This is a genomic window from Candidatus Chlorohelix sp. (assembly GCF_037138995.1).
Taxonomy (GTDB): domain Bacteria; phylum Chloroflexota; class Chloroflexia; order Chloroheliales; family Chloroheliaceae; genus Chlorohelix.
The window spans coordinates 1-45,931 of the sequence record NZ_JBAXHI010000031.1 but is presented as its reverse complement, the minus strand read 5'-3'; the positions used below and the strand labels follow the sequence as shown (position 1 = coordinate 45,931).

At 46.4% G+C, this 45,931-nt stretch carries 45 protein-coding genes and 1 riboswitch; of the genes, 21 read left to right on the top strand and 24 right to left on the bottom strand.

Annotation, left to right across the window (positions count from 1 at the left end):
- The 3 genes from WCK19_RS13635 to WCK19_RS13625 form a co-directional block, all read right to left on the bottom strand.
- A partial coding sequence (locus WCK19_RS13635) for a hypothetical protein (RefSeq protein WP_342397938.1) occupies nucleotides 1-201 on the bottom strand: 201 nt, incomplete at its 3' end.
- A gap of 4 nt (nucleotides 202-205) precedes the next feature.
- Nucleotides 206-1,801: a gamma-glutamyltransferase gene (gene ggt, locus WCK19_RS13630; RefSeq protein WP_342397937.1), complete on the bottom strand. Its 1,596-nt coding sequence runs from the start codon at nucleotides 1,799-1,801 to the stop codon at nucleotides 206-208.
- A gap of 65 nt (nucleotides 1,802-1,866) precedes the next feature.
- A complete protein-coding gene (locus WCK19_RS13625; RefSeq protein WP_342397936.1) occupies nucleotides 1,867-2,859 on the bottom strand; it encodes an ROK family protein in 993 nt (330 codons plus the stop codon).
- 232 nt (nucleotides 2,860-3,091) lie between these two features.
- Between WCK19_RS13625 and rpmF the strand changes: the two genes are divergently transcribed.
- The 10 genes from rpmF to WCK19_RS13575 all read left to right on the top strand — a co-directional run bounded on the left by rpmF (nucleotide 3,092) and on the right by WCK19_RS13575 (nucleotide 10,939).
- Entirely contained in the window at nucleotides 3,092-3,286 is a 195-nt protein-coding gene (rpmF, locus tag WCK19_RS13620; protein WP_342397935.1) for a 50S ribosomal protein L32, read from the top strand.
- A gap of 105 nt (nucleotides 3,287-3,391) precedes the next feature.
- Nucleotides 3,392-4,384, top strand: coding sequence for a beta-ketoacyl-ACP synthase III (locus WCK19_RS13615; RefSeq protein ID WP_342397934.1), 993 nt, complete (start codon nucleotides 3,392-3,394; stop codon nucleotides 4,382-4,384).
- A gap of 16 nt (nucleotides 4,385-4,400) precedes the next feature.
- The gene (gene fabD, locus WCK19_RS13610) at nucleotides 4,401-5,348 is read left to right on the top strand and encodes an ACP S-malonyltransferase (RefSeq protein WP_342397933.1); all 948 of its coding nucleotides are present in this window, start codon (nucleotides 4,401-4,403) and stop codon (nucleotides 5,346-5,348) included.
- Nucleotides 5,349-5,357: 9 nt separating this feature from the next.
- A complete protein-coding gene (gene fabG / locus WCK19_RS13605) occupies nucleotides 5,358-6,104 on the top strand; it encodes a 3-oxoacyl-[acyl-carrier-protein] reductase (protein ID WP_342397932.1) in 747 nt (248 codons plus the stop codon).
- Between the two features lie 208 nt (nucleotides 6,105-6,312).
- Entirely contained in the window at nucleotides 6,313-7,659 is a 1,347-nt protein-coding gene (gene accC / locus WCK19_RS13600; RefSeq protein WP_342397931.1) for an acetyl-CoA carboxylase biotin carboxylase subunit, read from the top strand.
- A gap of 11 nt (nucleotides 7,660-7,670) precedes the next feature.
- Complete coding sequence (locus WCK19_RS13595) at nucleotides 7,671-8,009, top strand: Asp23/Gls24 family envelope stress response protein (RefSeq protein WP_342397930.1); 339 nt, start codon at nucleotides 7,671-7,673, stop codon at nucleotides 8,007-8,009.
- 47 nt (nucleotides 8,010-8,056) lie between these two features.
- Entirely contained in the window at nucleotides 8,057-8,485 is a 429-nt protein-coding gene (gene nusB / locus WCK19_RS13590) for a transcription antitermination factor NusB (protein ID WP_342397929.1), read from the top strand.
- 97 nt (nucleotides 8,486-8,582) lie between these two features.
- Nucleotides 8,583-8,828 carry an acyl carrier protein gene (acpP, locus tag WCK19_RS13585; protein ID WP_341470416.1) on the top strand — a complete coding sequence of 82 codons (246 nt, stop codon included), beginning with the start codon at nucleotides 8,583-8,585 and terminating at the stop codon, nucleotides 8,826-8,828.
- Nucleotides 8,829-9,043: 215 nt separating this feature from the next.
- On the top strand, nucleotides 9,044-9,268 hold the full coding sequence (secG, locus tag WCK19_RS13580) for a preprotein translocase subunit SecG (RefSeq protein ID WP_342397928.1): 225 nt from the start codon (nucleotides 9,044-9,046) through the stop codon (nucleotides 9,266-9,268).
- Between the two features lie 12 nt (nucleotides 9,269-9,280).
- The gene (locus tag WCK19_RS13575) at nucleotides 9,281-10,939 is read left to right on the top strand and encodes an ABC transporter substrate-binding protein (RefSeq protein ID WP_342397927.1); all 1,659 of its coding nucleotides are present in this window, start codon (nucleotides 9,281-9,283) and stop codon (nucleotides 10,937-10,939) included.
- Nucleotides 10,940-11,023: 84 nt separating this feature from the next.
- Here the strand turns inward: WCK19_RS13575 and WCK19_RS13570 are convergent, their stop codons facing one another.
- A complete protein-coding gene (locus WCK19_RS13570; RefSeq protein WP_342397926.1) occupies nucleotides 11,024-13,318 on the bottom strand; it encodes an MMPL family transporter in 2,295 nt (764 codons plus the stop codon).
- A 392-nt stretch (nucleotides 13,319-13,710) separates the two neighbouring features.
- On the opposite strand from WCK19_RS13570, the gene WCK19_RS13565 reads away from it, so the two are divergent.
- The gene (locus WCK19_RS13565) at nucleotides 13,711-15,270 is read left to right on the top strand and encodes a helix-turn-helix domain-containing protein (RefSeq protein WP_342397925.1); all 1,560 of its coding nucleotides are present in this window, start codon (nucleotides 13,711-13,713) and stop codon (nucleotides 15,268-15,270) included.
- On the opposite strand, the gene WCK19_RS13560 is transcribed toward WCK19_RS13565, so the two are convergent.
- Nucleotides 15,267-16,412 (bottom strand): homoserine O-acetyltransferase, encoded by a 1,146-nt coding sequence (locus tag WCK19_RS13560; RefSeq protein ID WP_342397924.1) that lies wholly within the window; start codon nucleotides 16,410-16,412, stop codon nucleotides 15,267-15,269. The genes WCK19_RS13565 and WCK19_RS13560 overlap by 4 nt on opposite strands.
- 276 nt (nucleotides 16,413-16,688) lie before the next feature.
- Here WCK19_RS13560 and WCK19_RS13555 point away from each other — a divergent pair, with 276 nt between their 5' ends.
- Entirely contained in the window at nucleotides 16,689-17,399 is a 711-nt protein-coding gene (locus WCK19_RS13555; RefSeq protein WP_342397923.1) for a hypothetical protein, read from the top strand.
- Between the two features lie 24 nt (nucleotides 17,400-17,423).
- On the opposite strand, the gene WCK19_RS13550 is transcribed toward WCK19_RS13555, so the two are convergent.
- Entirely contained in the window at nucleotides 17,424-18,716 is a 1,293-nt protein-coding gene (locus WCK19_RS13550) for a homocysteine synthase (RefSeq protein WP_342397922.1), read from the bottom strand.
- Nucleotides 18,717-19,008: 292 nt separating this feature from the next.
- Nucleotides 19,009-19,224: a hypothetical protein gene (locus WCK19_RS13545; protein ID WP_342397921.1), complete on the bottom strand. Its 216-nt coding sequence runs from the start codon at nucleotides 19,222-19,224 to the stop codon at nucleotides 19,009-19,011.
- A 23-nt stretch (nucleotides 19,225-19,247) separates the two neighbouring features.
- Here WCK19_RS13545 and WCK19_RS13540 point away from each other — a divergent pair, with 23 nt between their 5' ends.
- A complete protein-coding gene (locus WCK19_RS13540) occupies nucleotides 19,248-19,466 on the top strand; it encodes a hypothetical protein (protein WP_342397920.1) in 219 nt (72 codons plus the stop codon).
- Nucleotides 19,467-19,557: 91 nt separating this feature from the next.
- Here the strand turns inward: WCK19_RS13540 and WCK19_RS13535 are convergent, their stop codons facing one another.
- The 11 genes from WCK19_RS13535 to WCK19_RS13485 form a co-directional block, all read right to left on the bottom strand.
- Nucleotides 19,558-19,785 carry a hypothetical protein gene (locus WCK19_RS13535; protein WP_342397919.1) on the bottom strand — a complete coding sequence of 76 codons (228 nt, stop codon included), beginning with the start codon at nucleotides 19,783-19,785 and terminating at the stop codon, nucleotides 19,558-19,560.
- 106 nt (nucleotides 19,786-19,891) lie between these two features.
- Complete coding sequence (gene minD, locus WCK19_RS13530; protein WP_342397918.1) at nucleotides 19,892-20,689, bottom strand: septum site-determining protein MinD; 798 nt, start codon at nucleotides 20,687-20,689, stop codon at nucleotides 19,892-19,894.
- 87 nt (nucleotides 20,690-20,776) lie between these two features.
- The gene (gene minC, locus WCK19_RS13525) at nucleotides 20,777-21,508 is read right to left on the bottom strand and encodes a septum site-determining protein MinC (RefSeq protein WP_342397917.1); all 732 of its coding nucleotides are present in this window, start codon (nucleotides 21,506-21,508) and stop codon (nucleotides 20,777-20,779) included.
- Nucleotides 21,509-21,608: 100 nt separating this feature from the next.
- Nucleotides 21,609-24,002 carry a penicillin-binding transpeptidase domain-containing protein gene (locus tag WCK19_RS13520; protein WP_342397916.1) on the bottom strand — a complete coding sequence of 798 codons (2,394 nt, stop codon included), beginning with the start codon at nucleotides 24,000-24,002 and terminating at the stop codon, nucleotides 21,609-21,611.
- Between the two features lie 3 nt (nucleotides 24,003-24,005).
- A complete protein-coding gene (locus WCK19_RS13515) occupies nucleotides 24,006-24,485 on the bottom strand; it encodes a hypothetical protein (RefSeq protein WP_342397915.1) in 480 nt (159 codons plus the stop codon).
- Between the two features lie 35 nt (nucleotides 24,486-24,520).
- Nucleotides 24,521-25,399, bottom strand: a complete 879-nt coding sequence (mreC, locus tag WCK19_RS13510; RefSeq protein WP_342397914.1) for a rod shape-determining protein MreC — start codon at nucleotides 25,397-25,399, stop codon at nucleotides 24,521-24,523.
- A gap of 1 nt (nucleotide 25,400) precedes the next feature.
- Nucleotides 25,401-26,474, bottom strand: a complete 1,074-nt coding sequence (locus tag WCK19_RS13505; protein ID WP_342397913.1) for a rod shape-determining protein — start codon at nucleotides 26,472-26,474, stop codon at nucleotides 25,401-25,403.
- Between the two features lie 359 nt (nucleotides 26,475-26,833).
- Nucleotides 26,834-27,601 carry a transporter gene (locus WCK19_RS13500; protein WP_342397912.1) on the bottom strand — a complete coding sequence of 256 codons (768 nt, stop codon included), beginning with the start codon at nucleotides 27,599-27,601 and terminating at the stop codon, nucleotides 26,834-26,836.
- Between the two features lie 167 nt (nucleotides 27,602-27,768).
- The gene (locus tag WCK19_RS13495; RefSeq protein WP_342397911.1) at nucleotides 27,769-28,947 is read right to left on the bottom strand and encodes an aminotransferase class V-fold PLP-dependent enzyme; all 1,179 of its coding nucleotides are present in this window, start codon (nucleotides 28,945-28,947) and stop codon (nucleotides 27,769-27,771) included.
- Between the two features lie 248 nt (nucleotides 28,948-29,195).
- Nucleotides 29,196-29,798, bottom strand: coding sequence for a thioredoxin family protein (locus WCK19_RS13490; RefSeq protein ID WP_342397910.1), 603 nt, complete (start codon nucleotides 29,796-29,798; stop codon nucleotides 29,196-29,198).
- Nucleotides 29,799-29,818: 20 nt separating this feature from the next.
- Nucleotides 29,819-30,310: a nicotinamide-nucleotide amidohydrolase family protein gene (locus WCK19_RS13485; RefSeq protein ID WP_342397909.1), complete on the bottom strand. Its 492-nt coding sequence runs from the start codon at nucleotides 30,308-30,310 to the stop codon at nucleotides 29,819-29,821.
- 661 nt (nucleotides 30,311-30,971) lie between these two features.
- On the opposite strand from WCK19_RS13485, the gene WCK19_RS13480 reads away from it, so the two are divergent.
- The 8 genes from WCK19_RS13480 (at nucleotide 30,972) to WCK19_RS13445 (ending at nucleotide 38,467) form a co-directional block, all read left to right on the top strand.
- Nucleotides 30,972-32,360 carry a serine hydrolase gene (locus WCK19_RS13480; protein WP_342397908.1) on the top strand — a complete coding sequence of 463 codons (1,389 nt, stop codon included), beginning with the start codon at nucleotides 30,972-30,974 and terminating at the stop codon, nucleotides 32,358-32,360.
- A 39-nt stretch (nucleotides 32,361-32,399) separates the two neighbouring features.
- On the top strand, nucleotides 32,400-33,617 hold the full coding sequence (locus WCK19_RS13475) for a class I SAM-dependent rRNA methyltransferase (RefSeq protein WP_342397907.1): 1,218 nt from the start codon (nucleotides 32,400-32,402) through the stop codon (nucleotides 33,615-33,617).
- 24 nt (nucleotides 33,618-33,641) lie between these two features.
- Nucleotides 33,642-33,944, top strand: a complete 303-nt coding sequence (locus tag WCK19_RS13470) for an antibiotic biosynthesis monooxygenase (RefSeq protein ID WP_342397906.1) — start codon at nucleotides 33,642-33,644, stop codon at nucleotides 33,942-33,944.
- Nucleotides 33,945-33,955: 11 nt separating this feature from the next.
- On the top strand, nucleotides 33,956-34,453 hold the full coding sequence (locus WCK19_RS13465; RefSeq protein WP_342397905.1) for a histidine phosphatase family protein: 498 nt from the start codon (nucleotides 33,956-33,958) through the stop codon (nucleotides 34,451-34,453).
- 247 nt (nucleotides 34,454-34,700) lie between these two features.
- The gene (gene bchE, locus WCK19_RS13460) at nucleotides 34,701-36,527 is read left to right on the top strand and encodes a magnesium-protoporphyrin IX monomethyl ester anaerobic oxidative cyclase (protein WP_342397904.1); all 1,827 of its coding nucleotides are present in this window, start codon (nucleotides 34,701-34,703) and stop codon (nucleotides 36,525-36,527) included.
- A 1-nt stretch (nucleotide 36,528) separates the two neighbouring features.
- Complete coding sequence (bchJ, locus tag WCK19_RS13455; protein WP_342397903.1) at nucleotides 36,529-37,161, top strand: bacteriochlorophyll 4-vinyl reductase; 633 nt, start codon at nucleotides 36,529-36,531, stop codon at nucleotides 37,159-37,161.
- A gap of 147 nt (nucleotides 37,162-37,308) precedes the next feature.
- Nucleotides 37,309-38,094: a HipA family kinase gene (locus WCK19_RS13450; protein ID WP_342397902.1), complete on the top strand. Its 786-nt coding sequence runs from the start codon at nucleotides 37,309-37,311 to the stop codon at nucleotides 38,092-38,094.
- Nucleotides 38,072-38,467: a DUF3037 domain-containing protein gene (locus tag WCK19_RS13445; RefSeq protein ID WP_342397901.1), complete on the top strand. Its 396-nt coding sequence runs from the start codon at nucleotides 38,072-38,074 to the stop codon at nucleotides 38,465-38,467. Before WCK19_RS13450 ends, WCK19_RS13445 begins: the two co-directional genes overlap by 23 nt.
- A gap of 278 nt (nucleotides 38,468-38,745) precedes the next feature.
- Here WCK19_RS13445 and WCK19_RS13440 read toward each other — a convergent pair whose 3' ends face one another.
- From WCK19_RS13440 to thrC, 6 genes are all read right to left on the bottom strand, one after another.
- Nucleotides 38,746-39,198, bottom strand: a complete 453-nt coding sequence (locus tag WCK19_RS13440) for a peroxiredoxin (protein WP_342397900.1) — start codon at nucleotides 39,196-39,198, stop codon at nucleotides 38,746-38,748.
- A 137-nt stretch (nucleotides 39,199-39,335) separates the two neighbouring features.
- Entirely contained in the window at nucleotides 39,336-40,928 is a 1,593-nt protein-coding gene (locus WCK19_RS13435; RefSeq protein ID WP_342397899.1) for an MFS transporter, read from the bottom strand.
- Nucleotides 40,929-40,934: 6 nt separating this feature from the next.
- Nucleotides 40,935-41,675, bottom strand: coding sequence for an LppX_LprAFG lipoprotein (locus WCK19_RS13430; protein WP_342397898.1), 741 nt, complete (start codon nucleotides 41,673-41,675; stop codon nucleotides 40,935-40,937).
- Nucleotides 41,676-41,931: 256 nt separating this feature from the next.
- Entirely contained in the window at nucleotides 41,932-42,831 is a 900-nt protein-coding gene (locus tag WCK19_RS13425; protein WP_342397897.1) for a cation diffusion facilitator family transporter, read from the bottom strand.
- A gap of 161 nt (nucleotides 42,832-42,992) precedes the next feature.
- Complete coding sequence (selD, locus tag WCK19_RS13420; RefSeq protein WP_342397896.1) at nucleotides 42,993-44,063, bottom strand: selenide, water dikinase SelD; 1,071 nt, start codon at nucleotides 44,061-44,063, stop codon at nucleotides 42,993-42,995.
- Nucleotides 44,064-44,162: 99 nt separating this feature from the next.
- The gene (gene thrC / locus WCK19_RS13415; RefSeq protein ID WP_342397895.1) at nucleotides 44,163-45,437 is read right to left on the bottom strand and encodes a threonine synthase; all 1,275 of its coding nucleotides are present in this window, start codon (nucleotides 45,435-45,437) and stop codon (nucleotides 44,163-44,165) included.
- A 224-nt stretch (nucleotides 45,438-45,661) separates the two neighbouring features.
- Nucleotides 45,662-45,786, bottom strand: a riboswitch (SAM riboswitch).
- Nucleotides 45,787-45,931: the final 145 nt, after the last annotated feature.

The window sequence follows — 45,931 nt, the reverse complement described above, 5'->3', positions numbered from 1 at the left end:
CACATTCCTGACCGTCACCGCGCCCTCGCTAAAAACAGGCAATTGCCGCTGCACCAGTTCCGCTGGCTCAAGCGTAAGACTCATATCGGACGTGGGGCGATTGGTAACAAGGAAGATTTCGTCCTTATGCTCTGCTACCAACCCCAGTAAGCCCGCCACAAGGCTGCCAAGTGAGCCTGCTCCAATAATTGCGACTCTCATCCTATTAATACCCAATGGCGGCGCTATCAGCGCGGGGGTCTGCCCCACCCATCAATAGCCCGTTTTCCTGATTAATCACAATGCCCTGTGCATAGCCCATAGCGGAGTTCCACGCGCCCACCCGCTGGATGGGATGACCCAAACGCGACAACGCCCCTAGCACACGCGGAGAAAAGCGCGTTTCCACCTGCAAACCTTCCGATTGGTCGGGCATGCCCTTGCCATGAATCCAGCGCGGGGCTTCAATCGCCGCTTGAATGTTCATCCCGAAATTAATCAGGTCGGTATAAACCTGTAAATGAATCTGAGGCTGACCATCACCGCCCATTGTTCCAAAGATAATTTCGGGCTTCGAATTGCGGAAAGCCATCGAAGGAATGAGGGTGTGCATGGTACGCTTGCGAGGCGCGATGCAGTTGGGATGGGCTGGGTCGAGCGAGAAATACGCGCCGCGATTCTGCAATTCGATGCCCCATCCCGGCACAACCAACCCCGAACCCACACCCATATAATTGCTCTGAATCAGCGAAACGGCATTGCCCTTGCCATCAGCCGCACACAGGTAAATAGTGTCGCCTTCAAATGAACCGGGAGCAATGCTTACCATCGGCTTTTGCGAGTCAATCAGGGCGCGGCGCGTGGCTATGTAGTCCTCATCCAGCAAACGCTCAGGCGCAACCTTCATAAAAGCGGGGTCGGTGATGTAAGCAGCGCGGTCGGCAAACGCCAGCTTTTTAGCTTCCACCATATAATGAATCGCTTCGGGAGTAGTGAATTTCTTACCAAGTTCCAGCCCTTCCACCAGTTTAAGCATTTGTAACGCGCTCAAACCATGCGTATTGGGCGGCATTTCGTAAATGGTATAGCCGTGATAGCTGATACTCAGGGGGTCAACCCACTCGCCCTGATGCTCCGCCAAATCTTCCAGCGTGAAAAGTCCGCCCTCTTTCTCCGAGAACTCCACTAAGGCGCGAGCAATTTTGCCCTTGTAGAAAGCGTCCCGCCCCTTATCCCCGATTTGAGTCAAAGCATGGGCTAAATCGGGCAATTTGAGGATACTGCCTTCGGCTGGAGCTTTACCATCTGGCGCATACACAGCACGCCAAGAGTCGTGACGCCACGTCTGTTTCAAGATATTTTCAAGGGCGACATGCAAATTCGGACCTACTCCAAAGCCCTTTTCAGCATAGCGAATAGCCGGTTTCAGCACCTTATCCATACTCAACTTGCCGAAGCGGTCAATCGCCATTTGCCAACCGTCCACCACGCCCGGAACGGTTACAGGCAAGATACCCCGCTGAGGCATAACTTCATGCCCGTTTGCCTTGAACCAATCCGGCGTTGCTGCCGCCGGAGAACGCCCACTACCGTTCAAACCGTAAAGCCCATCGCTTTTCGCGTCATAGATGAGCATAAACAGGTCGCCGCCAGTACCGCACCCATGCGGTTGTACTACGTTCAGAACGGCATTGGCAGCAATTGCGGCATCAATCGCGTTTCCGCCTGCCTCCAAAATGCGAACGCCTGCCATCGCCGATAAATAATGCGGCGAACTGACCAACCCGCTACGCGCCAGCGTTACAGACCTACCCTGCGCCATTTCTGAGATGCTCCCATTTTAAAAAAGGGCGCATCGAACCGCGCCCCTACCCACGAACCGCCAGACTACGAATGCTGCCCCATCAAAGCCGCGCCTACCACTCCAGAATAGTCTCCAAGTTTGGCGCGTACAATATCAACTATAGAAGCGGCAGAAGCTAAAGACTCGTGCTTGGCTTCGTCTAAGGTGTACTCGAAAAACATCTCGACCGCTTCTATCAAGCCGCCGCCCAGAATGATACGGCGAGGATTGTAGAAATTGATAATCGAGGAAAGACCCAAACCCAGAAACTCCGCCGCTTCGGTCAAGGTATTTATCACCAGCGCATCCCCCGCCTGTACCGCTTGTGCGATAACCTTGCTGCGAATCGCTACGCTAGTGGCAATAGTAGGGTCTGCAATACCTTCTGCCGCCAGCAATTCGGTCAGAATGCTGCGTTTACCGCGCTTTAATTCACCCAATAAAGTGCGTGTAATGGCGGTACGGCTGCTATAGGCTTCCAGATGACCACGCCCTCCGCACCCGCACAAACGCCCTTCCGCGCTTACCACAATATGCCCGATTTCTCCGGCAGTACCGCTCGAACCTCGATACAACTTGCTATCATGTACAATACCGCCGCCAATGCCAGTACCGACAAAAACGCATACGAAATTATCAAAGTCGCGTCCCGCCCCATAATGTAATTCGCCCAATGTGGCTACTTCCACATCGTTGCCCAAGCGCACCGAACCCTTAAAGCGGTCGGCGATGATTTTGGCAAGCGGGTAATTAGGAGGCACACCCAGATTAGGAGCCGCTATTAAAATGCCCTTTTCGCGGTTCACTTGCCCTGCCGCTCCTACGCCCACTGTTATAGGGCGAACGTTTTCGGGCAATTTCGCCAAACTGAGACAATCCTCAATAGCGCTGATAATTCGTTTTCCTAAATCTTTTTCCTTGTTACCGACCGTTCTTTTCTTAGCGCTGGCAATAACCTCGCCACTCTCAAGGTCAACTACCGCTGCCATAATCTTAGTGCCGCCAACGTCAACGCCTATTCCATAGCGTTCTGACATTTCAATTCCCTTCCCCGTGAATAATTTAGTACCATCTTCGCCAACTTCTAGTAATTTAAATAATACCCTAACGGTCAGTTCCCGGCAAGTTGATTTTGAGGGGCAGAAAGACTATAATATCTCTTTGGTTTAACAATTCCGGTGGCTCTTGTTTTTTGTATGATTACATATTCTAAAATTCGCGCCGGAAATAGCTTATATTAAATTTTTTGAAGGGAGTAGATGATCTAAAATGGGCGCACTACCCAAATACAAACGTTCACATAGCAAGCAGGGTCGCAAAAGAGCGCACCACCATCTCGATGAATTGCAGCTTGTAACTTGCGATAATTGTGGTGAACAACGCCTTCCCCATACCGTCTGCAAATCCTGCGGATATTATAAGGGCGAACAGGTAATTCAGACACGGCAAAAAACCAAGGTTTAGTTTTGGAACGATTCCGGCGCGGCTAAAATTGTCGCGCTATCCTTACTCACTGCTCAACTATCCTAATATTGCTCGAACCGCTTTTTTATTTAATGAGGAAGTTAAATGACCCAGAGCATGTACTACGGGGCAATTACGGGTTGGGGTCGGGGTATTCCTGCGCGAATTCTCACCAACCATGAACTAGAGCAAATAGTTGATACTAGCGATGAGTGGATTACTACCCGCACTGGGATTCGCCAAAGGCATATCCTAAGCGAAGGCGAATCGAATTTAGATATTGCGCTGGCGGCTTCAAAACAAGCGTTGGCACAAGCCGGAGTAGAAGGTAAAGACCTTGATTTGATTATTGTTGGTACTTGCACCCCCGATTTTCTTTTCCCTTCCACCGCTTGCCTGTTGCAAGAAGCGTTGGGCGCAGTTAACGCAGGGGCGTTTGACCTAGAAGCAGCCTGTAGCGGCTTCATCTATGCTCTTAGCGTTGGCACACAATTTATCAAAACCGGAGCATACCAGCGCGTGTTGGTGCTAGGCTCGGAAACCGTCACCCGCTTTATAGATTTTACTGATCGCAATACCTGTGTTCTATTTGGTGATGGGGCGGGGGCAGTGGTGGTGGAACGCAGTACCGAAAAAAGCGGACTAAGCTCGTTCAAACTGGGCGCGTATGGCGCGGGCGGGAAATTGCTGAACATCCCGGCAGGGGGTAGCCGCACACCGCCCAACGCCAAAACCGTCCAAGAGCGGCAGCACTTCGTAAAAATGCAGGGTAGTGAAGTTTATAAATTGGCAGTGCGGGCGATGGTGGACTCCAGCCTTGAGACGCTAGAACGCGAAGGCTTGACCATTGCCGATGTAGATTTGCTTATCCCGCATCAAGCTAATATTCGCATCATCGAAGCAGTAGGCAAACGCCTTGAGCTTGACCCCTCTAAGGTTTGGGTAAATATCCATAACTACGGCAATACCAGTTCTGCCTCTATCCCCATTTCTATCAACGAAGCCATAGAAAGCGGAAGATTGAAACGCGGCATGAAATTGCTGGTGACAGCATTTGGAGGCGGGATGACTTGGGCAAGCGGGCTGATATACTGGTAAGAGGGGTTTAAACCCCTTGCCTAACTTTGAGGAGGATGGTTACAACTTGGCAATCGGAACAGAGGCGGTCGCGTGGGTATTCCCCGGTCAGGGGTCACAGACAGTCGGTATGGGGAAAGAACTTGCGAGGCACTACCCGGAAGTGGCGCATTTGTACGCCGAGGCGGATGCTACGCTCGGCTTTTCTTTGTCCCATTTATGTTGGGAAGGATCGGACGAGCTTTTGACTCGCACCGACCACGCGCAACCCGCTATTCTGGTGACAAGTCTGGCGCATCTGGCGGTACTACGCCAAAATTATCCCGAAGTTATAGGCAACTACCCGCTCTTTGTGGCAGGGCATAGTCTGGGCGAATATACCGCGCTGGTATCGGCGGGCGCGTTGTCATTCGCAGATGCGGTAAAACTGGTGCATCGACGCGGACAACTGATGAACGAAGCAGGAAAGGGCAATAGCGGGATGGTGGCAGTCATTGGCGGCGATGACGCTTTGCTGGAACAGCTTTGCGCCAAGAGTGGAGCAGAGATGGCGAATTATAACTCGCCCGGACAGACCGCCATTAGCGGCACAAAAGCGGCTCTGGCAAGTTTCACCGAACTGGCGAAAAGTAACGGCATTAAAAAGGTAATACCCTTGCCCGTCAGCGCAGCTTTCCACAGCAGCCTGATGCGCCCAATGGCAGAAGAATTGAGAAAAGCAATCGCGCAGGTGGAGTGGGTAGAGGCGAAGATTCCGGTAATCAGCAACGTCACCGCTAAAGCCATAACCGAAGCGCAAGCCATTCGCGAAGACTTAGCGCTGCAAACTTACAGCCCGGTGCGTTGGGTCGACTCGGTGCGAACGATGACAGCAAGCGGCGCAACCCGTTTCGTGGAAATCGGACCCGGCAAGGTACTGAACGGACTGATTAAGCGCATCGAAAAAGAGGTAGAATTGGTTAACTCGGATGATATTCTCAAATAGGAGCGGGAGATGAATCTGGAAGGTAAAGTCGCGCTAGTAACAGGCGGGAGTAGGGGTATTGGGCGTGCGGTAGCATTGAAATTGGGCGCGTTGGGCGCGAAAGTAGCAGTAAACTATCGGGGCAAGCAGCAAGAAGCGGACGAAGTGGTAGCCGCCATCAAAGCATCTGGCAGCGATGCCATAGCCCTGCAAGGCGATGTTTCGGTGGCTGCCGAAGCGCAAAAGCTGGTAGAAGAAACCGTCAAAGCCTTCGGGCGACTGGATATTCTGGTAAATAATGCCGGAATCACCCGCGACCAACTTATGATGCGGATGAGCGAGACGGATTGGGACGCAGTGCTAGATACAAACCTGAAAGGCTCGTTCTTGCTAACCAAAGCTGTGCAACGCACCATGCTAAAACAGCGTTACGGACGTATCATTAACATAACCTCGGTCATAGGGCAAATGGGCGGGGCAGGACAGGCTAACTATAGCGCAGCTAAAGCCGGATTAATCGGTTTGACCAAATCAGCAGCACGCGAACTGGGAAGCCGCAGCATTACCGTAAACGCTGTTGCGCCCGGCTTCATTGATACCGATATGACCGGGGTATTATCCGATGAAATCAAGAAAAAGGCATTAGAACAGATACCGTTGGAGCGTTTCGGCAAACCCGAAGATGTCGCCGAAGCGGTTGCCTTCCTTGCCGGAGATGCCGCCGCGTACATTACAGGGCAAGTATTGGCAGTGGACGGAGGCATGGTGATGATGTAGATGGTGGTGTACCTCGAACATCAGGAAAATAATGTATAATACGTGATTATGTTCACAGATGAGGTCTTTTTGGCTGGAACAGTTAGAAAAGACAAGAGCTTGAGCCTCTTGCTTGGCAAAAATTTGAGTGTTATTAGTATAGCTTATCATCAGCTAAGGGTAGTTAGAGAAAAACTAAACAATTAATACCCCCAATAAAACGGTAAAAATGTTCAAAAAAATCTTAATTGCTAATAGAGGCGAAATTGCTTTAAGAGTGGTGCGAGCGTGTCGCGATTTGGGTGTCCCATGCGTGGTGGCATATAGTGAGGCAGACCGCGATTCGCTGGCGGTGCGCTTCGCAGACGAGGCAGTTTGCGTTGGACCGGCACAAAGCGCGAAAAGTTATTTGCATACGCCCTCAATCATCAGCGCGGCGTTGATTACCGGCGCAGATGCACTTCATCCCGGCTACGGCTTCCTAAGCGAAAACCCCTACGTAGCAGAAATCTGCGAACGAGTAGGCATTACCTTCATCGGACCAAGCCCGGCGGTAATGGAGAAAATGAGCGAGAAAACGGTAGCTCGCAAGCTAATGCAAGATGCAGGATTGCCAGTTACCCCCGGTTCGGAAGCTTTACCAAATCTAGATGTAGCAAAACGCATAGCTGCCAAAATAGGTTACCCTGTGATGCTCAAAGCGTTGGCTGGCGGAGGTGGGCGCGGCATTCGCGTCATCGAAAACGAAGCAGACCTAGAACGGGTCTTCCCGCTGGCACGCGCCGAAGCAGAAAAAGCTTTCTCCAGCGGTGAACTGTACCTAGAGAAATATATTGCCAAACCGCGCCACATCGAAATTCAAATACTGGCGGATAATTATGGTAATGTAATACATCTGGGCGAGCGCGATTGCTCAATCCAGCGGCGTTACCAGAAAATTATGGAAGAAGCCCCCGCACCTAACCTTTCCGAAGAATTGCGGGAGAAAATCGGCGCGGCAGCGGTGCTAGGCGCAAAGTCAATCGGCTACGCCAACGCTGGTACAATCGAGTTCCTGCTCTCCAACACAGGGGAGTTCTACTTTATGGAAATGAACACTCGTATTCAGGTAGAGCATGGCATAACTGAAGAAGTCACCGGAATAGACCTTGTAAAGTGGCAAATCCGTATCGCCGCAGGTGAACGCTTGACGCTCTCTCAAAAAGACATTAAAATACAGGGACATGCAATAGAATGTAGAGTTAACGCGGAAGACCCTGCAAATAATTTCCGCCCTGATGCAGGTACAATTCATTTATTTGTGCCGCCGGGCGGTCCCGGCATTCGCGTAGATTCCCATCTATACAGCGGATACACTGCGCCAGCTTACTATGACAGCTTACTGGGGAAAATAATTGCCAGAGGAAGCACTCGTGAAGAAGCGCTCACGAGATTGGAACGTGCCTTGCACGATACGGTAGTAAGTGGCATAAAAACCACCATCCCGTTCCAGCTAAAAATACTAGGCGATGCGGAATATCGCGCCGGGCGGGCATATCTGGATTTTGTAGATAAGAAAATGAGTGGGGGCTGGTAAAACCAGAGCCTATGAGTACAAACGGAAATCCTGAAAAGAAACTCGGCACCGTCAAGGTAGCCCCGAATGTGCTTGAAACCATCGTTTACGCCGCTGCCGCTGGTGTAGCAGGCGTGCTTCGATTGGGAAACGCCCCTCAAAAACGCCTCTTCAATCGAGAAGGCAATGATGGGGTCAAAATAGAAATAAAAGAGGGCGCAGTCAGCGCAGACCTGTATATCGTGGTAAGCCGTGAAGCGAATATGCTACAGGTCGGGAAATTAGTACAAACTGATGTTTCAAAGGCAGTGCGCTACATGGTAGGCATGCCGGTTGAACAAATCAACGTGTACATTCAAAATGTTGAATAACGGTAGTAAAGGGGCATTTGGTACAACTGGACAGGCTTAATGAAAAAATGCCAAGCTTGAGAAGGTTAGCGCGTACTGTGGCTTTGCAAACCCTCTTTGAGGTGGATGTAACCCTACACGATGCCGATGAAGTAATAGCGCGGCATGTGGAAGATGGAACACTGGAAGAGGGGGCTGTTAAGTTTGCTAGGCAACTGGTAAAAGGCGTTATCGGCAACCTAGATAAATTGGATAAAATCATATCCTCGAATGCTCCAAGCTGGCCTATGGATCAGATGGCTAAAATTGACAAGAATATTCTGCGTCTTGCAATTTTTGAAATTCTATTTAATAATGAAGTTCCGGTAAAAGCTGCAATCAACGAAGCAATTGAGCTTGCCAAAAGCTTTGGAAGTGATAGCAGCAGTCGTTTTGTAAATGGCGTCCTAGGAACTATCGTTTCAAAGGACATTCGTAACACTATGAATCCTGTGTGAGCGCCGCCATGCGCCACTAAAAGTTACAAGCGTGATTTTTGTCAGGAGGATAATAATTAAAGTGACTCGCGTCAACAGCAGAGGGAGGTGAGTAAGTATGGCAGCAACCGGTGCAATATTCGATAAACTCAAAGACATAATTGTTGAGCAACTTGCGGTAGATGCAGAAGATGTAACAATTGAAGCCTCTTTTATTGAGGATTTGAATGCTGACTCCCTTGATTTGGTTGAATTGATTATGGAAATTGAGGAAAAGTTTGGTATCCAAGTTCCTGATGAAGTAGCCGAAAAAATCGCTACTGTAGGAGATGCCGTAGATTATATCCAGGAACACCAAGAATAATTAAACCCAACCGCGAAATCATTCTTAGGTTCGGTAATTGTGTAGGGTGGGGGCGTACCGGTTAGTGTTGGCATAATCCGAACCGGTATAGCCCTTATTTTTATACAAGATTTATAATTTATCGGTTAAAATGTTACAAATATTTGCATCTGTACTCAGAGCTTGGTATAATCGCCCTTTGTCAGACAAAAGATTCTATTCACAGGAGTATAACTTTGGGTGGCTTTCTAAACGTAATTCAGCTTATCCTAGCTATTTTCATAGTCGTACTGATATTACTGCAAAGCAAAGGCAGTGGCATTAATAGCTCGGCAGCGGCTGACAGCAGCAAGATTTTCAGCTCACGGCGTGGCTTTGAGCTACGGCTTTTCCAATTTACTATTGTATTTTCGATTATTTTTGCATTAGTTGCGCTGTCAAACAGCCTGATTAAGCAATAAAGGATCTGGCTTTTGGTTAATCGACTACGGCTTCAGGTTTTTGTAGCTGGAGTCGGCTTCCTTGCTATTGCAGTGTCGCTGGCTTACTTCTTGCTGGCAGTACCACGTTCTTCTACGCCAGCGCAGGGTGGGACATATGTTGAAGGGTTGGTGGTAGATGGCATTCCTGAAGTTGCCCTTAACCCCCTCTTACAAATTAACGACCTTAGCCGCGATATTTCCTCATTGGTGTTTACCGGATTAACGCGCAATGAGGCAGATGGTACCGTTAAAGATGATATAGCCGAAGCTCACTATGACCTAGAAGGCGGCAAGGTTTGGGAGTTTTACCTTCGCCATGATGTTTACTGGCAGGACGGTTTCCCCGTTACAGCCAAAGATGTGGTTTTTACTGTAAGTGTGCTTAAAAGTGACGATTTTGCCAATTTTAGCCCTTCTGCACGCGCTCTCCACGATATATGGAAAGACATAGAAGTTGACCGTTTGGGTGATTACGGGGTACGCTTCCGCTTGACCCGTAGTGTGTGGACACCTTTCTTGAATTACACCAGCGTTGGTCTTTTGCCTGAACATCGCTTGAGAGCAGTACCAGTAACAGAATTACGGCGTGCCGAATTTAACCAAACCCCCATTGGTACAGGTCCTTATCGCCTTCAGAAAAACGGTATTTCAGCAGATAGCGTTACTTTGCAAGCAAATCCTTTATACTATGGTCAAAAACCTTATCTCGAAAAAGTCTGGTTCCGCTTCTACCCCAGTGCAAGGGCGGCTCTAACCGCTCTCGAAACCAATCAGGTAGATGGTATTTCTTCAGTCTCGCCGGAGGATCAGGCAAAAATACTCAAACGTACAGATATACGCGAACTAACCGCTCCTTATGCTGCTAATACTTTCCTTTTCTTCAACCTTGATAGAGTTGACCTTTTCGGGCAGAAAGAGGTCAGGCAAGCAATTACGCAATCAATAGATCGAGAAACACTGGTGAAGGAAGAATTTGCGGGGCAAGCAGTAGTCAGTAACTCACCTATCCTGAGTTTTTTGTGGGCATATAAAGCAGATTTAAAAACCTTCGGTTTTAACCCTAGCACAGCACGAAATTTGCTCGATCAGGCAGGCTGGAAATTAAATCAAGAAAATATTAGAGTAAAAGATGGGCAAACCCTGACTTTTACTTTGCTTATTGGCAGTACCGATGAACAATTGATAGCTGAACAAATCGTTTCAAACCTGCGCGATGTTGGAATTGTTGCAGCGGTGCGGCTCTCGGCAAGCCCTAGTGAATTTATAAATGATTTGGACAAGCGGCGTTACGATGCTGTTTTACTCGCTACAAAAGGGGTGACTAACGACCCAGATGTGTTCCAAATTTGGTCTAGCTCTGGAGTATTTAACTATAGCAACTGGAAAAATGATAAAGCAGACCGCTTGCTAGAAGAAGCTCGCCAAATTTTGATACAGGATGAGCGCAAAAAACGCTATGACCAGTGGCAAGATTTGTGGATAGAGGATTTACCAGCAGTACCATTATATTACCAATTATATACCTATGCTGTCAGTGAGCGTGTGCAAGGGTTGGATAATACCAAACTAAAGGTAGTTAATGAGACTAGTGATCGCTTGAAAGACATTGCCAATCGCTATGTGCTTAGTAACACAAGGTTTGGAAATTAGGTTCAGTTAAAGCGTAGTCATTTAACGTTTTATTTTCAACTTGCCCTTAGCACTATCCTAATATATCGCTATCCGTGTACTACTTTATCTTGCTATAGCACTATATGTATCTCCTAATTCTTTGCCGCTCTCCACTTCTTCCGGTTCACCCTCGATGGTGACTTGCGGAATCCAGTCCAAAAAGCGAGGAATGTACCAATTCATCTCTCCCAGCAATTTCATCGCCGCCGGTAATAAAATACTACGGATAATTGTAGCGTCCACAAAGACTGCAACTGCCAAACCTAACCCCAATTGTTTGATTATAATGATACGCAAGGTGACAAACACTGCAAATACTACTACCATAATTGCCGCTGCGCTGGTAATGACCCCGGAGGTAATACTGATGCCCTTTGCTACTGCTGCATCCGATGACATTCCCCTGTCTTTTGCCTCTTTGATACGGGTCAGAATAAACAGATGATAATCCATACTTAACCCGAACAGGATGGTGAAAAGGAAAAGTGGCACAAAATTCTCGATTACTCCGGTTGGTTGGAAACCAAGTTGGTCACTAAACCAGCCTTCTTGAAATACCAGTACCAATACACCATAGGATACTCCGGTAGATAGTAGGTTTAGAATAATGGCTTTGATAGGTATTATCAGCGAATGGAATGCTACCAATAGTAAGATAAAGCTCAATCCTAGAACGAAAATAAAGATAAGCGGTAGTGCATCCATGTAAAGCTTGGTGGTATCTATTGTAAGGGCAGCAGCCCCGCTGACGAGCGCAGTAGTTCCCGGCAAGCTTCCAAAGTAACGTGGTATAAGCTCACTACGAACAGACATTACGATGTTTTTATTGAATTGGTCATTGCGATTACCCGACATAATGAGGCTGAGACGCAACGCCTTGCCGTTTCTAGAAAGCGATTTATCTACCGGACCGTTGAGACCATTTACTTGTAACGCGGCTTCGGTGAAAGTCTCAATAGCCTGTTTGGTTTCAGGCTTATCGGCGTTTGTAATTACCACATTCATTCTTAGGATTGTACCTTGCGGCCATTTATCCGCTAACAAATGGATTGCCTGAACGCTATCGAGTGAATCGGGTAAGCCATCCAACCCGTTATTCCCCAATTTAAATTGAAATAGCGGTAGCGCCAAAGCTACCAGTACCACCGTAACAACGCTGACCATAATTAGCGGGTGTCGCATTACCCGGTGAACCAATTTGCTCCAAAATCCGCTTCCCTCATCGTGTTCTCGCCCAAAATAAGGGAGGCGACCCCAATTTACGCCGTTGCCCAATAACGCTAATACCGCCGGAATAAGAGTAAAACTACCGATTACCGATACCAGCACAACCCCAATAGTAGCAATTGCCATAGATATAAAAGTGGGAATGCCGATTAAGAACAGCCCTGATAGCGAAATAATTACTACCATCCCGCTAAAGAAAACTGCACGCCCGGCGGTACCGCTGGCTATTTCGATTGCGGTAAATTTGTCGCGCCCGCGCCTACGTTCTGCTCGGTAGCGCGTAATTATGAAAAGCGAATAATCAATACCAACTGCTAAGCCCATTAGCGCTATCAGTTGAGAAGTATTAGAGTCAACTCCGTTTATGGTATTGCTATAAATCGCCAAGATTCCGAAGGCAGCCATCAGTGATGAAATTGCCAGAAATAATGGAATTAACGCCGCCGCGAAAGTGCCGAAGGCAACCAATAAAATTAAGAATGTAGCCGGAATAGTAATTTTTAACGAGCCATCCAATTCATGGGCAGCTAATTCGAGAGCCTCGTTATTGATTATAGTAGAACTGAAAAAAAATACTTTGAACTCACTACCTTGATTGGTGAGTTGATTCAGGAGAGGGCGCACTGCACTGATTTTTTTCTTAACCAACTCGCGTTCACCCTGAATCGTTGCCTGAATACGACCAGCACTCCCATCCACACTGTATAAACCAAGCAAAGGCAAAGCGGTAGTAGGGTCAACTACCTGAGAAAAAATAGCAACTGGTATCCCGTCCTGCAAATAGGTAGCGTTACGCAATGCAATAACCACAGTTGCAATTTTAGCTTTAAATTCAGGGCTGGTTACTTTAAGATTGGGATGATTGATTATGCCGTAAAGCGTTTCTGAAGCTTCACTACCACCATTTGCATCAAAAACCGAACCCGCGCGAATTGAATCGAGTTTTTCAAGTCCTACATCATCGGTAATACCATAAGTCCTAGTACCTACCAATTGCCCAATGACAAATAAACTGCCACAAATGAGCAACCAGAGAATAATAACAGGCAATTTATGTCTAGCACACCACATACCTATCCGCACAGTAAAAGACCGCTTGCCTTTTGCGGACACAGCCACAGGAATACTCATCTATTTCAACTCCTTTTTGCCTTAACGTGCAGGTAAAACCCTTTTTTTAATCATAATCTCAGATATAGCTTAAGTAAAGCTTATTATTTATTTTCAATATTACTATCATTAATAAAAATTTACGCTACTAAAGTACTATAAAGTTTGTAGGATAATATAGCAATTAATTCTTATTTTATAAATCATACTATGTTATTAACTCAGATTAAGCGCTAAAATATAATTATAAATTTTATACAGACACAGGGTGAGTCGCGTTTACTTTTCTCTGGAAGCGTACTGGGTTTATAGAGTTTTGAATCATCTAATTAAATTTGGCATGATGTTAAGTGAATTTGCTATAAACGCCCTCACCAAAAGTGACATTAGGGTAAAATAAAGGAAAGAGGTCTATGTTGGACGCGCAATGGAATAATAACACAAAGCTTAAGGTTGGCAATGGAATTGCGTTACGAGAATTTAAGCCCCAGATTTTATCCAACGATACGCTAGACCAACCGGCTAGAAAGCGTGGGCGAAGATCTTTAGCAGAATTGAGGGCTTCCAAAGGCAGTAACTTAATTCAAATTTTTGTAGAAACAGGAAAAACAGAAGCAAATTCACTGGGTAGTAGGGTTAAACTAGTACGAAGACGGCTAGGATTAAGCCAGCAAGAACTTGCCGGCTCCGAATATGTAGCCAGTTATATTTCCGCAATTGAAAGAGATAAAATCCATCCCTCTCTTAAAGCTCTACAACTAATTGCAAAAAGGCTGGGCGAACCTGTAGAATTTTTCCTGTACGGTGGGTATGGGAGCAGCAGCATGCCGGAGCGGGAAGATAATTACAACACCTCCGAATTGAGTTTGGCTACTGCCCTTCGCGATAAATTATTGGAAGCACAAGCACTAATTGAACGTGCCGGGCAATTTGGTGATTTGGAAAAAAGCAATGAGCTAGTTCAAGCAGCGCAATTGCTGGACGACCTACCACGTCATCAGCTTTCTGAATATGATCGCACTCAATATTTGAAGCTAGTTGGTCTGTTGAATCTAAACCACAGAAATCTTGAAGACGCTCGTTCTGCTTTCGAAGAAGCTGCGCTACTTGCTCAAAAAACCGCGCAACTAGCGATACTTTCAGAAATCAAGAATCTAATTGGGAATCTTCATTACTTGCGTAAACAGGTTGATCAGGCTTTGTTGCACCACCGCGATGCTTGGAAAATTATCTGCGATAATGTTAACTTGATAGAGCCTGAACTTAAACTTCAAGTTTTGTGTAATCTAGCAAATGATTATCTCGTACTCGGCAGACAGGAGGAATCCTTCAACACCTTCAAAGAAGCGCTAAAATTTGAAGAAAAGGTATCATTAACATCACAGCGGGCGCAAATTTACAGTAATCTAGCAGACTCTTACCGGGAACGAGGCGATTTGATTCGCGCTCGAAATTACACGGCAATAAGCCTGAATTCCTTCCGCCAGATAAATCAGCGGCGCGAAATGCTGAGACTCAGCGGAGATGTGGGCGACCTCATGGCGACTAGTGGGCGCGAAGAAGAAGCGGAAGCGATACTTAGCGAGACAATTTCGCGCAGTCAGCATGATACCAATCTTAAAGGTATTGACCTAGCGCTGGCTAATATGTCACTTTCGTGGTTACGTTTGCGTCAAGGTCGAATTGATGATGCCCGTCAGTTGGCAAGCATCGCCATTGAAGAAGCCCACAACGTTGGAGATTTAGTAACCGAAGGCAAAGCCCTCAAAATTGCCGCCGACATTGAGATTCGTCTTGGGAATGAAGATGAAGCACGTCATCTCTTTGAAAAGGCAATATTAACTCTTGAGTTATTAAACCTACCATTTGTGCTTGGCGACATTTACAAAGCTTATGGCGAAGCGTTAGAGAATTGGGGGGATTTTGCGTCCGCAGTTAACTATTTGAAAAAGGCTTATGAATCTAAGCGTTAGCCTTTAAATACTTTCTCTAAAAATGTGCTGATTACTGGCGCCTGATGTTCCGACTCTAGCAGAAATGAGTCGTGACCATTGGGCGCTGTTATATTTATGTATTCCACGTAGCGCCCTGCATCACGCGCCGCCCTTGACATAAGCTCGCTTTGGTAGGAGGGATACAGCCAATCGCTGCTAAAACTGATGAATAGATAAGCAGCGTTTGTATTGGCGAATGCCTCTGTTAGGCTGCGCTTGCCGCGTGCCATATCGTAATAATCCATAGCGCGTGTTATGTATAAATAAGAATTGGCATCAAACCGCCGATTGAAAATCTCGCCCTGATATTGTAGGTAACTTTCCACTTCAAAATCTATATTAAAACTAAAGCTATAATCATCTTTCTGGCGCAACTGTCGCCCGAATTTGTACTCCATTGACTCTTCGCTTAGGTAGGTTATATGCCCTAACATACGTGCTACCGCCAAACCATTTTCGGGGCGAGGTTGTCCCGGTTCGTAATAGTTACCGCTGTTCCAATTCTGATCCGCCATAATTGCGCGTCGCCCGATTTCGTTCCAAGCTATACCTTGTGCAGTTAGACTTGGAGAAGTGGCAATCGGCAAAGCAGACCGGACACTTTCGGGATATAACTGACACCATGCCAGCGCCTGCATCCCCCCCATACTGCCGCCTACAACCGCCAAGAGGCTATCTATACCCAGATGCTCAACTAGCTTTTTTTGAACTCGTACCATATCCTCAATAGTTATAATCGGGAAAGCTAAAGCGTAGGGCTTGCCTGTGTCAGGATTAATCGAAGCGGGTCCGGTAGTGCCTTTGCAACCACCCAACACATTAGAACAAATAATATAGTAACGATTGGTGTCGAAAGCTTTGCCGGGACCAACCATAATTTCCCACCAACCCAACCTGCCATCTTCGGCATGTATGCCGGCAGTATGTGAATCACCCGTAAGGGCGTGGCAAATCAGGATAGCGTTAGAATGCGCCGAGTTCAATTGCCCGTAAGTTTGGTACGCCACTGTGATAGGTCCAAAATTTTGCCCACTTTCTAAACGCAAGCCTTCGTTTGGACTGCCGAAAGTATAGAATTGTGTATTTACTATACCGAGAGGACTAGTTCTAACTTTCGCCACCGGGATGTCTCCTCATTAAAAATAGAACCGGCGAGGGGTGCCGGACTTAGCGCGAAGTATTATATCACAGGATTTTGCCGTTTGTCCCAATATAAAATTCCTTATGAGAAAAATTTGCGTGACTATAATTAAATTTTAACCTGCCCGTTAACCTCAATCCCTTATAATTGGGTTAATTATGGATTTGTAACCAAGTTTTATGACATTGATTTCCATAGCATCGATATTTTCAAGATTTGATTCCATTAACCGTTCATTTCAATTGAGGAGTGAAATATGTTGCATCCGGTTTGGTTTATTGTACCCTCATTTATGATTTCCAGCCTACTACTGTTGGTGTGGAGCGTTAGCCTTTTGAGGCAGAAATATTCTATAGGTCTAGTTTTTATCACGGCAGTGGTATTGGCTGAAACCTTTGAAAATATAGCTTTTGGAATTGGGCTTTTCAATGACCCCGGAGCTTTGCTGGAAATATTGCACCGGATTCGCTACCTGATGCACAGCTTGCTTCTACCTACATTTGTAATCGTGGCTTTTGAGTTAGCTTATCGTAATGGCGCAAAATTAAAGAAACTGACACCCTATGTTTATAGAAGTACGCTGCTAATCAGCTTGGTTTGGTCGGCTATAGACCTTTTTGTGCCTATTGAGCCAACAATTGTTGGGCAATTAGTACGCTATACTGCTTCCGACAATGCACCGATTTGGATGGTGGCTACCGGTCCGGTGGTTCTTGCCTTTATTGTGCTAAGTCTAATTGCTTCCGGCGCATACCTCTGGCGCAGGCAAAATCCGCCATGGCTCTTTTTGAGTGCAACTGTTATGTTTGTAGTTTCCGCCGCAACCGCCAAAAATGAATACTTTTGGGCTTACGGCAACGTGGTGGAAGTGCTGTTGCTGGCAAGTATGTTAGAGGCAGAACGCAAATTGGCGCACTTCCCTGTTATTGATAGAGCAAAAGCGCGCATTCCTAGCCTTGAGCAATAGTAAACGCGCTTTTACCGGATACTTCTAGTTAGATGAACTGTTCAATGCCTGATTCAGATCGAAAATGATGTCTTCCACCGTCTCCAGACCGATTGAAAGGCGAATGAAATCGGGCGTTACACCAGTAGCCTGTTGCTCGGCTTCGCTCAATTGCTGGTGCGTGGTGCTGGCAGGGTGAATTACCAGTGATTTGGCATCACCCACGTTCGCTAACAAGCTAAACAGCTTCAGCTTGTCGATAAAGGAGCGTCCTGCGTCGAGACCGCCCTTGATACCAAAGCCAATAATCGCGCCATAGCCGTTTTTATGGTACTTGGTAGCAATATTGTGGCTGGCATGGCTTTCCAAACCGGGGTAATTTACCCAAGTGACGTTAGGATGTTGCTCAAGAAATTGGGCGACTTTCAGCGCATTTGAACTGTGGCGCTCGACCCGCAAAGGCAGCGTTTCCAATCCTTGCAGGAACAGGAAGCTGTTAAAAGGGCTGACAGCAGGTCCTAAGTCACGCAGCAATTGCACTCGCGCTTTCAGGATGTATGCCGGCGCACCCAAATCTACGAAGCGCAGTCCATGATAGCTATCGTCCGGTTCGGTGAAGCCGGGGAATTTGCCGTTACCCCAGTCAAATTTACCACCGTCCACAATAATACCGCCAATGCTGGTTCCATGACCGCCAATGAACTTGGTAGCAGAGTGTACCACAATATCTGCACCCCATTTCAACGGCTGAATCAGATAAGGGCTAGGCAGCGTGTTGTCAATTACCAACGGGATACCGTTTTCGTGAGCTATATTGGCTACCGCTTCAATATCTAGCGTATCCAACTTCGGATTACCCACCGTCTCGGCGTATATTAGCTTGGTATTAGGTTTGATGGCGGAGCGGAAGTTTTCAAGGTTGGAGGGATCAACGAAAGTGGTTTCAATGCCCATCTTCGGGAGAGTGTGGTGAAACAGGTTGTAAGTACCACCGTAAAGGCTGGCAGACGACACTATGTGATCGCCGGAATTGGCAATGTTCAAAATTGCCAGAAACTCGGCAGCCTGTCCGCTGCTGGTAGCCAACGCTCCCACTCCACCTTCTAGTAAGGCGACCCGCTCTTCAAAAACGTTGGTGGTGGGGTTCATAAGTCGGGTATAGATATTACCGAACTTACGAAGCGCAAAAAGGTCAGCGGCATGTTCGGTATCGTTAAAAACGTATGAACTAGTCTGGTATATCGGTACGGCACGAGAGTTGGTAGCTACATCTACGGTTTGACCGCCATGCAAAGCGATTGTTTCAAAACCTAATTGTCTTTCGTTCTGGTCTGACATAAATTATTATTCTCCTCTACAGGTTCCTAACACTAACGAAAAATCCGAGCTTTTTGACCTTTAGAATTTGAGTATACCTGATTCTAGCTGTGTCTTCATCTTTATTTCGTTTCCGCTGATGCGCCTTCTGCGAAGGGGTCTCCTTTGAACTCAAATCATAAACATGATTATCTTTATCTGTTTCGTCAGGATAATATAAAGAAGCCAGTTTGTCAAGCTTAAACGCATTCGGGGACAGGGAAAATGCGTTTAGCTCAAATTTATCACAGCCAGATAGAGCAAGTGCATCTATTTAAAGTAAGGCTAGGTTCACTATAAGGTCATTAGAGAGGGCATCTATTTTCAAACGCTTTTTCCCATGCCCTACGCCTACAGCTATCAGGCTGTAGGTATTGACTAGATTTATAGATAGTTTATGTTGGAAATCCAATCGACAATTTTTGGTTTTACGGTGAGCGCGACTGAGGGGCAGGCTTGCCCTGCGCTTGAGCGGGTTACGGCGGAGCAATCGCTTACCTTATCCAATTTTCGTTGGATTTTGGCAAGGTTCTTCTGGGTTTTACGGTAGCAGCGTGGGTTTTCAACCTGTTCCACGTTACTCAGATTGGCGAAATGTTCCAATCCAACATCAATACCGATAGCACAGCCGTGATGATACTGGAGCGTTTCTATCTCAGATTCAACCGAAAAGACTACAAACTAGATGTTACCGGCTTCACGTTTGTTAGTACAGGTTTTGACCTTGCCTAATACTTCTCAGTGAAACTTGACCTTTATTGTACCAATTTTGGAGAGGGTCAGTTTAATAGGGCAGGGCGGTTGCAAGGTCGGTATTTCAATGTCAACGCGCCAAGAAAATTAACCCGTTAGTCGCCCTTCTAACGATTGCCCTTGTGCGAAGTTGCTCTGTCAACCGATTTGTGCCTCCCAAAGAGGGCGTGTCGAACCACGCCCCTACAAAATCACCTCGCGCCCTTGCCCAAACCCCTTTGAGAGCCGTTTTATAGAGGACAATTTCTTTCTTGCAACCGCTCTGTTTAATAGGGAAGAAGGCTCTGGTATTAATCAATTTAGTTGCTAAAATAGGGAAGTATCTTCATTTTATGGCTACAAATCGACCTAAAGTGGGACTACAACCTCACAAATGTTAATAAGCCTTTAGCTAGTGGGAGTTGTCACCTTTTTTCCCCGCCAAAGATTCGGGATAGCAACCCTTGTTTTGGTTCATCCAGATTTAAAAACGGTACGCTTTCACCCATCAAACGGCGAGAGATGTTCTGAAAGGCTTTACCCGCTCTGGACGTATTATCAAAGATTACCGCTTCACCTCGGTTAGTGGAAATCACCACCGATTCGTCTTCTGGCACAATACCGATTACCGGTACCGCTAGAATTTCCTTTACATCTTCTACGCTCATCATATCGCCCCGTTTCACCATCGCCGGTTTCAGTCTATTTACAATCAACTCAGGCGTGGGGAGTTCGGCAGCTTCGACCAATCCGATAATGCGATCGGCATCGCGAACAGCAGAAACTTCTGCTACGGTAACAATCAAAATACTATCTGCGCCCGCAATCGCATTCCTAAAGCCCTGTTCAATTCCCGCCGGGCTATCTACCAGCACATAATCAAATTCTAGCGCAAGTTGGCGGCATATATCTGCCATCTGAGCAGGGCTAACCGCGTTTTTGTCGCGAGTTTGAGCGGCTGGTAATAGGCATAGATTATTGGTGTGTTTGTCTTTTATCAACGCCTGACGCAAGCGAGCGCGACCTTCTACTACATCTACAAGGTCATAAACAATTCGGTTTTCCAGACCAAGAACCACATCCAAGTTTCGCAAACCGATATCGGCATCAACTACTGCCACTTTCTTGCCAAATTGTGCCAGCGACATGCCTAGATTGGCAGTGGTAGTAGTTTTTCCTACCCCACCCTTGCCACTGGTGATTGTGATAACCTTACCCGGCATAAATTATATCTTTCCCCTGTGAGGCGTTAAATGCAATTTCCCAAGTTAGCCAACTATTTTGTACCAATGTTCTGATTTTGTCAATTTTCATTTTCGATGCGGCTTCCATTGCTCAATTACAATTGAGCCGTTGTTGACTCTAGCAATTTCTGGATAATAATTACGGGAATGAGTTTCGGGAGCGCGTGCTAACACCTCCCCGATACGCAATAGGGATGGGGTTAGTTGTAGGGCGCAAACCACCGATTTCTGTTCAGTAGTAACGCCCACTCCCGCTTCAATAACACCGCGCACGATGCCCCACACTATTACGTTTCCACCCGCTATGATTTGCGCCCCCGGATTTAAATCCCCTAGCAAGCAAATATCGCCATGATGTTTGAGAAGTTGACCGCTACGCAAGGTGCGTCGCACAAACAGAGCTTCGGCGTTATCAAAGGGTACGGCATTAGTTTCACGTTCAGGTTGATGCGGCAACCGGGTATTTTCGCGGTTGGGCAGAAGAAATTCTATTCCAACACGGCGTGCTACGCTACGGGTGGAATTAGAGCCGCTGATTATCTTCTCCAATTTGATTTCGTGGCGTGCCATCAAGCCCTGTAATAGTTCCAAATCAGATTGGTCAACCTCGCGTCTGCCCAAATCTACAGAAGTGTGGGCGCGTAAAAAGAATTTTCCTGATTGTTCTAACCTGCCTTCAAGTTCATTGAGCAATTCAGAAAATAGGTATTCCTCATCATCCAGAAGCCTAACCAGCAAACCGCCCGCATTACCTTTAATCGTTACGGCGGTATTTTTTTTATCACTGCCGGGTGCCATATTTCACCTCACTGTAGTGTAACCTCAAAATCGGTACAAAGACCATCGCTATCTGTGGGCTATTTTCTAAATCTTATGAACTGGAGTCCGGCAAGTCCCGTCAAACTTTTACCCCGGTTTCTTTGGGGAATAAAGCCTGCAATATTTTTTTAGCAGCAGGTACTGCAAAGGTAGAACCTTCAATCTGGTTTTCATCGGTGGTAATGAGTGTAGTTACGGCGTAGCGAGGTTTCTCATACGGCGCAAAGCAAGTAAACCACGCCAGAGTAGGAAATAGCAAGTTTCCATCCGCATCTTGACCGTAAGATTCGCCATATTCTGCCGTTCCGGTTTTACCTGCTACAGTGAGATTACCCATCTGATTTGACATCTGGCTTTCGGCAGTACCTCCCGGCAGAACTACTTTTCGCATACCGCGCTTAACAGTGGCAAGATGGGTTTGTGATACTTCCAGCACCGACACAATGAAACGTTCATCTTTTACAATCTCATTTCCCGCATTATCTAACACCCGCTTGACAAGGCGCGGTCTAATTAGAGTACCGCCGTTTGCGATGGTTGCGGTCATTAGGCAAACCTGAAGCGGGGTCATCTGAGTATCGTTTTGCCCGATAGCGGTAGTAATAGTATCCCCCAAAGACCACTGGTTGCCCTGATGGTATTTAGGAAAAGTTTCAGGAGTCTGGAGCAAGCCGGGATATTCGCCCGGCAGTTCTATGCCTGTTGCTTTTCCCAGACCGAACATATCCATATATTTTTGCAGTTTGGTGATGCCCATTCCCCTGAAATTAATCGGGTCTTTGGAGTCCGCAGCAGTGTAATAAGCCAGTTGCTTACCGGTAACTGCGTCTTTACTGGCATTTTGCGCCACGTTATAGAAGAATATATCACAGGATTGAGTAATTGCGCCTTCTACGTTCAAACTACCGTGCTTACCCCAGCACTTAAATTTGTCGCGGCTTTTTCCATCGCCAACGTTGCTAGGAATCCAGATGTATTTGGTACAATCGAAAGTTGTACCTAGATTAATAGAGTTCTCGTTCAAGCCCGCCAGTGAGGTAATTAGCTTAAAGGTTGACCCCGGAGAATAAACTCCTTGAATAGAGCGGTTGATTAAGGGATTGCGTTTGTCGGTTAGCTGGGTTTCCAATTCTTTGTCTTCCGCCGTAGTCAAATTAGTACGGAACAGGTTATTATTGTAGGTAGGTATAGAAACGAGCGCGACCACTTCGCCTGTTTCCACATCCAACACAATGGCAGCGCCTGTGAGGTTACTAGCCTGTTTTTTCGCGCTGGCTAAGGCAATTTCTTCAAGAATTGCTTTGTTAGCCGCCGCCTGTATATTTGGGTCCATTGAAAGAAAAACACTATGTCCCGGAACTGCCTTCCGCTCACTTCCCGGTAAGGTCTGCACAATGTTACCGGCGTTATCCACTTGAACGGCACGCCCGCCTTTATTGCCACGCAGGTATTCTTCCATAGATGCTTCAATGCCTTGCCTACCAATTTGGTCATCTATGCTATAAACCTTGCGAGGTACTGTACCATCAGGATAAACTGCTGGTTGATTGCCGGAAGCTTTGCTGTTGTAACGATCCAATTCATCATTATCCTGCAACACACCGGTATAACCTAGCAAGTGCGATAACAAATCCGGACGCTCATATTTGCGTACATAGCCTTGCAAAATTCCCACGCCCGGCAAGTCCAAGCGTTTTTCATCCAGTATATTCGCGTCCTCGCGGCTAATACTAGACCACACTACCACCGGCTCAAAATCGGCGGTGCGAAATTCGGCTTCTAATACCAACCGCTCACCCTGACTTAGAAAATACACACCGGGCATATTTCTCAAGGGTAAATAGCGGTCATAATCAGCCAGCGGTATTTTCTCTAGCAAGGACATGAAGCTGGTTGAGAGTTTTTGAGCGCTGCGTAGGTATAATTTCTTTTCAATATCTTGAGCCGAAATTTGAAGGTAGGGTTCGAGAATATTCAGAGTTTCATTGCGCCGTGAGGAGCTAAGGATTTGATCGGGGATACAGCCAATTACATAAGTCATGCCGAGGAAACGGGCAAGGTTATCATAAACTTCCTGACGCGGGTCAACCACTTTTTGCCCGGCTTTAATCATCGCCTGCAAAGCTTTATCACTTAGGCGTGGTGGAAGACCAGAGCGGGTAATTGTAACGGAGTAAGTTGGAATATTACGAACTAGAGGGTTGCCGAAACGGTCGTAAATAATGCCGCGTGGTGGTTTGATTGTAATATCTCGAACCTGAGTACGGGTGGCAAACTGGCGTTCTTCTGGTGGAGTGTTAACTTGTAAATCCCAAAGCTTCCAGCCCAAAACTGTAAAGCCACCCATTAGCGCAACCCGCAAAAAATTAACCCGGCTCACCAGTAAGGCTTTGCCAACTTTTTTACGGGATGACTTATCTTCCTCGCGTTCGTTATCTCTGGTTAAGTTGTCTTCATCTAGCCGTAAAACCATACTTCATTCTCGCGATGCGCCAAATTTGCTCAGGCGGCGCACAAGCACAAAGATAGCCAACATTATAGCCGCATCAATAAACGAAACTGGAAGAACTACCTGTGTGATATTTTGTATTTGGAGTGTATTATAACCCAGCAACTGACCTGCCAGCAATAGCATTAGACGGTAGCCCAAAGCGGCAAACAAGCTGACAGTAACTGCCCGCATAGCGCTGGAATGAATAAAATCTTGACTGATTAAAGTTACAAATAATACTACGATGCTAAATAATAACGCTTGCAACCCGATTGGCAAGAGGGAAGCCGCGCTTATATCAAGGGCAAGCCCAGTAAAAAATGCCAACGGTAAAGCCCATGTCCATTCCAGCAACAACCCCCAGCTAACCGCTAACAACAACGAGAGGTCTGGCAGCAGGTCATTTTGAGCAGGCAACAAACCGGGCATAAAATGTGCCTGAACCAGCACAAAAACGAATATCAAGATAGCAGCTATATACGGGTTAACGGCGATTCCCCTTAATTAGTCTCATTTGTGCCGAGTATAACTTGTACACGTTGAATACGTTCAATATCCGAGGAAGGAGCAAGCACCGCTTCTTTATCTGGGGCGCTATCGGAAGTTACTACATCGGTTACGAAACCTACCAGAATATCGGCAGGAAAGGTAGCACCTTTACCATCAGTAAAAATGTAGTCACCCGGCTTGATGTCAGCATCCTTACTGATTCTGAAAATCGTGATACGACCGCCACGCTGCCATTGCCCTACCGCAGTACCATCGGCGTTCTTATCAATGGTAATCTGTTTGCCGTTCTGTCCGAAACGCTTGTTATAAACATTGGCAGCCATACCAGTATCGGTAATGAGCAATATGGTAGAACGTTTTGTTTCCACTTTTTCCACCCGCCCAACCAAAAACCCCGAAACATCCACTACCGGCATACCCTTTGTAATATTGTCGTTTGAGCCTTTATTAATTTGAATCGCCTGATTATTCCCGGTAAGGTCGCGATTAATTACATCCGCGCTGACGGTCTGGAAGCGTTTATTTTCGGGGTTACTCTTAAAAGCAAGTTCTTTTTCCAGTTCCAGAAGTTGGCTTGCAAGGTCGGCAGCTTTAGCGCGTTCCTCCCGCACAGTTTGTAATTCTTGGCGCAGCTGATTGTTTTCTGCTTTCAGAGTATTGAGGTCTTTTAAGAAAGCCGATAAGTCAGAGAAATTGCGACCAAGATTATATGCGCCCTGTTCAATCGGAGAGGTTAGGGTTGTAATGATTTGCTCGACCGGGCGCAAAAAACCAACCCTATCCAGTGTCATCAATAAGCTAGAGGTAACTAGCAATACACCGAAGAAGATAAATCGAATCTGAATATCAGTCCGAAGCCTGCGAATCATTCTATCGTGAGTATTTCAGGCGACGACCTTCCTGGCTGGAAGCGATAATTCGGCGGTATTTTTCATCTTCAAGGCTTTCCACCATAATACCGGTTCCACGCACTACACAGGTCAGCGGGTCATCTGCCACGTAAACAGGCATTTTAGTTTCCATCTGTAACCGCCTGTCAAGACCTAATAACAAAGCGCCACCACCTGCCAACGTAATACCACGCTCCATAATATCTGCTACAAGTTCCGGTGGGGTTTCTTCCAACGCTAGTTTCACGGTTTCAACAATGCTATTTACAGGACCAGCGATTGCTTCGCGCAATTCCACGCTGCTCAACTCTACCGCTTTTGGTAAGCCAGTAAGCACATCCCGACCGCGCAAGGTAAAGCGCAACTCCTGTTCTAGAGGATACGCGCTGCCGCAAGCAATTTTAGCAGATTCTGCGGTGCGCTCACCGATTACAAGGTTATGCTCACGGCGGGCATACTGAATAATTGCTTCGTCAATCTCGTCTCCGGCGGTACGTAACGAGTGGTTGATGACAATACCGCCAAGCGAAATAACCGCCACTTCGGTTGTACCACCGCCAATGTCCACAATCATACTGCCGATGGGTTCGTTTACGGGCAAGCCTGCCCCAATAGCAGCAGCCATTGGTTCTTCTACCACGTAGGCTTCACGCGCCCCTGCATTTAAGGAGGCTTCACGCGCAGCACGTTTTTCTACTTCGGTTACACCGCTGGGAATACCTATCACCACGCGAGGACGAGGTCCTACCACTGTTTGGGTATGAACCTTCCGAATGAATTCATGGAGCATTTGCTCCACCACGTCAAAATCTGCGATAACACCATCGCGGAGAGGGCGAATTGCGATAATACTGGCAGGTGTTTTACCTGCCATTGCTTTAGCATCGGCGCCCACCGCTTTTACTTCTTTTGTCTTTTTGTCAATTGCCACGTAGCTGGGTTCTGATATTACAATACCCTTGCCGCGCACATGCACTAACGTATTTGCAGTACCTAGATCTATACCGAGATCCCGGCTGAACAATCCGAACAATAAGTTCGGTAAATTCCACATCAAACAATCTCCTACAATAAAGCGTCCCAAAACTACTAAATATTGTACCTGACAACAGGTATATATTGGTTCGCTAAGTGTTGATTATAACATAAATACCCATATAGAGAAACCTTGATAACTTCAAACAGAGCGGTTGCAAGGAAGAAATTGTCCCCTATAACACGGTTCTCAAAGGGGTTTGGGTAAAGGCGCGAGGTGATAACGATTTTCTTAACCTTTAGAGCGGACGTTGAAAATGGAAATACCGACTTTGCCGCCCTGTAGTAACTTATTGTGCTACGCTTGAGAAGAGAAAAGGGGAAGGGCAAATATGTTACCCAATCCCCGAAAAATATTTAACCGTGAGTCTGATTTTTTTAGCTTGAGACAAGGCTTATCAATAAAAAGAGCATAAAGCCGACAAAGAACATCGCCGTACCGAAAATCGTGTCATGCTCCTTGTGGGCTTCCACCAGTAGTTCTTCAGTGACCAAAAACATAAGCGCGGCAACCCCGAAAGCCAAAAATACTTCAAGCACTGCTCCCGAAAGCCCGCCCAGTAAGGTTGCGCCTAGTACGCCACCTATACCTATCAATAATGACAGTCCTAGATGTAGCAGGATAGCTTTTTGTCTTGAAACTTTGGCGCGGCTGAGGGCACTGGATGTAGCCAAACCCAGAAAGAATATTTCTATACCTAACGCAACAGTTAGCAAAACCCCCTCACGCCCGCCTGCCGCAAAGCCTAACCCGACCAGTAAACCGTCAATCGAGACATCAATTGCTACGGTGATAAGTAAGCTAGTGGGTTGCTTCGTCCCCTCTTCTATTCCCTCTGCGCCTTCCGCAAACTTTTTGATAATCAGCATCAAAACTACGCCAACGGTAAAGCCGATTATAATAGCTATCGGTTCTTTCTCATGCAGCATTTTCGGCAATAATTCTACCGCTACCGCAAAGAACACTACCCCGGCGGCAAAATGTTGTACTGTGCTTGTAAATACCGGTCCCGGAATCATGAAACTGGCAAGAATGCCGCCTGCTACGATAGCTGCCATTGGAATTAGAACATATAGTAGCACTTCAGTAATTGGGGTGTGTTCAACTGCCTGTGTCATGACACTTGTCAGAATATTAGCCTGCAATTTTGGCTCCTCTCAAACTTAGCTGGGTGATAGGTGTTTACAATTCTCTAAGAGGGGCTAACTTTTACAGAAAGCCCCATTGTTTGTACTGCTCATTTATATGAGTTGGGTTGATTAACCTAGAGATTTTAAAGAGCCTTACATATGAGGAATGCTACACTAATATATCATGATTTTGCGACAGCAGTTTCGGCAACAACTTCTGCAATACCCTGTACCAAACGGTCAATATCTTCTTCCGAATTGTAAAACCCGGTAGAGGCTCTGGTTAAAACCGGGTCTGGGGTTGGTCTAACCAGTATGCCCTTTTCAGCCAGCTTTGCGCTAAGGTCAGGGGCGGCAATTTGCTCAAAGGAAAAATGAACCAATCCCGCCATGCTATCTTTGGGAGTGTACATAGAAACACCCGGAAGCTGCGAGATTTGCTCGTAACAATAATGCCCTAATTCGGCTATACGCTTGTAAACCCATTCCCAGCCTACGTCTTGGTCAAGCCATTCCAATATTACGCGCCATGCCTTGACCGAGGGAGGGTAGAGGGTAGCAGCCATATAGCGTTTTGCGCCATCGTTTGGTACAAAGTTACCGGCGTAATCGCTGGCTTTTACTCCAAAATACCCAATAAAAGTTTGCGACAGACTCCCAATAAGGTCTTTGCGAATAAACAATGCTCCCGTTCCATCCGGACCACAAAGCCATTTTTGACCTGATATAGCGTAAGCATCTACGCCTAGTTCGTAAACCTTGCTGGGAACCATCCCGCAGGATTGGGCGGCATCGCATATCAGGAGCGCGTCTGTCTGGTGAACTAGGTCGGCAATTTCACGTATTGGCAAAACCATTCCGCTACTCCATGAGACATGCGAAAGTACCACCGCTTTAGTTCTGTTATTCAATACCCGTTTTAATTCCGCAATCGAATCTATTCCGGGTTTTCCTATAGAAGTTTGGCGAATTTTCACTCCATATCTTTGTTTTAGCAGATATGCAGGATAAAGACCACCCGGATGTTCGGTAGTAGCAGTAATTATTTCATCGCCTTTGCTCCAATCCAAACCCATCAGAGCAATATTCATCCCTTCAGTAGTATTGTGGGTCAAAGCTATTTCTTCGGAATCACACCCTAACAAGTTAGCTACTGCTTTGGTAGCAAGGGTAAATTCGCGAAACATCTCGGTAAAAGACTCAAACCCGATTCTGCCGCTTTCGTATTGCTTCTGAGCATACTCAAGCGTAGCCTTATGCCCACATTCAGGGAATGGACCATTAGTGCCGGTATTCAAATATGTGTTGGCGAGAATGGCTGGAAATTTCGCTCTGATTTGCTCAATTTTTTCAACATCCATCTTACTAACTCCTGCGCTTTAAGAATTTGATAGAACCAAATTGGTTGAGAAAACAAAATAATTCGTAATTATGGGGGGATTTGACTATCTTACATTGGTGATGATTGTACAGGGAATCTACCCACATTAGCAACAACAAATTCGGGAAGGGCGTGTTCAAATACTACAAAAACGATTTTCTTAACGTTTAGGGCGGATGCTGGAAATGCCGGCTTTGCAACCGCCCTGAAACCTGAAAGTGGCAGTTCTCAAGAGCCAACCAACTTTAAAATGTGTGCGGCGATGGCTTCAGCTTCTTGAGCGCGATATGGTTCGCGCTTTTCGGCGAAGAAATCGTTTAACGCTAAACGGCTAACCTCTGGCATCTGTCCGGGAAATGCGCCGAAACCGGGTAGGTTAGGGTAAGTTTCCCAAAATTCCTGAAACCAGTCTGCCATCAACTCCATTACAAATGAAGGACGCTCGATAAAGGTTCCCAACTCGTCACCCTTTGCATTGTAGAAAATATAAGTGGGCAGATGATTGCGCCCACTTCGCAAAACATATTGGGAGGCAATATCCTGATTATCTGAACGGCGCAACAGGTGAATGTTTAACTTTCCGGTGTGGTCAGCCAACTTCATCAGGATGGGTAAGTTGAAAACCACATCCCCCGATGTATCCTCCACCAACCCCAGCGCCTCCAGCGGTTCCGGTAAAGCGGCAAGGAGAGTCAGAGTTTCCGGGCGAAATTCGGTAGCTTTGTAGCCTGATTCCAATCTTTCGCGATAAATCCCCATGCTTTCTACAAACTGGCGCGGAGTCATCGCATTGCTAAAGGCAAGTTTCTGTCGTTCTTCGCTTAAAGGCATATATGTACTACTCCAATCTATTAAAGGCTTTGCAGGTATTCTATCAATATTTTTAGAGCTGCTTCAGAGGATTCGCGCTTATTTTGGATGCGATCACCCGACCAAATAAAACACTCTACTCGTTCGTAACCATCGGCGGACAGCGCAATATAAACCAAACCAACCGGCTTTTGTGGCGTACCGCCGCCCGGTCCCGCAATTCCGGTGGCGCTTACGCCAATGTCGGTATCCAGCAAATGGCGAACGCCCTGCGCCATTGCCAGCGCACATTCGCTACTCACTGCTCCCACCGTTTCCAGCGTTATTGCAGGGACACCCAATATTTTTTCTTTTACCCGGTTACTGTAGCTCATCACCCCACCCATAAAATAGTCACTCGAGCCGGATATATTGGTAAGGCGATCTCCAATCAATCCACCGGTACAGCTTTCGGCGGTGGCAACAGTAAGGCGTTTTTCGCGGAGTAGCGCTCCCACCATTCCCTCCGCCATTATCGAACCAATATCAGCCATTATATTCTCCTAAAGGGTATTTTTCCGGATAGCTCTATATGGGTAGCTTTACGCTTGGTTTTCCGCGATACTCTACCCCGAAGTTAGCTTTAATCAGTTCTTGTATCATAGCGCTATTCTAACAAGCCTCGTCAAACTCTACACCTTCTGTACCAGCATCCAACATTTGTGGTAGCTTTTCTGTTGCACCAAACTCAATTTGGTATGACGCTCTCCCTTGTAGTAGTAACGAAAACTTTCCAGCCCTTTAAGGATAAAAGGCGCTTATCCGACGCACTAACCTAGTATCCTTATATTTAACCATTTATGGAAGTGGCACAGTTAGATGTAGTTGGTATAATAGAGACACAAAGTCCTTTAATAAGTCAGATGGTGTCCGCGATGAAGTCAATACCAGAGCGGCAAGTGCAAGGTTGTACCGCTTCGTGCATAATAAAGCGGTTAAGTGGGTACAAAAGTTAGGTTAGGTACAAAACAAGAAGGTATAATTATTCTTTACATGTTCACAGGGTAATAATAATTTTAGCTTGGAAATCTAACAATATTAACTTTTAAATTACCCGGATAAACCTGAATTTTTACGAGAGTGTGTTAATGGTTTTATTGTCTATTTTTTACCAATCGTAGTTTTTATTCCGCTTGTTACTGTGGAGGTTCAGTAATGGTAACCGCTCAACAGGCATATGCCTATGTGTTGCAGCAAGAACGCTTGGGCAACTACCAAGCTGCTTATGAGACTCTTGTAGATTTGCAGCATAACTACCCCAATTATCTGGATGTACCGATGCGCCTCTACCAGTTACAACAACGGGGTCTTACCTATACCGGGATGCAGAGTTTTTTCTATCCAAAGCCGTTTCAATATGAAAAGAATTTAGCAAAAAAAGGTTCTGGCAAAAACAGAGCATTACTAGTGGTAGGATTGGCGGTTTCAACCATCGTGCTGATTGCGGCTGTGGCAGCAATTATTATGGTAGTAACGGTTAGAAAAACAGATGAGACTAGCAAAACTGTTGCTGTTGCATCGGCTACTTCTGCTCCAAATGTGGAAAAAACCGGGATTATACTACCTCCTAAAACAACAGTTGTTATTGCAGCCACTACCCGACAAACTACAGTCAGCGCTACTGTAGCTATCACAACGCTAGAATCTACTACTATTGCGCCTACTACAACCCCTGAACCTACTTCAACCCCTGAGCCGACTACTACGCCAATGCCGACTCCAATACCAATTGAAACTCAGGACCCGGATGAGTTAGATAGCATCAATAGAATATTTAATAATTTGCCTAAAGGCGCACATGCCATTGTTATCTTGCCTACTGGAGATTATGTGGCAGTAAACGAGAATGATAAGATTCCTGCTGCCAGCCTTATCAAATTGTGGATTGCTGCTACCGTGCTTGCTGAAGTTGAGAATGGCAACCTTAATTTATCTGATACTTACATCCTGAAAAAAGCTGATCAAGTATCCGGCACTGGAATAATGAATCAACCGACTAAGGTTGGATCTAAATTTACCTACGAAGATATACTTTATAATATGCTCGTCCATAGCGATAATACAGCCGCTAATCTACTGATTGATAAACTGGGTGGGTTCCAGAAAGTTAACGATTATTCCCAAAATAGCGGTTACAAAGACACCCTTTTGCAACGCAAATTGGGACTTCCCGATGCTAATAACGAAAACTATACTTCGGCGCAGGACATTGGACAGTTTCTTTATGATTTGGTAGATGGTTACGTGGTTAGTGAAAAAGCTTCAACTCAACTGATGCAAATTTTAGTGGCAAGGGCTACCATCGGGGATAACAGTGAAGACCATGCACTTAATATGTTCGGTACAGACTTACCCAAAGATGTAAAATATGGGCATTTGAGTGGGCAAAACACCAACTTTCGGGGTGAGAGCGGCTTTTTCTCTAAGACAAATGGGAAGCCGGTTGTTGTTGTAGTTATCATCACCGGAAATGAGGTGCAGGCTGAACAAGCAATAAACCGCTTCATTGGGGAAGCATGGGTGGTAACATCGGGACGACCCTAAAATTATTGCAAATAATAGCTGATTTGGGAGAATCGGGCTATGTGCTATAATGCCGTTATGAACATACCTAATTATCCAAAATTGAAACTGAAACAAGGGCGTGATTGGACAGCCCGACGCGGGCATCCTTGGGTCTTTTCCGGCGCATTGCAAACACCTGTGCCGCCCCATAAAGCTGGTACAGTGGTGGATTTGGAAGACGCAGGAGGCGAGTTTGTAGCGCGAGGCTACTACAACTCTGGTACAGATATTGCAGTACGAATACTTACCGTTAATCCCGACCTGCCTATTGACGCGCACTTCTTTGCTGAACGGCTTGCCGATGCCTATAATTTAAGAAAAACACACCTTGACCTTGAAACCACTAATGCGTTCCGTTTGGTTAATGCGGAAGGAGATTATATACCCGGTTTAATTGCCGATTATTATGCAGGTGTGGTAGTTATTCAGTCACATACCGCAGGTATAGACCACCTGCTTGACTATATTATTGACGGAATTAAGCAAGTTTTGCAACCAAAGGCATTACTTCTCAGAAACGATGTGCAGGTGCGTACCCGTGAGGGTTTAAAGCGAGAAGAACCACAATTGATTTTTGGGGAAATACCAAAGGAATTGGTTGTTACAGAAAATAATTTGAAATTTGCGGTAAATCCGTGGACAGGACAAAAAACGGGCTTTTACGCCGACCAACGCGATAAACGCCTAGCCTTGCTCCACTATTCCAAAGGCAGCAGCTTATTGAATTGTTTCAGCTATTCGGGCGGCTTTTCGGTATATGCTGCACACGCAAACCCAAAGCTGAAAACTACCAGCCTTGATCAATCTGCTGTTGCTCTGGAACTGGCGCGTCGCAATTTTAGCCTTAACAACTTATATTCTGATAAGCATGCATTCGTGGTAGCGGACGCATTTGAATATCTGCAAAGTTGCACCGAACGTTTTGATACAGTGGTGCTTGACCCACCTGCCTTTACTAAAAGCCACCGTGAAAAAGAAAAAGCATTGCAAGGATATGTGCGTTTGAACACTTTGGGTTTGCCGCTGGTTAAGCCCGGCGGCATCCTGCTAACCTGTTCCTGTTCTGGCAGTATCAGTATGGAAGACTTTAGCGGAACAATCGCACAAGCAGCCGCTCAAACACATCGCCGCGTGCAAATTCTGGAAAGTCTTGAGCATGGTTTAGATCATCCGGTGAATATTTTTACGCCTGAAAGCCGTTACCTAAAAGCATTATTTTGCAGGGTACTGGATTAATATAATGATTGGAGAATTAAGTAAATGATAGTAGTTCAAAATCGTATCACCTGTCCGGCTGAATTGAGCGGACGTGTGGAGCAAGGCTTTGCCCATACCACCACCGATATGAACAGCAACAAAGGCTTTGTCAGCTTTAATCTGCTAAAATTGGAGAACGAAGTTGAAGCAGGCAAAATCCTTTACGTGGCAATGACTTTCTGGGAAGACCGCGAAAGTTTTCAGACATGGCGCGATGGTGATTCCTTTGCAAAAGCTCACAGTAGTCGGGATGCTGGAGGAAAAAGCCCGCTGCAATCTACCGTTGAGGTATTCGAGGTAGTTTAGGGCGCAAGTGAATGAGAATAATTCTTATTAGACACGCCGAACGCGAATACACCGCAGGGGTTGCAGAAGAAAATCAAGCTCTCACTGCTAAGGGAATCAAGAATTGCCGCAAACTTGGTGAGTTGATTGCCCTACATGAACCGGATGTAAAAGCTATCTTCAGTAGCCCTTATCGGCGTGCAACCCAGACTGCTGCTTATCTGCTGCCTTATTTACCAACTCTTCAAATTTACCGGGTAGATGAGGCACTTTCCATCAATCCTAACGTTGCAACGCAACCTTCCATAGAATTATTGGAGTCATACGAGAATTATAATTGTGTGGCACTAGTTGGGCATAAACCAGAGTTGGAACAGCTTATTACCGCGCTCTGTGGTGAGGAGGTAGGGCTGAAAAAAGCCCATGCAGTTTGTATTGAGGTTGGCAGTGACTTTCAAAATGGCAAATTACTATGGCATCTCAGCCCCAAATCCGCCGCAGTTGCCCTTTCAGAAGATGTTGATTTCTAAAGCTCTCTACGGGCGGGTTTGTGGCTACTAAATTTAGAAGAATCAAATTAGTAGTATGTACTCTGGATTTTTTAACCTTTTGTTAACTTTAATTTACCGGTATATTAACCGATATGCGATATTTTAGCATGAGTGTATCGGTTCACCTCATTGATAATCTCACTCACTAATGGAATAATTCGGGATGCAGGAATAGCATCGAGCCTACACCCAGCAGCAGCTTTGCGTGAGGAAAAAGGAGAGATCCATGCGTATTTTAATGATTCAGCCAAATTACCATTCCGGCGGCGCTGAAATAGCCGGTAACTGGCCTCCCGGCTGGGTCCCCTACATTGGTGGAGCGCTTAAAAAGGCAGGGTACAACCAAGTCAAGTTCGTAGATTCGATGACCAAAGACTTACCGGATGAGACTGTCGCCGCAATCATCAAATCATATGCCCCCGATGTGGTATTGACTACTGCCATTACCCCTATGATTTATCAGTCGCAGAAAGTAATGAAAATTGCGCGAGAGATGGCGCCAAATGCTAAAACCATCCTCGGCGGTATTCATCCTACTTTTATGTATGCCGAAGTTTTGAACGAAGCGCCCTATATTGATTACATTGTACGCGGTGAGGGCGAGGAAATCATTGTAAATCTGTTGCGCTCTATCGAAGCAGGCACTGATTTGCAGGATCGCAGCACAATCTTGGGTCTCTCCTACTTGGAAGATGGGCAGGTGATAGCCACACCGGCACACCCGGTAATCCAGAATTTAGATACGCTTTCGGCAGACTGGAGCTTGCTAGAGTGGAAAGATTACATCTATCGCCCACTCAACTGTCGCGTAGCAGTACCAAACTTTGCGCGTGGTTGCCCCTTCACTTGCCGTTTCTGCTCGCAGTGGAGTTTCTGGCGCACTTATCGCACCCGCTCTCCAAAATTGTTCGTAGATGAAATCGAGCAATTGGTGAAAGTACACAATGTAGGTTTCTTCATCCTCGCTGACGAAGAACCAACCATCAATAAAAAGAAATTTGTGGCGCTTTGCCAAGAGTTGATTGACCGCAAACTAGATATTCACTGGGGTATCAATACCCGCGTGACTGATATTTTGCGCGATCAGGAATTGCTGCCCTTCTACCGCAAGGCGGGTCTGGTACACGTTTCGCTCGGAACTGAAGCTGCCGCTCAGTTGAAACTGGATCGTTTCCGCAAACAGACTACTATCGAGCAGAACAAACGCGCCGTCCAACTGCTGAAAGACGCGGGTATGGTAGCAGAAGTACAGTTCATTATGGGTCTGGAAAACGAAACGAAAGAAACCATCGAAGAAACTTATCGTTTGGCGATGGACTGGAAACCAGACATGGCGAACTGGAATATGTACACCCCTTGGCCCTTCGCCGAACTGTTCGAGGAACTGGGCGACAGGGTAGAGGTGCGTGATTATTCCAAGTACAACTTCGTAACCCCCATCATGAAACCCGATAATATGGAACGCGAAGAGGTCTTGAAGGGCGTTTTGAAGAATTATGCCCGTTTCTTCGCCAACAAAACCTTTACTTCCTACCCCTTCATCAAGGATAAATGGAAACGCAAATATATGATGGGTTGCTTGAAGGCTTTCGCCGTCACCACCCTAAACAAACGTTTCTATAACCTTGGACGTATCAAACGCAAGGGCTTCAAGGCTGAAATCGACTTTGGTTTCGACTCTGATAGAATTCTGAATACGGAAGAATTGGCGCGTTACAAGGGTATGCGTGGTGACAAAATCTCGCAGGAGAATGTTGTCATGCTAGGCAATATCGGCAATGGACCTGTTTCTCTGCACGGCGCTCCTAAAGGCTTGCCCGTAGAGTATAGTGAAGAGGACTCCGATAAAAAGAAGCTGACCATGATTGACTCCATTTCGGTTTCCGCTTGCGGCGCGCCAAACCACTTGCCGGAATATGTCGAGGAGGAAGCACCCCAAGCTGTCATGAAGATGGTTTCCACCGATGTTTCCGCCTGTGGCGCTCCCAAAGGCTTGCCCGATGTTTACGAGGAGTTGGAGGATGTCGAGCCGGTGACTCAGAAGGAGAGCTAGAATGGCTACCGCCGGTCTGGATCATAACAACGCTTCAGCTCATCCTTCAGGTAAGATCGGCCCAAACTCCTTAATCCAGACCGTACGCGCTATGCGCCGTATCTACGGTGATGAGAAAGCGCGTCGAATACTGGACGAGGGTGGGCAGAGCTTCCTGTGGGAGCATCATCCGGGTGAAATGATAGACGAGGGTGAGTTTATCACCTTAGCAAGGATGCTATATTCCAATCTTGGCGTTCAGGAGACTTTACCGTTGCTTCGTCTCTCCGGTCAGTTTACCGGAGAGTATGTACTGGCAAATCGCATCCCTAAGTTCGCGCAACGTATCATTAAGTTTTTGCCGCGCAACTTACGCCTAAAAGTGATGCTTAATGCTATCGGTAAAAACGCTTGGACATTTGCCGGGAGCGGGAAATACAGCTTCACGCTTTCTCCACAACTCCAAATAAATCTGGATGAAAGCATCATTCGCCATGCCATTAGCAAAGCGGATGTACCGGTATGTAGTTACTATACTGGCGCATTTGAAACTCTGCTCAAAACGCTGGTGGATGCTCACATTCAGGTAGAGGAAATCGAATGTGCCATTCGAGGAGACTCGCGCTGCATTTTCCAGATAAAATTCACACGTTAGATTAATTATTCCGGTTAGAGCGAGGATTTGCAATTTCAGCACGAGTCCTCGCTTTTTTATTTCCAAGCCAATCTTTGCTCTCAAGCAGAGCATGTGTTATCTTACAGTTATGATAATAGAAAACAGACCTTTAGAAATTCTAATCTGATGCAATTAAAAACGCTAACAGCAACCCGCTATATTACCCCACTACGCGAAGGTGGCTCACTACCAGCCATTGTGGAAGCGGAGGACAACGCAATGTATGTCATGAAATTTCGGGGGGCGGGGCAAGGCAGCAAAGCGCTGGTGGCAGAACTGGTGGGCGGGGAAATAGCGCGAGCGTTGGGCTTGCCTGTGCCTGAACTGGTTTTTATGGAGCTTGATGCTTCGCTGAGCCGTAACGAGCCTGACCCCGAAATTCAGGATTTGTTGAAAGCCAGCACAGGGTTGAATCTCGCCTTAAAATATCTGGATGGTGCGTTGGCATATGACCCTACCGCCTCCCCTAAGCCCGATGCTACTTTAGCTTCTGCCATTGTGTGGATGGATTCCTATCTTACCAACGTAGATCGCACCTCCCGCAATACCAATTTGTTGATGTGGCAGCGGCAACTCTGGCTGATTGATCACGCTGCTTCGCTGTATTTTCACTTTAATTGGAATGGGTATCTTGAACGTACCTCCAATCGCTTCAGCGCTATCAAAAACCATGTGTTGTTGAAATTTGCCAGCGATTTGGCGCAAACTGACGCACGCCTAAAACCGCTTCTGTCCGGTAATATTCTGGAAGAAATCACTGCGATAATCCCAGATGAGTGGTTTGAAAAAGAACCGATATTCTCCAACCCGCAGGAAAATCGAGAGGCTTATCTGACCTACCTGACAAGACGGCTAGAAGCCTCAAGCGCATTTGTAGAGGAGGCGGTAAATGCCCGATCTGGTCGCGTTTGATTATGCCATTATTCGGGTTGTGCCAAGGGTAGAACGCGGCGAGTGCTTGAACGTAGGCATTATCCTCTATTGTCGCCCACGCCGATACCTGAATTGTGCTATTGCGCTTGACCGCAACCGCTTGGGGGCGTTATATCCGCAAATAGATATAGAAGCGGTAGAAAAACATCTAGCAGGTATCCCACTGATTTGCGCCGGGTCAGTTGAGGGTGGCACAATTTCGGCGTTATCGCAACAAGAACGCTTTCACTGGCTGGTTGCGCCCCGTAGCGCGATTATCCAGACCTCACCTCCGCACTCCGGTTTATGCGCTGAACCTGCCTTATGCCTTGAACACTTAATGGAAACAATGGTGCGTTTGCCCACGCAGTAAATAAAAACCGCCCAAGGGATAAGGGCGGATTGTGCTAAGCTTGTGCGGGATTATTGGACAAGAGGATTACTTTTGGAGATTAATTCCTCTATAAACACTATACTACCCGAATGTAAAAAATATCTAAAAAAAGTGTTGCCAATTATCAAATTTTTGCAAAGATTACGATGTTAATTGAAATAGCTGTAGATTAAAGCCACGAAAATAAAAACAAGGGGTTTTAAACCCCTCGCCTGCTATACAAAATTTTTAAGGATAGCGCCAAAAGCGTAAGCTCGCTACGCCTTTGCTACTTTAAAGCTGGAAAGAATTTCAGCAGTGGCAGGCATCCCGCGTTTGTAGAAAACAATTTTACCCTCTGTATCAATGCCTACTACGGTGCGATTAATCAGGCGTAGTGGTCCTAATTTCATCAAAGCATCATATTTCTCGGATACAGCATAATTGCGGTCAACCAATAGCGGGGTCTTTAACTTGTGTCGCGCTACGAAGCGGGTATGCTTTTCCTGATCTGCCTGATTCACCCCGAATACTTCGACTCCTGCTTCGCGGTATTTATCGTAATCATCGCGAGCGCTACAAAGCTGGATGGTGCAACCGGGGGTCTCATCGCCGGGGTAAAATATCAGCACCACCGGGCTGACACCCTTAAATGAGGAAAGTCTTACTACATTTCCTTTGTGATCTTTAACTGTAAAATCAGGCGCAGTGTTACCTACATGTAAAGCCATTTATGTACCCTTCTTTCAAGAAACTATTTTAATATGCACATATTCAGGTTTGTTATTTGCAAAGAACCATCTACATAATAAACCGAATTGGCTAATTTTGGGGGTTATCTCGGTGGAAGGTTGTGTATAGGTTTTGTTTAAAGTAAATGGCTGATTTCGTGTCTGCTTTGTTCTTCCTGAGAACTGAACTTGCGCCGAGACAGTAGCAAAGCAGGGAAAATTGCCAGCGCAGCCAGCGCAGCCGCCCCTAAAAAGACTTCGGTTACAGCTTGCGCCAAAGGGAGGGTCATAGCTTGTGCATCAATTTTTGTAATATCTATATTCTTTGGCTTCAAATCGTTATAGCGGTTTAGAGTCCATGTAGTCAAGAAAGAAGTACCAAGAGTCATACCTATCAACCGCAAAATAAGTACCAAAGCAGCGGCAACCCCTATTTCTTCGCGTTCCGCCCAGTCTATTACCGCGCTGCCCACCGGGGCAATCACGAAACCAAAACCCAAACCCGCCACACTTGCGCCGGGCAACAAATTCGATAAGTCATCCGGTAGTTGCCAGTGAGTATCCCAGCGATTCATCAATAAAAAGCCGCCCGATACCATCGCCAAACCCAAAATCGTAGCAAGACGATAACCCAACCTGTCGCTAAGCCAACCGCCAAGAACCGCACCCAGCGCCATTCCAAGCGTTAAAGGAGCGAGCGCCAACGCGCTATGGAATGATATGTCAATTGCGTTATTGCTGCGGTCTGTCGAGTTAACAAATAGCGCAATCCCTACCAGCGCCGCAACCAACGCTCCACCGATAAATAGATTAGCAAGGTTCGCGGCTGAATAAGGCACCCGCAGAAAAGTACGCATGTTTATTAGCGGTTTATCTATTCGCAGTTCGGTTAGAACAAAGAGCAATAATGCTACTGCCGCTCCAATTAATAGAGGTATCTGGTATTCTTTCAGGGGGTTCTTGGTGATTTCTTCAAGCGATGCGCCACTCAACGCCGCCGTATCCTTGCCGCCAAGTGCCAGCGAAAGACAAATAAGCGACACCGCTAATAGCAAAAATCCGGGTATATCAATGTTCTTCCAGAGGTTGCCAAAATTAATAGAGCTATGACGGCTGGTTTTTAGGGCTGGTTTGAGCATAAAATAAATAATTGCAGCCGAAATTAAACCTAACGGCACATTGATCCAGAAAATTGAATGCCAATTAAAATAGCGTAGCATCAACGAGCCGTATAATGGACCAAGCACCCACCCTGCCGTATCAGCTGCCCCGATTATTCCCAGAGCCATACCGCGCTTATTAGGCGGGAAAAGGTCGCCTACCACTGCCATCGAAACTGGCACCATTGCCCCGCCGCCGAGAGCTTGTAAGGAGCGTGCGGCAAGCATTACCGGAAGGGAAGTAGCAAGCGCAGCCACTACCGAACCACCTACAAAGACCAGCAATGCACCCAAAAACACTTCTCGCCGTCCAAAAACATCAGAAACCCGCCCCATAAAAGGCATAGTAACGGTGTAAGCCAACAGGTAGGCGCTAACTATCCACGCGCCCTGATCAATATTATCAATAGTGACATCCAAACTGTCCATAATACTAGTCAGGATTGCCACCACCACCGTAAGGTCGAGAGCCGCCAGAATTACCCCAATCGAGAGTATCCCTAACACAAGCCAAGGTGTTCCACCCATATTTTGTTCGGATTGTTCTGATTGAGCCGTATCTTTAAGCATCAGGCTTTATACTCCCGCCGGTCTTTGGACGGTCACAGCTTCATTAAATTTGCTAAAATTCATTTGCCAAGTTACGCCTTTGGCAGGGTCTTGCGTAACTTCTTTTAAAATAGCCTGTCGCAGCAGGGTATCACTTTTGGACACCCAGATGTCAAAATTCACATCGCTGTTATTGAGAGTGCCGGCAGTAAAGGTTTCCAATTCTTTACCTTGAATAGTTCCGCTGAGTTTCCAGCACTCCGCGCTATCAACGGTTTCAGTCCCGGCTATTGAGAGATTTTGAGCTTTCTGCACAATTGCGCCAAGACCACGCTGTGAATCGAAAAGCTCCGATGCCTTGAAGCCCACTCCATCGGGTAGAGATTGCCATTTATCGCTTAGCCCTTTAACCAGAATCCATTGCTCGGTACCCAACGCAACGGTGGTGGCTTCCACCTGCCCAAGCGCTAAACTAACGCGCAAAGTCGCTTTATAGCTATCAGGCTTGACATAATCACCTTCGGCTCTTCGGAATGAAATTCCGGTCACTATCGGCACTTCTCCCTGCTTAATATCCACCAAGAAATGCACAAACTTAACGGCATAAAGTTCATCGGCAGATTGTTTCGCCAACACTTTTGGGTCAGGAAGTGAAAGTGGCGTAGGGGTAGGGTCGCCGCATGCCGCAAGAATAAAGCTGAATACTAGCGTAAACAGCAATATAAAAGGAACACGCGACTCGGAAAAGCTCGATTTGGTACATCGCATAGGTGAATTTCCTATTCTTACTAAGCGGGTTTCCGGTAGTTAATTATTCAGAACAGATTATAGCATAGCCTGTCTCTACATAAGGCATATCAGCAATGTCAAAAAGAGTGCGGCTGCAAGAAAGGAATTGTCCCCTATAAAACTTTTCTCAAAGGGGTTTAGGCGAGGAGTTTGAGCAAATTGTTTTAGTTCGGATTGGGAGGAGCGCATCGGAATGCGCCCTCGTTGGTAAATTCGGGAAGAGCGTATTCAAATACTAGCTCCAAGAATCGCTGTGGGAGCGGGGGTCTTCTATCGGCTCTTCATGAATTGACACCCGAATATTGCTAAATTCCTGTCGTAAAGCCTTCTCTATCTCTTCCGTCCATTGGTGCGCTTCCTGCACCGACCAATTCCCCGGCGTTAGCATGTGCAAATCGGCAAAACGGAATCCTCCACTTTTGCGGGTACGCAAATTATGAAAGACTATCTGCTCGTTGGAAGCTTTCACCACCTCGTTGATTGCCTTATTTATGCGCTCAATCTCGTTCTCAGGCAAGGTCTTGTCCATTAAGCCATCCACACTTCGCATTATCAGCTTGCCACCCTCAAAAACGATATTGCACGCTACTAAAATAGCGATAATCGGGTCGAGTATCAGCCAGTTTGTAGGCAATACCACTAGCAACCCCAGTACCACTCCCACCGAAGTTATTACATCGGTCATTAAGTGCTTACCGTCTGCTTCCAAAGCAATGCTATCATGCTTACGACCTGCGGTTATAAGAGTCCTCGCCACGATAAAGTTCAGCAGAGTAGCTACCATCGAAACCCCAAGCCCCCAACCGAGGCTTTCAAGTTCTTTCGGGTTAAATAAACGCGGGATTGCTTGATTTATGATGGCAAAAGCCGCTACAAGAATTAGACCGCCTTCAATAGCGCTGCTTAAAAATTCAGCTTTTTCATGTCCATACTGGTGGGTTTTATCGGGGGGACGTGCCGCTATCCTCAAGGCAATAAGCGCGGTGAAAGCAGCAATAATATTGACGATGCTCTCCATCGCATCTGACAAAAGGCTGACCGAGCCTGTCAACAAAAAAGCAACCGTTTTTAGGGTTATAGTTGCGAAAGAAGTTGCCAAAGACAGGTAAATAAACTTAAGCTTAATATTATCCAATATTTTCTACCCTTATATATTCGTAAATCATAGCCACTCAAACTATTATAAGTTTATCTGCAACACAGTCTGCTAAAATCACAAGTTAGCTTGCACTATTCCCAATTTCAGGCAATAAAAAAAGGACATAGCAATTACCATGTCCTTTAAAAACCGCTTACTTATTTGACCAACGTTAAACCACTGCCAATTTGAACTTCGCCGATTTTCCATAACGGTTCGCCCGCTTTTATGAAAGCAGATTCCAGTTCAGCGGAAGCGTTTGCAGCAAAGGCAAAAAACAGCCCACCACTAGTCTCAGGGTCAAATAACAAATCTTCTAAGTCAAGCTCAAGTTTACAGGTAATTTTTACTTTAGGTGCAGCCTCTTGCTGTAGAAATACCCGATTTCTGCCCATACCGCCCGGCATAAAGCCCTGACGTGAATAACGGCGAGCGCCAGGCAATAGCGGTACAGTTTGCGAATCAATTACCAAATCAACCGCGTCGCTCTGGGTTGCCATCTCGGAAGCATGCCCTAACAATCCAAAGCCGGTAATATCGGTGCAAGCGTGTACATAGTTGCCCCCGTAGCGACGCAAGAGTTGAGCCGCACCGCGGTTAAGCCTTAACATACTCTGGATTGCAATTCTCAGGTCTTCTAGGTCAACGGCATCACCCTTATGGGCAGTGGTAATCGTACCGACCCCAAGCGGCTTGGTCAGATATAGATAATCCCCTGCTTTCGCCCCACCTTTGGTAAAAATCTGGTCGGGATGCACCAGCCCGGTTACACATATGCCATACTTAGGCTCTTTGTCGGTTATAGTATGACCACCCGCAATAACCGCACCCACCTCTGCCATTTTGTCCGCCCCTCCCTGAAGTATGGTTGTTAGGATTGACAAGGGCAAATTATCGGGGAAAGCTACGATATTTATACCCATCGTGACCTCGCCGCCCATCGCATACACATCGCTCATAGCGTTAGCAGCCGCAATCGCCCCATAAAAATAGGGGTCGTCAACTACCGGCGGGAAAAAATCAACGGTTTGTACAATTGCCACATCCGGCGAAATTCGATACACCGCTGCATCATCGCTGGCTTTCAATCCAACAAGCAGGTTGGGATTATCGTATTTTTTCAAAGGGAGCAAAACTTGCTCCAGAGCCATTGGACTCAGTTTGGAAGCTCAACCAGCGCATGCAACCAGCGCGGTTAGCTTTATCTTTTCGTGGGTTGACTCCGCCACTTCTATAACTCCTTTAAGGTTTGATATAACTTCCGATTATGTTATATCCATATAGAAATTATAACATAACCCCAGAGTTATAGAAGTTTGAGTTTGAAATCAGCCAAGCAGTTTCTCGAATGCGCTTAGTTTCGGGGCAATGGGCTGTGGCAGGTTATACTCGCCTTCCAACGCAGATTGGGTTTTGTAACCGTTCCCAGTTATGTAAATTACAGTCTTTTCATCTCGGCGTATTTTGCCCTGATTTATCAGCTTTTTCAAAACCGCGAGAGTAACACCACCCGCCGGTTCGGTGAAAATACCTTCGGTAGAAGCCAGCAATTTAACCGCCTCGATTATTTCCGCATCGGTAACTTGCTCGATTATTCCCCCGGTCTGACGGGCAATTTGCAAACTGTAATAGCCATCGGCAGGACTACCGATTGCCAATGAATGAGCGATAGTGTTAGGGCTTCTTACCGGGGTAATTTCACCCGCTTCAGTGGAATAGGCAGTGGCAACCGGGTTGCATCCGGCAGGTTGCGCCCCTGACATAGCAGGTAACGCTTGGGCAGCCACCAACCCCAAGTTGATGAGTTCCTTAAAACCTTTAGTAATTTTGGTATAGAGTGAACCGCTGGCGATGGGCGCAACCACATGGTCGGGTAATTTCCAGCCCAACTGCTCGGCAGTTTCGTAAGCAAGAGTTTTTGAACCTTCACTATAGAATGGACGCAAGTTGATGTTTACAAAGCCCCAGCCGTATTCGTCCGCTACCTGACTGGCTAGGCGGTTTGCTTCGTCATAAGTGCCATCCACCGCAACAATCTCCGCTCCGTAAACCGCCGCTGAAAGAATCTTGCCCGGTTCAATTGAAGCAGGTACAAATACATAAGTTTTCAATCCAGCACGCGCCCCTGCCGCCGCTACTGCGCCCGCCAAATTTCCGGTGGAGGCGCAAGCGATAGTATCAAATCCAAATTCAAGCGCTTTTGCCAGAGCCACCGCTACAACCCGATCTTTAAAGGAGTGAGTGGGATTAACCGCATCATTTTTTATGTAAAGTTCATCTATTCCAAGTTTAGCAGACAGATTCCAAGCGCGTTGCAAAGGGGTATAGCCAACTCCGGTCAGTGTAAGGCTATGGGGCTGAACTGGCAGTAAAGGAGCATAGCGCCAAATGTCACGCGGACCGGCTTCGATTTGTTTCTTTAATTGAACCGGATTAAATTTGCTGAAATCATAGGTTACTTCGAGTGGTCCAAAACATTCTTCGCAAACATGCGCCGGAGAAATCGGATGCAGCGCCCCGCAAGCTTTACATGTCAAGCCAGATGCCGCGCTTACAGGTATATTTTGAATGGGTTTTTCGCTTTTTTCCAATATACTGGTCATTATTATCTCCTTATAACGAGCATTTAGTTTTTCTAAACCGGGCAAACTTTAAGAAAGCGTGGACACTTTCTGGATGTTTATCCAAATACAGTGACGCAACAGATTTGCGCGGTTCTTAATCGTGTAGGAGTAAAACGGGCATAAAAAAACCCGCTTATCTGCTCTTGGATAAGGGGGTAAACTAGCTATTCTTGATAAATTGCGTTTGTGCAATTTTACTAGCTCCCTTATCTTGCGTAAATCTGTTAAATGGTTACGCTGGAATTGGCACCATACGCATATTTTTTTCCGCTTGCGTTGGTTGCCGGGCTTCACAGGGCCTTTATCCCTCCACCTCTCTTGATAAGAGCAACAACTATTCATTTGTTAAGCCGATAATCTTGCTCGGCGTTATTAAGATAATATATTTTATAGCGTTTGTCAAGACTTTTTAATTTCAGGGAGTGCCTAAAAAGCAAGATGTGGTAAAGTAAGAGAATGAATAAACCAAATTG

What these genes read in the sequence shown, in the direction of transcription:
- ggt (WP_342397937.1), bottom strand. Translation starts at nt 1,801, where the DNA reads ATGGCGCAGGGTAGGTCTGTAACGCTGGCGCGTAGCGGGTTGGTCAGT.
- WCK19_RS13625 (WP_342397936.1), bottom strand. Translation starts at nt 2,859, where the DNA reads ATGTCAGAACGCTATGGAATAGGCGTTGACGTTGGCGGCACTAAGATT.
- rpmF (WP_342397935.1), top strand. Translation starts at nt 3,092, where the DNA reads ATGGGCGCACTACCCAAATACAAACGTTCACATAGCAAGCAGGGTCGC.
- WCK19_RS13615 (WP_342397934.1), top strand. Translation starts at nt 3,392, where the DNA reads ATGACCCAGAGCATGTACTACGGGGCAATTACGGGTTGGGGTCGGGGT.
- fabG (WP_342397932.1), top strand. Translation starts at nt 5,358, where the DNA reads ATGAATCTGGAAGGTAAAGTCGCGCTAGTAACAGGCGGGAGTAGGGGT.
- accC (WP_342397931.1), top strand. Translation starts at nt 6,313, where the DNA reads ATGTTCAAAAAAATCTTAATTGCTAATAGAGGCGAAATTGCTTTAAGA.
- WCK19_RS13595 (WP_342397930.1), top strand. Translation starts at nt 7,671, where the DNA reads ATGAGTACAAACGGAAATCCTGAAAAGAAACTCGGCACCGTCAAGGTA.
- nusB (WP_342397929.1), top strand. Translation starts at nt 8,057, where the DNA reads ATGCCAAGCTTGAGAAGGTTAGCGCGTACTGTGGCTTTGCAAACCCTC.
- acpP (WP_341470416.1), top strand. Translation starts at nt 8,583, where the DNA reads ATGGCAGCAACCGGTGCAATATTCGATAAACTCAAAGACATAATTGTT.
- WCK19_RS13570 (WP_342397926.1), bottom strand. Translation starts at nt 13,318, where the DNA reads ATGAGTATTCCTGTGGCTGTGTCCGCAAAAGGCAAGCGGTCTTTTACT.
- WCK19_RS13565 (WP_342397925.1), top strand. Translation starts at nt 13,711, where the DNA reads ATGTTGGACGCGCAATGGAATAATAACACAAAGCTTAAGGTTGGCAAT.
- WCK19_RS13555 (WP_342397923.1), top strand. Translation starts at nt 16,689, where the DNA reads ATGTTGCATCCGGTTTGGTTTATTGTACCCTCATTTATGATTTCCAGC.
- WCK19_RS13550 (WP_342397922.1), bottom strand. Translation starts at nt 18,716, where the DNA reads ATGTCAGACCAGAACGAAAGACAATTAGGTTTTGAAACAATCGCTTTG.
- minD (WP_342397918.1), bottom strand. Translation starts at nt 20,689, where the DNA reads ATGCCGGGTAAGGTTATCACAATCACCAGTGGCAAGGGTGGGGTAGGA.
- minC (WP_342397917.1), bottom strand. Translation starts at nt 21,508, where the DNA reads ATGGCACCCGGCAGTGATAAAAAAAATACCGCCGTAACGATTAAAGGT.
- WCK19_RS13520 (WP_342397916.1), bottom strand. Translation starts at nt 24,002, where the DNA reads ATGGTTTTACGGCTAGATGAAGACAACTTAACCAGAGATAACGAACGC.
- mreC (WP_342397914.1), bottom strand. Translation starts at nt 25,399, where the DNA reads ATGATTCGCAGGCTTCGGACTGATATTCAGATTCGATTTATCTTCTTC.
- WCK19_RS13505 (WP_342397913.1), bottom strand. Translation starts at nt 26,474, where the DNA reads ATGTGGAATTTACCGAACTTATTGTTCGGATTGTTCAGCCGGGATCTC.
- WCK19_RS13495 (WP_342397911.1), bottom strand. Translation starts at nt 28,947, where the DNA reads ATGGATGTTGAAAAAATTGAGCAAATCAGAGCGAAATTTCCAGCCATT.
- WCK19_RS13490 (WP_342397910.1), bottom strand. Translation starts at nt 29,798, where the DNA reads ATGCCTTTAAGCGAAGAACGACAGAAACTTGCCTTTAGCAATGCGATG.
- WCK19_RS13485 (WP_342397909.1), bottom strand. Translation starts at nt 30,310, where the DNA reads ATGGCTGATATTGGTTCGATAATGGCGGAGGGAATGGTGGGAGCGCTA.
- WCK19_RS13480 (WP_342397908.1), top strand. Translation starts at nt 30,972, where the DNA reads ATGGTAACCGCTCAACAGGCATATGCCTATGTGTTGCAGCAAGAACGC.
- WCK19_RS13475 (WP_342397907.1), top strand. Translation starts at nt 32,400, where the DNA reads ATGTGCTATAATGCCGTTATGAACATACCTAATTATCCAAAATTGAAA.
- WCK19_RS13470 (WP_342397906.1), top strand. Translation starts at nt 33,642, where the DNA reads ATGATAGTAGTTCAAAATCGTATCACCTGTCCGGCTGAATTGAGCGGA.
- WCK19_RS13465 (WP_342397905.1), top strand. Translation starts at nt 33,956, where the DNA reads ATGAGAATAATTCTTATTAGACACGCCGAACGCGAATACACCGCAGGG.
- bchE (WP_342397904.1), top strand. Translation starts at nt 34,701, where the DNA reads ATGCGTATTTTAATGATTCAGCCAAATTACCATTCCGGCGGCGCTGAA.
- bchJ (WP_342397903.1), top strand. Translation starts at nt 36,529, where the DNA reads ATGGCTACCGCCGGTCTGGATCATAACAACGCTTCAGCTCATCCTTCA.
- WCK19_RS13450 (WP_342397902.1), top strand. Translation starts at nt 37,309, where the DNA reads ATGCAATTAAAAACGCTAACAGCAACCCGCTATATTACCCCACTACGC.
- WCK19_RS13445 (WP_342397901.1), top strand. Translation starts at nt 38,072, where the DNA reads ATGCCCGATCTGGTCGCGTTTGATTATGCCATTATTCGGGTTGTGCCA.
- WCK19_RS13440 (WP_342397900.1), bottom strand. Translation starts at nt 39,198, where the DNA reads ATGGCTTTACATGTAGGTAACACTGCGCCTGATTTTACAGTTAAAGAT.
- WCK19_RS13435 (WP_342397899.1), bottom strand. Translation starts at nt 40,928, where the DNA reads ATGCTTAAAGATACGGCTCAATCAGAACAATCCGAACAAAATATGGGT.
- WCK19_RS13430 (WP_342397898.1), bottom strand. Translation starts at nt 41,675, where the DNA reads ATGCGATGTACCAAATCGAGCTTTTCCGAGTCGCGTGTTCCTTTTATA.
- thrC (WP_342397895.1), bottom strand. Translation starts at nt 45,437, where the DNA reads ATGACCAGTATATTGGAAAAAAGCGAAAAACCCATTCAAAATATACCT.